At 44.1% G+C, this 57,671-nt stretch carries 57 protein-coding genes (1 of these 57 running past the window's edge); 32 read left to right on the top strand and 25 right to left on the bottom strand.

Annotated features, from left to right (window positions below; translation table 11 throughout):
* A protein-coding gene (gene htpG / locus B3014_RS07170) for a molecular chaperone HtpG (protein WP_289243335.1) crosses the window boundary here: on the bottom strand, positions 1-1,007 show its 5' portion. Its footprint begins 901 nt before the window's first position; only the first 1,007 of its 1,908 coding nucleotides appear in the window; it begins with the start codon at positions 1,005-1,007; the stop codon falls past the left edge of the window.
* A gap of 187 nt (positions 1,008-1,194) precedes the next feature.
* Between htpG and B3014_RS07165 the strand changes: the two genes are divergently transcribed.
* From B3014_RS07165 to B3014_RS07140, 6 genes are all read left to right on the top strand, one after another.
* Positions 1,195-1,950: an endonuclease/exonuclease/phosphatase family protein gene (locus B3014_RS07165; protein ID WP_289243334.1), complete on the top strand. Its 756-nt coding sequence runs from the start codon at positions 1,195-1,197 to the stop codon at positions 1,948-1,950.
* 18 nt (positions 1,951-1,968) lie between these two features.
* On the top strand, positions 1,969-2,364 hold the full coding sequence (locus B3014_RS07160; RefSeq protein WP_289243333.1) for a YkvA family protein: 396 nt from the start codon (positions 1,969-1,971) through the stop codon (positions 2,362-2,364).
* Positions 2,365-2,472: 108 nt separating this feature from the next.
* The gene (locus tag B3014_RS07155) at positions 2,473-2,751 is read left to right on the top strand and encodes a YrhK family protein (protein WP_286304101.1); all 279 of its coding nucleotides are present in this window, start codon (positions 2,473-2,475) and stop codon (positions 2,749-2,751) included.
* A gap of 25 nt (positions 2,752-2,776) precedes the next feature.
* The gene (gene gluQRS / locus B3014_RS07150; protein ID WP_289243332.1) at positions 2,777-3,658 is read left to right on the top strand and encodes a tRNA glutamyl-Q(34) synthetase GluQRS; all 882 of its coding nucleotides are present in this window, start codon (positions 2,777-2,779) and stop codon (positions 3,656-3,658) included.
* Positions 3,659-3,759: 101 nt separating this feature from the next.
* Complete coding sequence (locus B3014_RS07145; protein ID WP_289243331.1) at positions 3,760-5,634, top strand: methyl-accepting chemotaxis protein; 1,875 nt, start codon at positions 3,760-3,762, stop codon at positions 5,632-5,634.
* A gap of 98 nt (positions 5,635-5,732) precedes the next feature.
* Positions 5,733-7,037, top strand: coding sequence for a YbaY family lipoprotein (locus B3014_RS07140; protein WP_289243330.1), 1,305 nt, complete (start codon positions 5,733-5,735; stop codon positions 7,035-7,037).
* A gap of 12 nt (positions 7,038-7,049) precedes the next feature.
* Here the strand turns inward: B3014_RS07140 and B3014_RS07135 are convergent, their stop codons facing one another.
* Together B3014_RS07135 and B3014_RS07130 are read right to left on the bottom strand one after the other, a co-directional pair.
* Complete coding sequence (locus B3014_RS07135) at positions 7,050-10,214, bottom strand: efflux RND transporter permease subunit (protein WP_289243329.1); 3,165 nt, start codon at positions 10,212-10,214, stop codon at positions 7,050-7,052.
* Positions 10,215-10,260: 46 nt separating this feature from the next.
* Positions 10,261-11,451, bottom strand: a complete 1,191-nt coding sequence (locus B3014_RS07130; protein WP_289243328.1) for an efflux RND transporter periplasmic adaptor subunit — start codon at positions 11,449-11,451, stop codon at positions 10,261-10,263.
* A 283-nt stretch (positions 11,452-11,734) separates the two neighbouring features.
* On the opposite strand from B3014_RS07130, the gene B3014_RS07125 reads away from it, so the two are divergent.
* Complete coding sequence (locus B3014_RS07125) at positions 11,735-12,382, top strand: TetR/AcrR family transcriptional regulator (protein ID WP_289243327.1); 648 nt, start codon at positions 11,735-11,737, stop codon at positions 12,380-12,382.
* Between the two features lie 2 nt (positions 12,383-12,384).
* Here B3014_RS07125 and thpR read toward each other — a convergent pair whose 3' ends face one another.
* Genes thpR through B3014_RS07105 form a run of 4 tightly spaced genes read right to left on the bottom strand, consistent with a single transcriptional unit; the run spans position 12,385 to position 15,494 of the window.
* On the bottom strand, positions 12,385-12,900 hold the full coding sequence (thpR, locus tag B3014_RS07120; protein WP_286304094.1) for an RNA 2',3'-cyclic phosphodiesterase: 516 nt from the start codon (positions 12,898-12,900) through the stop codon (positions 12,385-12,387).
* Positions 12,901-12,910: 10 nt separating this feature from the next.
* Complete coding sequence (locus B3014_RS07115) at positions 12,911-14,314, bottom strand: diguanylate cyclase (RefSeq protein WP_289243326.1); 1,404 nt, start codon at positions 14,312-14,314, stop codon at positions 12,911-12,913.
* Positions 14,315-14,355: 41 nt separating this feature from the next.
* Positions 14,356-15,126 (bottom strand): peroxide stress protein YaaA, encoded by a 771-nt coding sequence (gene yaaA / locus B3014_RS07110; RefSeq protein ID WP_289243325.1) that lies wholly within the window; start codon positions 15,124-15,126, stop codon positions 14,356-14,358.
* A 47-nt stretch (positions 15,127-15,173) separates the two neighbouring features.
* Positions 15,174-15,494: a DUF4389 domain-containing protein gene (locus B3014_RS07105; protein ID WP_289243324.1), complete on the bottom strand. Its 321-nt coding sequence runs from the start codon at positions 15,492-15,494 to the stop codon at positions 15,174-15,176.
* Between the two features lie 148 nt (positions 15,495-15,642).
* Between B3014_RS07105 and B3014_RS07100 the strand changes: the two genes are divergently transcribed.
* The 3 genes from B3014_RS07100 to B3014_RS07090 all read left to right on the top strand — a co-directional run bounded on the left by B3014_RS07100 (position 15,643) and on the right by B3014_RS07090 (position 19,774).
* The gene (locus B3014_RS07100; RefSeq protein WP_289243323.1) at positions 15,643-16,167 is read left to right on the top strand and encodes a TRAP transporter small permease subunit; all 525 of its coding nucleotides are present in this window, start codon (positions 15,643-15,645) and stop codon (positions 16,165-16,167) included.
* The gene (locus tag B3014_RS07095; protein WP_289243322.1) at positions 16,167-17,474 is read left to right on the top strand and encodes a TRAP transporter large permease; all 1,308 of its coding nucleotides are present in this window, start codon (positions 16,167-16,169) and stop codon (positions 17,472-17,474) included. The genes B3014_RS07100 and B3014_RS07095 overlap by 1 nt, the downstream gene beginning before the upstream one ends.
* 164 nt (positions 17,475-17,638) lie before the next feature.
* Positions 17,639-19,774, top strand: coding sequence for a TonB-dependent siderophore receptor (locus tag B3014_RS07090; protein ID WP_289243321.1), 2,136 nt, complete (start codon positions 17,639-17,641; stop codon positions 19,772-19,774).
* A 51-nt stretch (positions 19,775-19,825) separates the two neighbouring features.
* Here B3014_RS07090 and B3014_RS07085 read toward each other — a convergent pair whose 3' ends face one another.
* The 3 genes from B3014_RS07085 to efp all read right to left on the bottom strand — a co-directional run bounded on the left by B3014_RS07085 (position 19,826) and on the right by efp (position 22,384).
* Positions 19,826-20,761, bottom strand: a complete 936-nt coding sequence (locus tag B3014_RS07085; protein WP_289243320.1) for a GGDEF domain-containing protein — start codon at positions 20,759-20,761, stop codon at positions 19,826-19,828.
* A gap of 64 nt (positions 20,762-20,825) precedes the next feature.
* Entirely contained in the window at positions 20,826-21,806 is a 981-nt protein-coding gene (gene epmA / locus B3014_RS07080) for an EF-P lysine aminoacylase EpmA (RefSeq protein WP_289243319.1), read from the bottom strand.
* A gap of 8 nt (positions 21,807-21,814) precedes the next feature.
* Positions 21,815-22,384: an elongation factor P gene (gene efp, locus B3014_RS07075; protein ID WP_091715374.1), complete on the bottom strand. Its 570-nt coding sequence runs from the start codon at positions 22,382-22,384 to the stop codon at positions 21,815-21,817.
* Between the two features lie 51 nt (positions 22,385-22,435).
* On the opposite strand from efp, the gene epmB reads away from it, so the two are divergent.
* On the top strand, positions 22,436-23,443 hold the full coding sequence (gene epmB, locus B3014_RS07070; RefSeq protein ID WP_289243318.1) for an EF-P beta-lysylation protein EpmB: 1,008 nt from the start codon (positions 22,436-22,438) through the stop codon (positions 23,441-23,443).
* Here epmB and B3014_RS07065 read toward each other — a convergent pair whose 3' ends face one another.
* The 14 genes from B3014_RS07065 to B3014_RS07000 all read right to left on the bottom strand — a co-directional run bounded on the left by B3014_RS07065 (position 23,444) and on the right by B3014_RS07000 (position 37,157).
* A complete protein-coding gene (locus tag B3014_RS07065) occupies positions 23,444-24,601 on the bottom strand; it encodes a citrate synthase (protein ID WP_289243317.1) in 1,158 nt (385 codons plus the stop codon).
* A gap of 110 nt (positions 24,602-24,711) precedes the next feature.
* Positions 24,712-25,986, bottom strand: a complete 1,275-nt coding sequence (locus tag B3014_RS07060) for an NAD(P)/FAD-dependent oxidoreductase (protein WP_289243316.1) — start codon at positions 25,984-25,986, stop codon at positions 24,712-24,714.
* Positions 25,987-26,004: 18 nt separating this feature from the next.
* A complete protein-coding gene (lipA, locus tag B3014_RS07055) occupies positions 26,005-26,961 on the bottom strand; it encodes a lipoyl synthase (RefSeq protein ID WP_289243315.1) in 957 nt (318 codons plus the stop codon).
* Positions 26,958-27,572 (bottom strand): lipoyl(octanoyl) transferase LipB, encoded by a 615-nt coding sequence (gene lipB / locus B3014_RS07050; protein ID WP_289243314.1) that lies wholly within the window; start codon positions 27,570-27,572, stop codon positions 26,958-26,960. Before lipB ends, lipA begins: the two co-directional genes overlap by 4 nt.
* Positions 27,573-27,577: 5 nt before the next feature.
* Positions 27,578-27,853 (bottom strand): HP0495 family protein, encoded by a 276-nt coding sequence (locus B3014_RS07045; protein WP_286304081.1) that lies wholly within the window; start codon positions 27,851-27,853, stop codon positions 27,578-27,580.
* Positions 27,850-28,698, bottom strand: coding sequence for a D-amino-acid transaminase (dat, locus tag B3014_RS07040; protein WP_289243313.1), 849 nt, complete (start codon positions 28,696-28,698; stop codon positions 27,850-27,852). Before dat ends, B3014_RS07045 begins: the two co-directional genes overlap by 4 nt.
* 6 nt (positions 28,699-28,704) lie before the next feature.
* Positions 28,705-29,853 (bottom strand): D-alanyl-D-alanine carboxypeptidase family protein, encoded by a 1,149-nt coding sequence (locus B3014_RS07035; RefSeq protein WP_286304079.1) that lies wholly within the window; start codon positions 29,851-29,853, stop codon positions 28,705-28,707.
* Positions 29,854-29,877: 24 nt separating this feature from the next.
* On the bottom strand, positions 29,878-30,708 hold the full coding sequence (locus B3014_RS07030; protein WP_289243312.1) for a septal ring lytic transglycosylase RlpA family protein: 831 nt from the start codon (positions 30,706-30,708) through the stop codon (positions 29,878-29,880).
* Positions 30,705-31,682 (bottom strand): lytic murein transglycosylase B, encoded by a 978-nt coding sequence (gene mltB, locus B3014_RS07025; RefSeq protein WP_289243311.1) that lies wholly within the window; start codon positions 31,680-31,682, stop codon positions 30,705-30,707. Before mltB ends, B3014_RS07030 begins: the two co-directional genes overlap by 4 nt.
* Entirely contained in the window at positions 31,679-32,812 is a 1,134-nt protein-coding gene (rodA, locus tag B3014_RS07020; RefSeq protein ID WP_289243310.1) for a rod shape-determining protein RodA, read from the bottom strand. Before rodA ends, mltB begins: the two co-directional genes overlap by 4 nt.
* Positions 32,805-34,658 carry a penicillin-binding protein 2 gene (mrdA, locus tag B3014_RS07015; protein WP_289243309.1) on the bottom strand — a complete coding sequence of 618 codons (1,854 nt, stop codon included), beginning with the start codon at positions 34,656-34,658 and terminating at the stop codon, positions 32,805-32,807. The genes rodA and mrdA overlap by 8 nt, the downstream gene beginning before the upstream one ends.
* Positions 34,659-34,665: 7 nt before the next feature.
* The gene (mreD, locus tag B3014_RS07010) at positions 34,666-35,145 is read right to left on the bottom strand and encodes a rod shape-determining protein MreD (RefSeq protein WP_289243308.1); all 480 of its coding nucleotides are present in this window, start codon (positions 35,143-35,145) and stop codon (positions 34,666-34,668) included.
* Positions 35,129-36,031 (bottom strand): rod shape-determining protein MreC, encoded by a 903-nt coding sequence (gene mreC, locus B3014_RS07005; protein ID WP_289243475.1) that lies wholly within the window; start codon positions 36,029-36,031, stop codon positions 35,129-35,131. Before mreC ends, mreD begins: the two co-directional genes overlap by 17 nt.
* A gap of 79 nt (positions 36,032-36,110) precedes the next feature.
* Positions 36,111-37,157, bottom strand: coding sequence for a rod shape-determining protein (locus B3014_RS07000; protein WP_091715336.1), 1,047 nt, complete (start codon positions 37,155-37,157; stop codon positions 36,111-36,113).
* 121 nt (positions 37,158-37,278) lie between these two features.
* Here B3014_RS07000 and gatC point away from each other — a divergent pair, with 121 nt between their 5' ends.
* The 12 genes from gatC to mutM all read left to right on the top strand — a co-directional run bounded on the left by gatC (position 37,279) and on the right by mutM (position 47,889).
* Entirely contained in the window at positions 37,279-37,566 is a 288-nt protein-coding gene (gene gatC / locus B3014_RS06995; RefSeq protein WP_286304077.1) for an Asp-tRNA(Asn)/Glu-tRNA(Gln) amidotransferase subunit GatC, read from the top strand.
* Between the two features lie 18 nt (positions 37,567-37,584).
* A complete protein-coding gene (gatA, locus tag B3014_RS06990; RefSeq protein WP_289243307.1) occupies positions 37,585-39,039 on the top strand; it encodes an Asp-tRNA(Asn)/Glu-tRNA(Gln) amidotransferase subunit GatA in 1,455 nt (484 codons plus the stop codon).
* Positions 39,040-39,142: 103 nt separating this feature from the next.
* Positions 39,143-40,774: an acetolactate synthase large subunit gene (locus B3014_RS06985; RefSeq protein WP_289243306.1), complete on the top strand. Its 1,632-nt coding sequence runs from the start codon at positions 39,143-39,145 to the stop codon at positions 40,772-40,774.
* 7 nt (positions 40,775-40,781) lie between these two features.
* Positions 40,782-41,279: a TlpA family protein disulfide reductase gene (locus B3014_RS06980; protein WP_289243305.1), complete on the top strand. Its 498-nt coding sequence runs from the start codon at positions 40,782-40,784 to the stop codon at positions 41,277-41,279.
* A 125-nt stretch (positions 41,280-41,404) separates the two neighbouring features.
* Complete coding sequence (gene rpmB, locus B3014_RS06975; RefSeq protein WP_007146527.1) at positions 41,405-41,641, top strand: 50S ribosomal protein L28; 237 nt, start codon at positions 41,405-41,407, stop codon at positions 41,639-41,641.
* 11 nt (positions 41,642-41,652) lie between these two features.
* Positions 41,653-41,808: a 50S ribosomal protein L33 gene (rpmG, locus tag B3014_RS06970; RefSeq protein ID WP_007146528.1), complete on the top strand. Its 156-nt coding sequence runs from the start codon at positions 41,653-41,655 to the stop codon at positions 41,806-41,808.
* A gap of 99 nt (positions 41,809-41,907) precedes the next feature.
* Positions 41,908-43,131 carry an EAL and HDOD domain-containing protein gene (locus tag B3014_RS06965; protein WP_289243304.1) on the top strand — a complete coding sequence of 408 codons (1,224 nt, stop codon included), beginning with the start codon at positions 41,908-41,910 and terminating at the stop codon, positions 43,129-43,131.
* Positions 43,132-43,136: 5 nt separating this feature from the next.
* Complete coding sequence (locus tag B3014_RS06960; protein ID WP_289243303.1) at positions 43,137-44,078, top strand: ABC transporter ATP-binding protein; 942 nt, start codon at positions 43,137-43,139, stop codon at positions 44,076-44,078.
* The gene (locus B3014_RS06955; protein ID WP_289243302.1) at positions 44,071-44,817 is read left to right on the top strand and encodes an ABC transporter permease; all 747 of its coding nucleotides are present in this window, start codon (positions 44,071-44,073) and stop codon (positions 44,815-44,817) included. The genes B3014_RS06960 and B3014_RS06955 overlap by 8 nt, the downstream gene beginning before the upstream one ends.
* A complete protein-coding gene (locus tag B3014_RS06950) occupies positions 44,814-46,187 on the top strand; it encodes a GldG family protein (RefSeq protein WP_289243301.1) in 1,374 nt (457 codons plus the stop codon). The genes B3014_RS06955 and B3014_RS06950 overlap by 4 nt, the downstream gene beginning before the upstream one ends.
* Positions 46,184-47,068, top strand: coding sequence for a DUF4340 domain-containing protein (locus B3014_RS06945; protein WP_289243300.1), 885 nt, complete (start codon positions 46,184-46,186; stop codon positions 47,066-47,068). The genes B3014_RS06950 and B3014_RS06945 overlap by 4 nt, the downstream gene beginning before the upstream one ends.
* A 2-nt stretch (positions 47,069-47,070) precedes the next feature.
* Complete coding sequence (gene mutM, locus B3014_RS06940) at positions 47,071-47,889, top strand: bifunctional DNA-formamidopyrimidine glycosylase/DNA-(apurinic or apyrimidinic site) lyase (RefSeq protein ID WP_289243299.1); 819 nt, start codon at positions 47,071-47,073, stop codon at positions 47,887-47,889.
* On the opposite strand, the gene B3014_RS06935 is transcribed toward mutM, so the two are convergent.
* The gene (locus B3014_RS06935; RefSeq protein ID WP_286304064.1) at positions 47,890-48,186 is read right to left on the bottom strand and encodes a c-type cytochrome; all 297 of its coding nucleotides are present in this window, start codon (positions 48,184-48,186) and stop codon (positions 47,890-47,892) included.
* Positions 48,187-48,258: 72 nt separating this feature from the next.
* Between B3014_RS06935 and rluD the strand changes: the two genes are divergently transcribed.
* The 9 genes from rluD to B3014_RS06890 all read left to right on the top strand — a co-directional run bounded on the left by rluD (position 48,259) and on the right by B3014_RS06890 (position 57,505).
* Positions 48,259-49,227, top strand: a complete 969-nt coding sequence (rluD, locus tag B3014_RS06930; RefSeq protein ID WP_289243298.1) for a 23S rRNA pseudouridine(1911/1915/1917) synthase RluD — start codon at positions 48,259-48,261, stop codon at positions 49,225-49,227.
* Positions 49,228-49,404: 177 nt separating this feature from the next.
* Positions 49,405-50,904 (top strand): glucan biosynthesis protein G, encoded by a 1,500-nt coding sequence (locus B3014_RS06925; RefSeq protein WP_289243297.1) that lies wholly within the window; start codon positions 49,405-49,407, stop codon positions 50,902-50,904.
* Positions 50,904-53,018 carry a glucans biosynthesis glucosyltransferase MdoH gene (mdoH, locus tag B3014_RS06920; RefSeq protein WP_289243296.1) on the top strand — a complete coding sequence of 705 codons (2,115 nt, stop codon included), beginning with the start codon at positions 50,904-50,906 and terminating at the stop codon, positions 53,016-53,018. Before B3014_RS06925 ends, mdoH begins: the two co-directional genes overlap by 1 nt.
* A 25-nt stretch (positions 53,019-53,043) precedes the next feature.
* Positions 53,044-53,838 (top strand): metallophosphoesterase family protein, encoded by a 795-nt coding sequence (locus tag B3014_RS06915; protein ID WP_289243295.1) that lies wholly within the window; start codon positions 53,044-53,046, stop codon positions 53,836-53,838.
* The gene (locus B3014_RS06910; RefSeq protein WP_289243294.1) at positions 53,828-54,733 is read left to right on the top strand and encodes a diacylglycerol/lipid kinase family protein; all 906 of its coding nucleotides are present in this window, start codon (positions 53,828-53,830) and stop codon (positions 54,731-54,733) included. The genes B3014_RS06915 and B3014_RS06910 overlap by 11 nt, the downstream gene beginning before the upstream one ends.
* On the top strand, positions 54,730-55,191 hold the full coding sequence (locus B3014_RS06905; protein ID WP_286304057.1) for a DUF4112 domain-containing protein: 462 nt from the start codon (positions 54,730-54,732) through the stop codon (positions 55,189-55,191). The genes B3014_RS06910 and B3014_RS06905 overlap by 4 nt, the downstream gene beginning before the upstream one ends.
* A 27-nt stretch (positions 55,192-55,218) precedes the next feature.
* Positions 55,219-55,377, top strand: a complete 159-nt coding sequence (locus B3014_RS06900) for a YqaE/Pmp3 family membrane protein (RefSeq protein WP_286304056.1) — start codon at positions 55,219-55,221, stop codon at positions 55,375-55,377.
* A 149-nt stretch (positions 55,378-55,526) separates the two neighbouring features.
* A complete protein-coding gene (locus tag B3014_RS06895; protein ID WP_286304055.1) occupies positions 55,527-56,093 on the top strand; it encodes a glycine cleavage system protein R in 567 nt (188 codons plus the stop codon).
* Between the two features lie 38 nt (positions 56,094-56,131).
* Complete coding sequence (locus B3014_RS06890; RefSeq protein WP_286304054.1) at positions 56,132-57,505, top strand: PFL family protein; 1,374 nt, start codon at positions 56,132-56,134, stop codon at positions 57,503-57,505.
* Positions 57,506-57,671 lie beyond the last annotated feature (166 nt).

Here is a 57,671-nt window from a genome sequence, read left to right as displayed (position 1 = left end):
TTGGTATCAATCACACCACGAACGAAACGCAGATAACGTGGCATTAATTGTTCGCTGTCTTCCATGATAAAGACACGTTTTACATACAGCTTGATACCGTGCATGCGGTCGCGATCCCACATATCAAACGGCGCTTTAGATGGAATATACAGCAGAGAGGTATATTCAATATTGCCTTCGACTTTGTTGTGACTCCACAGCATGGGGTCTTGGTAGTCGTGGGCAATTTGTTTATAGAATTCTTTGTACTGATCTTCAGTGATGTCGTTTTTTGACAGGGTCCATAAAGCGGTGGCTTTATTGATGGTTTCATCACCTTTATCAGCTTCATCAATTTCGCCATTTTCATTTGGCAATGGCTCTTTTGCCATCAGAATCGGTAGATTGATGTGATCAGAGTATTTAGTGATGATGTTACGTAGGCGCCAACCATCAGCGAATTCTTCTTCGCCTTCACGTAAATGTAGGATGATTTCTGTACCGCGTTGAGGTTTTTCGATGGTTTCAATAGTGAACTCACCTTCGCCGGCCGATTCCCACTGCACGCCATGCTCAGCCGTCAAACCAGCACGACGTGTTTTCAATGTCACTTTGTCAGCCACAATAAAGGCAGAGTAGAAACCGACACCAAACTGGCCGATTAATTGTGAGTCTTTGGTTTGGTCACCGGTTAAGTTGTCAAAAAACTTACGTGTACCACTGCGTGCAATGGTACCGATGTTTTCGATTACTTCTTCACGTGTCATACCAATACCGTTATCACTGATCGTGACGGTATTTTTGTCTTTATCAAACTCAACACGAATCTTTAATTCCGCGTCATCTTCATAAAGTGCATCATCTGATAACGCTTCAAAACGTAATTTATCAGCTGCGTCAGCTGCGTTTGAAACTAATTCACGTAAAAAGATCTCTTTGTTGGAGTACAAAGAGTGAATCATCAGATTCAATAGTTGTTTGACTTCAGTTTGAAAACCTAGCGTTTCCTTATGTGCATCAACACTCATTGAAAAAATGCCTCCGTATGGCTATTTGTTTGAACATGGAAAGCAGATGGGGACGGCGCTTTTTAAAATCAAGAGCAAACCATCAATAACTGTGACTTGGATTTTTCTTTCAGGCCAACCATAATAGAGATTCATTTTCTCAAGCCGGATAGTGCTCGGTTGACACAAGTACATTGGATTTAAATACATGTCGAAAAACCAGCTCCGCATTCTGACCTACAATCTGCATAAAGGCTTTAACACCAGCAATCGCCAATTCACGTTGCATCCCATTCGAGATGCCTTGGTGGAGACCAATGCCGATATCATGCTATTGCAGGAAATTCAGGGCGAGCACAGCAAGCATGGTTTGATTCATGACACCTGGCCGGAAGGTCTGCATTCTGAATTTTTAGCCAAAGATGTCTGGCCGCATCATGCCTATGGCAAAAATGCGATTTACGAAGTGGGTCATCATGGCAATGCCATTCTGAGTAAATTCCCACTTGTCAGCTGGGAAAATATCAATGTGTCTCCTTTCACCTGGGCCAGCCGTAGCCTGTTGCATGGTGAAGTACAATTGCCCTGGTCAGACGATATTTTGCATATCATTTGTATACACCTTGGACTCACCGGCATTGAGCGACGCAAACAATTTAGTTTGTTGTGTGATCGCATTCAGGCACATGTACCGGACAGTGCACTACTGATTGTTGCTGGTGACTTTAATGATTGGACCGGGCAAGCTGAAAAACGTCTGGCACAGAGTTTACATCTAAAAGAAGCGTACCGCACTTTGCATAACCGTTATGCACGCACCTGGCCCTCATGGATGCCTATGTTAAAAATGGATCGCATTTATTATCGGGGCATGGAGCCAACGTTGTGCGGTAGACCACCTCATTCATCATGGAATCAGCTGTCTGATCATGCCCCGCTTATTGCTGCTTTTGATCTACCCTGACTACTCATAGCTCCGCGAATGAACATTTTTGGGCAGCTCAAAGATTGGGCAAAGGCACTAAAAACTCAAATATCGGCTTTATATATCGCCTATCAGCGCCCTGATGTACCACTCATCAGTAAAATGATTATTAGTCTTGTCATTGCTTATGCCGTTAGCCCAATCGATCTGATTCCGGACTTTATTCCTGTATTGGGATGGTTAGATGAACTGCTGCTGTTACCCATTGGCTGCTGGCTGGCTATCCAATTTATTTCTGATGAGGTTTGGTTCGATTGCAAGCTAAAAGCGAAGGAAAACCCTATTCAGCTTCCAGAAAACCGTTGGGTCATGTGGGCAATTATCTTGTTGTGGTGTGTGCTGACGGCTTGGCTTATTTATCTTATTTGGCTCACCTTCACAGGCAGTGTCTAAGCTCTGCTTACTTGCAGAGATAAAGTAATTTTCATTTAATGTACTGCTTTGAGTTACACAAGCCGTGTGTAATGTCATCTGAAAAGTCCGTCTATATCTGAGGTGAACATGTCTGAGTCAAAAAAACTCGATAGTCCATTAACATTCACAATAGGTCACGAACAATTACAGATTCGTCGACGCTATGAAGTGCTCAGTATTCTTAATGACTTTCTGATTGCTATCTGGTTTTTGATTGGTAGTATTTTATTTTTGTATCCCGTCTATGAAAAAACTGCGATATGGCTGTTTATTATTGGGAGTTTTCAATTTCTATTGCGTCCGACTTTACGTTTAGCCTCACATATTCACCTGCAACGTATACCTGAATCTGAGTGGCAAAAATAGTAATTCGACAATCATTACGATCATCATGACTGACTACATAGGACGCTATGCCCCCTCTCCTACCGGGCCATTACACTTTGGTTCACTGGTAACCGCTGTCGCAAGCTATCTTGATGCCAAAACGCAGTCTGGCAAGTGGTTATTACGCATGGAAGATCTGGATAAACCCAGAGAAATGCCAGGCGCAGCAGATGATATATTAAGCACGCTCGACGGTTATGGCTTTGAATGGGATGGTGAGGTCATATACCAAAGTGAACGCAGTGAGCTGTATCAATCCTATCTTGAAAAGCTAAAAGATAAACAATGTGTTTACCCCTGTAACTGTAGTCGTCGCGAAGTAGCAGATATTGCACACGCTGGCATAGAAGGCCCGGTTTACCCTGGCTCTTGCCGACATGGCCTATCATCAAATCGCACACAGATAGCCTGGCGGCTACGCGTGGATAGCGACAATCTGATGTTTAATGACCGAGTGTATGGTGATATTCAGCATCATTTACAAACAGATTTTGGTGACTTTGTTTTAAAACGTGCTGATGGTCTTTTTGCTTATCAACTGGCCGTGGTTGTTGATGATGCAGAACAAGGTATCAATCACATTGTTCGTGGTGCCGATTTATTAAACTCTACCAGCCGTCAGGTTTATCTACAGCAACAAATAGAGGCGATATCACCGAGCTATGCTCATATTCCTCTGGTAACAAATACGCATGGTGAGAAATTGAGCAAGCAAACTGCTGCGCCAGCTATCGCCATCCATGATGCCTCTGAACAACTCATTAATGCTCTTTTTTTCCTTGGCTTGGATGCGTCAGCCCTATCTTCAGCTATGCCGATAGCCCATGTCTGGCACTGGGCTTTAACGAATTGGCAACTCTGCCAAGTTAAGAAAAAAATCATATAAAAAAACAGTGAAAAAGGCTAAGGAAATGAAGTGTCTGACCGCTAAGTTGGTTAGCGTTGTCAATCAACATGACCTGTTCATGTTTTTTCAAGGAAAACCCCATGCTCAATCAACTCACTGTGAAAAAGAAACTCTTTGTATTGTCGGTCCTCGTTGGAATGACAATCTTACTGATGATTATCTTGGGCCAGATATTCCTGTCTAAAATTATTCGACTGGAAGAAGCTTCGATTCAGGCAGTGAAGCTAGAAACGAATATGCTGATGTTGCGCCGCCATGAGAAAGATTTTCTTAACCGACATGAGCTGAAATATCAAGATGAGTTCCATCAATCTCATCAGCTCTTCCTTACCAACCTCGATCAGCTTGGACAGCGTCTCGACGCACTGAATCAGTCACATGAATCAGAAAATCAACTTCATGATGTGCTTGTTAAATATGGTGATAAATTTGACCAAATAGTGAATATTGAACAAACCATTGGCTTAACACCGACTGATGGCCTTTATGGTAAGTTACGTAGTGCCGTGCATCAGGTTGAAGAAACCATCAACACATACGATGACGATAGTTTATTAGCTGCCATGTTAATGCTCAGAAGACATGAAAAAGACTTTATGCTTCGCTCTGATAAAAAATATGTCAGTAAATTTGAAGATGGGTTTATCGACTTCAATCGTCGTCTGGAAACCAGTTACCTGAGTAGTAGTGTAAAAAAACAAGTCCGTAGTGAAATAGAATCGTATCGTGCTGATTTTCTGTCTTTAGTGAAAGGCTACGAAACGCGTGGCATGAATGCTGAGTCAGGCTTACTGGGTGAGTTGCGTAGCACGATTCATCAAAGTGAAAGCGCACTTGATACGCTTGAGCAACATATCAATAATGAAATACCCACTGCTGTTAAAAATGCAAAAATTACTGTGTTTGTGATTGCTTTGACACTGGCTGCCCTGATTCTATGGCTCATCAGACTAATAAGCCAAAGTATTATTATTCCGCTTCATCAGCTTTCTGAAACCATGCAGGAAGTCGAAAAAAATCGTGATTTAAGTTTACGTGTTGATGATAGCGGCAAAGATGAAATTGCTGAAATGGCACGTTCATTCAATCTGATGACCGCATCCTTTCAAAAATTGATCCAACAAGTCATGACTTCTGCTCTCACTGTAAGTGCCGCAGCAGAAGAACTATCCGTGGTCGCTGAACAGACCAAAAAAGGTGTTATCAATCAACAAAGCAGTAGTGAACAAGTGGCCACGGCCATGAATGAAATGACGGCAACTGTTCAAGAAGTGGCTCGATACGCTGCAGAAGCGGCGAATTTATCTAAAAGCTCAGATAGTGAAACCAGTCAGGGTCAATTGTTAGTTAAAGACACCATCAGCTCTATCAAGCAGTTAGCCGACCAAAGCTCAACCAATGCCGATGCAATTAAAAACTTACAAGCTGAAAGTGAAAACATTGGCACGGTCCTGACCGTTATACAGGGTATTGCTGAACAAACTAATTTATTAGCCTTGAATGCCGCCATTGAAGCTGCCCGCGCCGGTGAATCTGGCCGAGGTTTTGCTGTTGTTGCTGATGAAGTCAGAACCCTTGCTCAACGTAGTAAAGAGTCTACTGAAGAAATTAAAACCATTATTGAACGTCTGCAAAATGAAGCAAATCAGTGTGTTGCTGCTACCTTGAAGGGTAAAGAGTATGTCGAAGCCACTGTCACCAAAGTGGGAGCGGCGGGTGAAAGCCTGACCACCATCTCTGAAAAAGTCCGCTCTATTATGGATATGAATACGCATATTGCCAGCGCAGCTGAAGAGCAAAGCGCTGTGGCTGAAGACATCAACCGCAATGTGAATCATATCGCCCAAGTAGCAGAAGAAAATGCAGAAAGCACTTCACAAACAACGGAAACCAGTCAGGGCCTTGCCGGATTAGCGGCAGACTTGCAAAAACTCATCACTCAGTTCAAAGTCTGAATCTAAGATACGTCATGGATGACGACTTGATGTGATAGCTTGGCTGTACAGGTTACATTTATGATGCATACTCAGGACTAGATTCAGGATGACATATTATGCCCTTGTACCGTTTGTTCATATTGGTGTTGATGAGTCTGATATTACTCGGATGTGATTCAGACTCTGCTCAACAAACACTCAAACAACAACAGCTCACGATCAGTGGCAAAATAAGCTATCGCGAACGTATCGCGTTACCCAAGCATTCCAAACTCATCATTAAACTCGAAAACATCACCAGCGCCCAAAAAAATGGGGAAGTGGTAGCTGAAAAAACTATCTCTCTCGGCAACCGCCAAGTGCCTATTGATTTTCAGCTGCAGGTGTTCAAAGACCAACTCAATGCTGATGAAAATTATGCACTTCGTGCTTCTATTCAGAATAAAGAAGGGGAATTAATCTGGACCACAGATGAGCTGAATCTGATTCCCACTGACACGCATGAAGTATCACTGGGTGTGCTCAATTTGATCTCTTTCCAGCCACCTGAACATCAAAACAGTCATACGGTCATGTTTCAATGTGGCGAGCAGCAGATCACCACCGTTATTGAGAATGAATCCATGCAGCTCAAAATGAATGATGATTTGTATATGCTGTTTCAAGTACCCAGTGCCTCAGGAAGCAAGTACCAGTCTAAAGATAAATTGGTCAACTTCTGGAATAAAGGCCATCAGGGCATTTTGACGATTGCTGATATGAGTTGGAGTCACTGCACTGCTGTGAACCAGGATCAAGTCGAACAACTCCCATTTCGCGCTCAGGGACACGAACCAGAATGGTCTCTTTCAGCCACATACGACCAGGTCATCATGACATGGGATGGTGGACAGAAACAGAGCGTCCTCGGCGAAACTGAATTGCATATTTACCATGCTGGTTTTGAATTGAAAGCCTATTCAGACACTCGTTATATCAAAGTTGAAACCTTAGCAACGCTATGCCGTGACGATATGTCGGGATTACCCTACCCGTATCAGGTCAATGTCCGTTTAGATAATCTCGATTTTCAGGGATGTGGAGGGCACAGCCGTGACTTATTGGTTGGACAGGAGTGGATTGTTCAGGATATCAATCAGCAAGGCATTATTGATTTTTCACGTCTGACCATGACCTTCGATGATCAAGGCCGCTTATCAGGCTTTACCTCTTGTAATCAGTACAGCACAGCTTATGAGTTCAATGAACGGCTGGACGTTGCTTCTGCCATCACTACGCAGAAAGTCTGTCCAGTGGCCATCATGAATCAGGAAAAGGTATTTTTGACGACCTTAGCCGATGTTGAGTCGCTGGATATCAGCATTAATGGTGCACTAGTCTTGAAAACAGCAGACGGGCGGACGATTACCGCCCGTCGCTGATAAAGCCGGGCTTTATTTCATTACCACATGATTGTGACTATGGTAACGGCGTTTACCTTCCAGTTTTCTTAACATCACATAGAAAACCGGGGTAAAGAACAAGCCGAAGAATGTGACCCCGAGCATGCCTGAGAATACAGTGACACCAATATCATTACGCATTTCGGAACCGGCACCGGTAGATAAAACCATCGGTACCACGCCCATAATGAAGGCGAATGATGTCATTAAAATTGGTCTTAAACGCATACGGCTGGCTTTGATAGCCGCTTTTACCGTTTCCATGCCATCGATTTCAAGCTCTCGGGCAAACTCAACAATCAATATGGCATTTTTACTGGCCAGCCCCGCCAACACAAAGAAACTGATCTGGGTGAAGATATTACTATCCCCATCGGTTAACCAGACACCCGTTACTGCAGCCAGAATCGATAATGGCACAATGGTGATAACGACCAATGGCAAGATTAAACTCTCATATTGTGCCGCTAAAACTAAGAACACCAGTAACAAACACAATGGGAAAATAAATAAGGCAGTATTCCCACTAATGACTTGTTGATAGGTTAAGTCAGTCCATTCAAACTCCATGCCTGAAGGTAGGGTTTTCTCCAGAATTTCGCTAATGGCATCCTGTGCTTGTCCACTGGAATAGCCAGGCGCCGCATTACCATTTAAATCTGCCGCGAGATAACCATTGTAGTGAGCGGCACTTTCCGGCCCATAACTCTCTTTCATCTCAAGCACGCTTCCTAATGGCACCATATCACCATTGCTATTACGTACTTTTAAATTCAACGCATCATCGGGCGCATTACGATAATCTGAATCAGCCTGAGCAATAACCTGATAGGTACGACCAAACTGGTTAAAGTCATTGATATAAAGCGACCCCAGATAAATCTGCATGGTGTCAAAAATATCTTTGATGTTTAAGCCGAGCTGTTTCGCTTTTGTTCTGTCCAAATCAGCATAAAGCTGTGGCACATTGATTTTATAGTTTGAGTACACACTGGTCAGCGCCGGACTCTGCCAGGCTTGACCTTGGACTTGCCCAACGACTTCAGCCAGTTTCTCATAGCCCAAATCAGCACGATCCTCAATCTGTAGCTTGAAGCCACCCGTCGTCCCTAGACCACGTACAGGTGGTGGTGGGAATATGGCGATAAAGGCCTCTTCCACCTGCGCATATTTTGCCTGCAAGCGGCCTGCAATCGCAGCAGCAGATAAATCAGGTGAATGCCGTTTATCAAATGACTCCAATGTCACAAACACAATCCCAGCACTTGGACTATTGGTAAAACCATTTACCGAAAGCCCAGGAAACTGAACGGCGCTCTGTACGCCTGGTTCTTCCAGTGCCAGTCGTCCCATCTCCTTGATCACTTCCTGAGTACGAGCTAAAGAAGCGCCATCGGGCAGCTGGGCAAAACTGATTAAATATTGCTTATCCTGTGCAGGGACAAAGCCTTTGGGTAAACCATTTAGTCCGTAAACTGTCATCCCCAACAGGATGATATACAAAAATGACATTAAGACTTTATGTTTAAGCAGGCCACCAACTGAGCTCGAGTAGCCATTCGACGCTTTTTTAAAGGTCTTATTAAAGATATTAAAGAACCAGCCAAACAGAAAATCCATTATTCGTGTCAGCTTATCTTTCGGTGCATCATGCCCTTTCAGTAACAGTGCCGATAATGCCGGGCTCAATGTTAAAGAGTTAACAGCAGAAATGACGGTTGAAATAGCGATCGTTAAAGCGAACTGCTGATAAAACTGCCCGGTTAAACCACTGACAAAAGCGATTGGCACGAACACGGCCACCAAGGTCAGGGATATCGCTACAATCGGCCCGCTGACCTCGCGCATAGCCTGATAACTGGCTTCTAACGGTGACAAGCCATTTTCAATGTTCCGCTCCACGTTTTCCACTACCACGATGGCGTCATCCACCACGATACCAATCGCTAGAACCAGTCCAAATAAAGACAACGTATTAATTGAAAAACCAAACACATGCATTAAGGCAAATGTGCCGATAATCGATACCGGTACAGCCAACAGCGGAATTAAAGATGCACGCCAGGTCTGTAAGAACACCACCACCACGATAACAACTAAAACAAGCGCTTCCAATAAGGTTTTAATAACCGCCTTAATCGAATCACGAACAAACACTGTCGGGTCATAGACAACGCTGTAATCAACACCTTCCGGGAAGTTATTTTTTAACTTCGCCATGGTGCTGCGAATATTATCAGAGATATTAATCGCGTTTGCGCCAGGTGATTGGAAAATAGGAATCGCGACGGCAGGTTGGTTATCCAGCATTGAATTCAGGCTGAATTCAGCCGCTTGCAGCTCCACTCGCGCGACATCTTTTAAACGCGTCACCTGACCATCGCTACCCGCTCGGATAATAATATTTTCGAATTCTTCAGGTGACTCCAGCCGGCCTTTGGCATTGATAGGCAATTGCACATCAACCGGCTCCGTCATCGGTGAACCACCAATGATACCTGCTGCAACCTGAACGTTTTGTTCTCTGATCGCAGCAATCACATCCATGGCTGTCAGACCACGTTCGGCCACTTTTTCAGGATTAAGCCAGATACGCATCGCGTAGTCACCTGAACCAAACAGACGTACCTGCCCCACACCTTCTACTTTGGCTAATTCATCTTTGACATGTAGCACGGCATAGTTACGCAGATATAACTCATCATACTGCTTATCTGGAGAAGTTAAATGCACCACCATCGTCAGGTCAGGTGCACTTTTCACTACCGTTACACCAAGCTGACGCGTGACTTCGGGCAGCCTTGGTGTTGCCTGAGTGACGCGGTTTTGCACCATCTGTTGAGCAAGATCAGGATCGGTACCAATTTTGAACGTGACCGTGAGTGTCATACGACCATCTGAGGTAGCCTGAGAAAACATATAAATCATGTTTTCTACACCACTCAGCTGTTCTTCCAATGGACGAGCCACGGTTTCAGCGATGACTTTTGGGTTAGCACCTGGGAACTGAGCATTAACGACAACAGATGGCGGTGAGACTTCCGGATATTCTGATATCGGTAACTGAAACATTGACAGTAAACCGGCAATAAAAATAAGAATGGATAAAACACCCGCGAAAATGGGTCTGTCCACAAAAAACTTTGAGATATTCATCGCGTTCCTTCGTTACGCTACAAAGCGATTTAACTGATTGCCATCATTATTCTGTCGTGGCGGGTTCATCTGTTTCAGCCACTGATTTAGGCGACACCACCATATTCGCACGGATATGAGACAAGCCATTCACTACGACTCGGTCACCCGTGTTTAATCCAGATAAAACCAGACGTTTACCTTGATGATGTCCGCCTAACTGTACTTCCTTATACACAGCCTGATTTTCAGCGTTGATAACAAAAACAAACTTCTTATCTTGGTTAGTGCCAATAGCCCGATTTGGGATCAATAAAGCCTGTTGTTTCTCAGCAGCCCCGACTCTGACATTGGCGTACATTCCAGGTGTTAATGCCCCATCTTTGTTATCAAAAATGGCGCGTGCTCGGATAGTGCCGCTAGCAATATCTAACTGGTTATCTAAAGAATGGATTTCACCGTGATAGACCACACTTTCATCTGCTGCCAATGTCATATCGACTGGCATTTTCTGCTCGGCATGATTATTTCTCATCATTTTGATATAGGTTTGCTCATCTATATCAAACTCAGCATAAAAACGATCATTCGCCACGAGAGTGGTTAATACAGGCGCACTTGGTGTAGTTTCAATAATGTTACCTACCGTTAATTCTGCGCGGCTGACTCGCCCGGCAAAAGGAGCGCGGATATAACAATAGTTCAGATTAAGCTTTGCTTGTGAGACAGCACTTTCGGCTTCACGTATGGCAGCCACAGAGACCTGATTCTCATTTTTTGCTGCGTCAAACACGCTGTCTGAGACTAATTTATCTTTAACTAATCTTTCCGCACGGACTAACTCATCTTTCGCTAATGTCGCTCTTGATTTAGCTGATGCCAGTTGTGCCTCAGCGCTGGCTAAAGCGGCTTTGTATGGACGTGGGTCGATAACAAACAGCAGTTCATTCTTCTCCACTAATTGACCATCATCAAACAAGACTTTTTGAAGTTCGCCACCAACCAAAGGTTTGATATCCGCTTTATCTACCGCACTGAGACGACCTGAGAAGCGAGTCCAGATACGGACTTCTTCCGGTTGAAGTGTAATGACCTCTGCGACAGGTGGCGGCGGCGTGTTGGGCGCTGCTGCTTGAGCCGGCTCTTCACCTTCATTTGCATAAGACATATACGCTGCGCCAGCAGCAATACAAACAAAAATAAACAGAATCAGCTTTAACCAGCCACGGTTTTGATGATTTGATGATAATTCAGACATGAAAATCTCCGTGAGCCAGACAGCTCTGGCAGGTCCCTATAAAAACTATCCTTGGCAGGATAAATCGCAATAGAATACATACCGACCGGTATGCTAGTCAATATGGCTGATAAAAATAGTCAACTTTTCACTAAGTTTTATATAAAACAACCATATACCCCTTAAAAAGGTAGATGTAATATGTCTGATGACAAAAACAGGAGGGATTTATTCAGCCATTTTTCTTGTCACACAAACCAAGCGGTATTTATACTATCCAATTAAACGAACGGTTTATACATATATGTCTGTTACAGAGACTCGAGAAAGACTATTAGCCACAGCACTGGAGCTGATCTGGCAAAGCAATTATAACTGCGTGGGCGTCAATCATATCTGTCGTCAGGCAGGCGTCACTAAAGGTGCGTTCTATCACCACTTCGAGTCTAAAGCCTCTTTGTTTTGTGAAGCAGCGAGTTATTACTGGCAAGTGATAAGAGCTGATCTGGACTCGGTTTTTTCGCCGCTACACACCCCACTTCAACAACTCGAAAATCTCATCGAATTCGTTTTTAAATCTAAAATCAATACCCCAAACAAACGCATACCAGGCTGCCCATTTTTTAATGCGGGCGCTCAAATTGGTACAGATGATGAAATGGTGTTAGAGGCGTTACGCTCTCTATCACAAACCGCTATTAACTATGATATTGCACTTGTTAGAGCACTGGACTCTGCGGGTTATTTACACTATAAAACAGAACCAGAAAGCTTAGGCCGGATGATGTATAACTACATTCACGGTGTGATGAGTTTTTCTCATCTTCAGCCTGATATCTCGACCGTGAGAAAAGATCTGCCTGAGGGCTTGTATCGTTTACTTGGGGTGAAAGAAGAATTCTGGTTTGCTGAATCGGCTACCTGGCAATCTGAGCCGACATTAAGTAAATAAAATTATCCCTCACGAAGTGGCCAACTCTCTATAACCTGATACTGGATACCATCTTCAGTGGATATAGACTCAACCAGTGCAAAAGATTCAGCTGCTAATGACACGGGTTTAAATGTGATGCGAGGCCGTTTTTTTGCTTTTCTTGCTAGCGTGATGTGGGCACGAAATGGACGAGCTTCCTGTCTTATAGGTAGATCTGCCATCATCAGATTTAATGCATTCACCAAGTTATATAAAGACATGGGTTGTCTTTGACAGGTCAGGCACAATACTTTTGGTTTCGGCCAATAATCCAGCTCGTTAAACTCAAGTGATATTGGCGTTACTCGAATATTTTTGGCTCGCTCAAGCAAAATGGTGACAAGTCGTTCTTCGACATTGCCAATAAAAAACAATGTCATGTGAAAATTACTTGGCTTTAATTTTCTCAACCCAAGCTGATCACACTGTTGAGATAACAACTTGAGTCTCGTTCTGGTGAGCTCATCTGGCCATAATGCAAAAAATAAACGTCGCACTATTGTTCAATCAAAACACAATGGTTTGATTTCTGCCTTGCTCTTTTGCTCGATATAAAGCCATATCGGCACGTTTAATACATTCATCAACTGCTTCATTTTCATTATATTCAGTGACACCGAAGCTTGCCGTGATGTGTATAGCCTCCAAACCAAAGTCGGTACCCGCAATAAACTCTCTCATATGCTCGGCTACCGCTCTTGCCCCCACATTATCGGTTTCAGGACAGACAATTAAAAATTCCTCACCGCCCCACCGGCCAACAATATCAGTATCTCTTAAATTATCAGACAACATATCAGCAATCTTCTTGATAACTTCATCGCCAACAGTATGCCCATATGTGTCATTCACTTTTTTGAAATGATCGATATCTATGATGATCACAGAAAATTGATGCTGATAGCGGTGATATGTTTGTAGGGCTTTTTCAAATGCTTCGTGTAAATAGTATCGGTTAGGTAAGCCAGTTAACTGGTCATTTTGTGACATACGGACCAGTTTTTTATTTACGGCTTGAAGCTCGTGATTATGACGGTGAATGACGCGGTAGCGATACAAGGACAGTGCCAGAATAATCAGCAAGCCAGCGAGTAGCTTCCACACCAAACTATAATCAGAGTCATATTGCACCGTCACAGATAACCATTGATTCATAATCTGCTGACGCTGAGACTCATTTGTTGCGTCAATGGCTTTGTTATAAATGGATAACAGTTCAGGTAAATCGCGTCTTATTCCCACCGACATATCGTAGTGCTCATCAAGCACACCACTTATTTTTAAATGTGAAACGCCGTGAGCCAGCATTTGATAATTGATACTCGGTACAGTATCGATAAAGGCAAACGCCATACCTTTCTCAACTAATTTAAGCCCCTCACCTGCATTATTGACTTCAATAATAGTCAAGTCTGGATAATTATTTTCGATTAATTTAATCGCTGCATAATCTTTCACCATGACAAATTTTTTGTCTTTGACCTGAGCAAGGTTAATGATGAAAGGAATATCAGGATGAGTGGCTAGAGCTAGAGAATACTGAATATGGGGTTTAGTAACGGTTAGATAGTCGCGTCTTTCAGCCAAGTCCTGGGCGCTGGATAAAACATCACACTTTTTTTGTTTAATAAACGCGAGGGATTGTTCCCAGCTATCTGTGTGAATCAAAACAACGGGTTTGCCCATCATTTGAGACCATAATTCATGAAAGCTGGACATGATGCCTGTGTACTGGCCGTTTTTATCGATCCCCTCATAAGGCATCCAGTCGGGGTCGGTGCACAGATGAATTTCATCTATTGAGTCAATAAAATTCTGCTCAGTCTGCGTTAATGTGAGTTCAGACTGAGCATTAACCGGCGCCTGCAGTAATATGAAACACCCAAATAACAATACATACTGCAAGCGCATTTTTATCTTCCTTGACGCTATCATTTAACTCACATGTCAATTTATTCTTGGTGTCGAATAAATACCCATTCATCTTTTTTTGACATATCGGCACTGAAACGATAGCCATCAGTGTCAAAATCCTTAATTCTATCAGGATCTTGTAACTCATGCTCAATGATGTAACGACTCATCATACCTCGTGCTTTTTTTGCATAAAAACTGATCATTTTGTACTGACCATTTTTCCAGTCTTTAAACACGGGTGTAATGATTCGAGCCTTTAATTTTTTTGCTTCAACTGCTTTAAAGTATTCATTCGAAGCGAGATTAATCAGCACCTCATCCTGCATGGCATCTTCAGCTTGTAATGATTGGCGAATGTCACTACCCCAAAAAGCATAGAGATCTTTACCTTTGGCATTGTCTAATTTAGTCCCCATCTCAAGACGATAAGGCTGAATCAGGTCCAAAGGTTTCAATACACCGTATAAACCAGACAAAATTCTGAGATGCTTTTGTGCAAATGTCAGCTGCTTTTCATTAAGCGTTTCTGCATCGAGACCTGTATAAACATCCCCTTGAAAAGCCAATACGGCTTGTTTTGCATTATCAAGATTAAAAGGCGTTTGCCAGGTCTCATATCTTGCTACATTCAACCCGGCTAACTTATCACTGAGTTTCATCAGACTGGCAATATCTGCTGTGCTCATTTGACGCAAGGTGTCAATCAATTCTTGTGACTGAGATAAAAATCGGGGTTGTGAGTGTTCTTGTGTTGTGGGTGGCGTATCAAAATCTAAGGTTTTTGCCGGAGAAATAACGGTCAGCATAAATTTTCCTGATCAATTCAAATAATTAAGTTAAAAATGTCAGCGAGTTAGAGGGTGTCATCTTTATCAGGTCTCACCTCAGGTTGAAACGTATTACTTTTCCAGTCATTAAATGGAAAAGGACGGCGTTCACTCGTGTAGGTTAGAAATGCCACCACACGATACACATATTGAGATAGATCAGCTGCAAAATCAGCGATATCCGGATTCGGCTTACCTGTGATGAGGGCAAACAGTAACTGAACCAGCACAACAAGCCAGACAACCATCATGCTTAAATACAAAATAATGGCAAACAGCACCATGTAAATGATGCGTGTCCATTGATTTTTGTTACTCATATTTTCTTTAAGTTGTTCATTATCCATATCTTCTCTCCTTGTATCAGTTCATATTTAACTTTATCACTTCCGCTTTTATCTGGTGAATGCATTTTCACATTGTCAGAGACAACTAGAGCTCAATCGTGATTTATGGGACACTTATTTAATTGTGGCAAAGATAGATAAAATCAACATGAAGACACTCATTGAGCCCGTCATTAACGCGATTGAAAACTTTATTGATCTGACCGGCCGGATGGTTTCTTGGCTGGTGTTAGCTATGGTCATTCTTATCTGTTATGACGTCGCCATGCGCTATTTATTCAACTATGGCTCTGTCGCACTGCAAGAATTGGAGTGGCATCTGTTTGCTCTGGTTTTTTTACTGGGTGGTGCATATACCCTTCGCCATGACGCCCATGTCCGCGTCGATATTCTTTATCATAGCCGGTTTGTCAGTGACACTGGCCGCGCTTGGATATCATTACTCGGCACCCTACTATTTTTGTTTCCCTTCAGCATTATGATAGTGATGACAGCATGGCCCTTTGCTGAAAATGCATTTTTTTACAATGAAGGTTCTCCAGACCCGGGAGGGCTACCCTATCGGTTTATTTTAAAAGGCGCGATATTAGCCGCGTTTGTCTTGATTATGCTGCAAGGCCTTGCAGAAATATTGAAAAATCTACAGTTTATCTGCTTTAAGGAGTCTAAATAATGGAGTATTGGGCTCTGGCCATGTTTCTGGTTTTATTTTTACTGCTGTTAATCGGCTACCCGGTTGCTTTTACTTTGGGTGCCATTGCACTTGGGTTTGGTACGGTTTTTCTGGGTATCGAATTTTTCAGCCTGCTACCGCTCCGCATCTGGGGCATCATGACGAACTTCACTTTATTGGCTGTTCCGTTATTCGTATTCATGGGCGTTATCCTGGAAAAGTCAGGTATAGCAGAAGAATTACTGGACACTATGGGCAGATTATTTGGCAGCTTGCGTGGTGGTCTGGCTATTTCGGTGGTTGTGGTCGGTGCTTTGCTTGCAGCCACCACTGGCGTGGTGGGCGCTTCGGTCGTCACCATGACGGTTATTGCTTTACCATCCATGCTTAAACGTGGTTATTCACCAGAGCTCGCCAGTGGCACTATTGCCGCTTCTGGCACCTTAGGTCAGATTATTCCTCCCAGTATTATTCTTATCCTGTTAGGTGATGTTGTCGGTGTCCCTGAAGGTGAACTATTTATGGCAGCGGCTGCACCGGGAGCGATGCTGATCTTGGCCTACATTCTTTATGTTGTCTGGACAGCCTGGCGCCACCCTGAAACTGCGCCCGCCGTCAAAAGCCTCGCTAATCAATCACCAGACTTACTTTTCAGCGTTATTAAAAGCCTTGTACCACCACTATTATTAATTCTAGCCGTGCTGGGCTCTATTTTTTTTGGTATTGCATCGCCGACTGAGTCCGCTGCTGTGGGTGCGTTAGGCGCGATTGTGCTGGCCGCTATCCATAGACGTATGAACCTGAATAACTTACGCGAAGCACTTCAACGCACGACTCGCCTAACCAGCATGGTATTTATTATTTTTATTGGCGCGACCGCATTCGGCCTGGTCTTTGTCGGTATGGGTGGCGATAAGCTCATTCTCGACCTCTTTACTGCGTTACCGGGTGGGAAATGGACCTTTCTTGTAGTCAGCATGTTGCTTATCTTCTTCTTAGGCTTTTTTCTGGACTTTATTGAAATTTGTTTTATCGTCGTACCGGTCATTGCTCCCGTTGCCATACACATGGGCATTGATCCATTGTGGTTTGCTTTATTGATAGCATTGAACTTACAAACCTCATTTTTAACACCGCCATTCGGCTTTTCACTGTTTTACTTGAAAGCCAGCGCACCACCCACATTAAAACTGGAATCCATCTATCGCGGTATCGTGCCATTTGTCGCGATACAAGTGATTGTTTTAGGCTTAATCATTGCCTTTCCGCAAATTAGCCTGTTGTTGCCCGATCTCATGTCGAAGTAAAGCTTATTGCCGTGCTGGAGTTTTCTTCTCCAGCTTTGCACCAGCTTGCATATATGGGCTAAAGCTCACTCACCAATAATTGGATATCAAGATTTAAATTGTAAAGTTAGATTAAAATACCTATTCTATATCGTTAATAATAACCATTAACATTTAGATTAAAAATGAAACCAATTACTCCCTTAATTTGCCTGAGCTGCGGCCTATTGCCTTTTCATCCAGTCATGGCCGACGACAATACCACCTCATTATCAACCCTCGTGGTAACAGGTCAACAAACACCCTATATTCGACTCTCGGAAACAGCGACCAAAACCGATCAGGATTTATTAGACACACCATTTAGTGTCAATATTGTTAACCAGAGCTTTATTCAGGATTTACAAGCTGAAACGCTGGCCGATGTCTATCCCTATATTGTCGGGCTAAGTCAATCAGGCACAAATGCGAATAGTTTTACCTTGAGGGGCTTATCGTCGAGCTTACAGAATGTACAGATTGATGGCTTACCGGGCCTTGCCTCCCGCTTTGGTTCTCCCTCCACAGCCAATATTGAACGCGTCGAAGTCCTCAAAGGACCGGCTTCAGTGCTTTATGGTTTGATGGAACCGGGTGGCCTGGTCAATATTGTCACTAAAAAGCCACAGGCAGAGGCACAAACCAGTCTCAGTGTGAGTGGTCGCAGTTATGCATCAAGTGACTCAGGGTTCGGTTCAGATGTCGGCGGTACCTTTACCTACGACTCTACCGGTGCGCTCACTGAGGATAAAGATTTACTCTACCGTTTTATTGGCAGTGTCGAAAACATTGATTCCTTCCGTGATGGTGTCAATGATAATAATCTCTATCTCTACCCCACCCTTTCTTATCAGATTAATTCGGATATGAATGCCACCATTGGCATGGAGTATATTCGTGAACGTCGTGATGCCGATGATGGCCTGGTCGCCGCCAATAACGATATTGATCAAACAGCTTCATTGTCGACTCGCTATCAAAGACACAGCGATTCGGATAATGATGACGGTCTGGCGTTATTTGGTCGACTGGAAAATCAAATTAATGACAGCACCGTATTCCGTCTCAACCTGAGAAGTGTTTATCATAAAGATGAGCGTGAACTTTATGAAAACAATAGAGTTAATGATGCCAGCGATATAACTGATTCAACTTTAAGAAGACGTGACCGCTACCAGGTCAATAAGCGTCAGTACCATTTCTTTGATGCCAATCTGTCTCATAAATTTGAGACAGGTGAGTTATTCCATAACACGCTGATTGGTATTAATGGCGGTTTTGAGCGTGCAGATTTTGATAGAAAACGTTTTGGAGCAGCAATATCCCCAAACCTGAATGTTTTTAATCCAATTCCTGACTCTGGTCAGCCCGGAGTCATCCAATCTGGCAATCACCGAATTACCGATAATTACAATCTGGGTTTGTACGCACAAGATACGGTAGATCTGAATGATTATATCTCTGTGATGCTTGGTGGACGCTTTGATACACAGCGAACACGCTTTGTGGAGAAAAATGTAGGTCAGTCGGATGAATTTGAAAAACAAAATACCAAAAAGTTCTTGCCTCAAGCGGCCCTTGTTTTCAGAGCAACAGATGAGATCTCACTCTACTTGAGTCACTCTGAATCATTTAATCCAAACAGTATTGAAAGTCGTAATGCTGACGGTGAAAGCTTAGATCCGGAATTAGGTAAACAAAATGAGTTTGGTATCAAAGCCGCGTTATTAGATGACAGGCTGAATTTGACTGCCTCTAGTTTCAAAATCGTAAAAACCAATATTACCGAAAGCGATCCCATTAGTGGCGATAACATATTAGTTGGTGAGCTGGAAAGCAAAGGAACAGAGTTCGAGCTACAAGCATTACCAATCGACAACTGGCAAATTAGAATAGGCTATGCCAACGTCGACTCATTCATATCGCATAGCCTTAACAGCGATACAGTTGGCAACAGAAATGCTTTTGCCCCTAAACACAATGGCTTTATCTGGACTCGTTATAATATTCCAAAACCTGTTTGGGGAGGAAAGGTCGGCACCTCACTAGGCATCAACTATCAATCGGCTCAAAACACCAGTTCCGATAAAGAAAAACGCGTTGAACTACCAAGCCATAGCCGTGTAGATCTAGGATTTTATTACGATATCAAACAATATCGCTTTGCTTTAAATATTGAAAATCTGTTTGATGAAACTTATTACACAGGTGGCTCAAACGATACCAAAATTTATCCAGGTGATCCGCGCCTAATCACCTTATCATTTAAAACCACTTTGTAAACATAACCCTGAACAGCCTAAACAGGTTTGAGTTAGAGAATCCAAATCTGTTTAAGCTGTCTTTACACGGTTACGACCACACTCTTTTGCACGATAAAGCGCCTGATCGACTTGCTCTACAAAGTCGACAATTTCATCTTTAGGGCTGGGAACAATCGTTCCTAGGCCTATACTGATAGTCAGCAGTTGTGAAACCTCAGATTCCTGATGGCTGATTTGTAATTTCATCATTAATTGCTGGCAGCGTTCAGCAATTTTTATTGCGGCACTAGCGTCTGTTTCTGGCAGTAACATCACAAATTCCTCACCGCCAAAACGAGCAAAAAAGTCTCTAGAACGCGTTGCCGCCGAGGAGAGTGCCTGGGCGACCTGTTTTAAACAATCATCTCCCTGAATATGACCATAGCAGTCGTTGTATTGTTTAAAAAAATCAATATCCATGACCAGCAAAGAAAGCGGTAGCTGATGGCGTCTGGCCGTCATCCATTCTTCTTCGAATACTTTGTCTAACATGCGTCGGTTAGGTACACCTGTCAGACCATCTTTAAAAGAAAGCTCTTCCAGCTCTTTTTGCAAATCCAGTAACTTTTGTTCAGTTTCTTTACGTTCAGTAATATCGAACATAAAACCGATTAGCGCTTCGACTTCACCTTGTTGATCTCTAATGACATGTACCACATCTCGAATCCATACATAGTGACCATCTTTTGTCAGTGCCCGGTAATCAGCTTCGTGATCAACACCAGCTTTGGATTGCGCCACACAGAAATCAACCACCCATTGCTGATCTTCTGGATGCATTCTTTCAGCCCACTCATTAACTGTTTGCCAGCTTTCTACCGACCACCCCAATAACTTCTCGATTTGTGGGCCGATGTAAGTAAAACACATCGTTTTCCAGTCAATACGCCAGGGAATAGCTTTAGTCGATTCTAATAATGTTTTATACACATCAGAATCTTGGGATGTCATTCTATCGTCAGCCATTTCAATGACCCTCTATACGAAAATGGGTTTAATTCCTGAGTATGAGATTACTCACATTCATGCATTAACTCTGCTCAAATGTAAAACTTTTTACAGCATCAATATGCTGCACACTGAGTTTTAACATCAGTAATCTATCTACCCCAATTGCTACGCCGCAACAGGCAGGCAAACCAGCTTGCATGGCCGCCAGTAAATGTTTATCAACCGGCATGGCAGACTTACCTTGCTGGTGTCGGATAAGATTATCTTCTACAAACCGTTGACTTAACTCATCTGCATCAAGGCATTCATCATAACCATTTGCCAGTTCAAGTCCTTGAGCATAGACCTCAAATCTGGCAGCGACAATATGGCCTTCCTCTGAACGATGCAGTTTTGCCAGTTGTGCCTGCGAGGCAGGAAAATCATAAATAATATATGGGTGAGCAGACAAGGCTAATTGCGGTTCAATTAACTCACTCATCAATAGCTCCAGCCAACCGTCTTTGTCTGTTTGCCAGTCTTGAGGGAGGCTTTTTATTCTGGACAGCGCATATTGTTTGAGTTCATCTTGCTCAACATCTGTGACATCAATCGACAAGTACTGTGAAAACAGTGTTTGATAGCTCATCTTGACCGCGGGAGATAAGCCAACCACGGTTTGTAATAAATCATCCACTTCCGTCATAAGCTGATGATAACTCAGGCTGGGGCGATACCATTCCAGCATCGTAAACTCAGGAGAATGATGCCTGCCCTGTTCACCATTACGAAATACTTTTGCTATCTGATACATATCCCCCAGACCAGCAGCTAACAGACGTTTCATCGCAAACTCGGGTGAAGTGTGCAAATAACAGGGGCTTTTCTGCCCACCAGCAGCAATATAATCAGTGGTAAAGCTATCAAGGTAAGGTGCTGTAGGGGCCGCATGAGAAAGAATGGGTGTGTCGACTTCCAGCACCTCTCGCTGATAAAAAAAACGACGGATCTCAGTCAGAAACTGAGCCCGTCGTTTTAGATTTTCCAGACTTGCAGAGGGTTGCCAGTCTTTATCGTACATAGTGGGTTTTAGTCTTTTGCGCGTTCAACATAGGATGAAGAGCGGGTATCGACTCTCAGGACTTCACCGATTTCAATAAACAGAGGAACACGAACAACCGCACCTGTTTCCAGTGTGGCTGGTTTACCACCACCACCTGAAGTATCACCACGTACACCCGGATCGGTTTCAACCACTGCCAGATTAACGAAGTTAGGCGGAGTCACCAATAACGGTGTGCCATTCCATAATGTCACCGTGTAAACATATTGCTCTTTCAGCCAATCTTTACTTTCGCTGATGGCATTGGCATCGGCACCATATTGTTCAAACGAAGTTGGATCCATGAAATACCAAAACTCACCATCGGTATATGAATATTCCAGATCGGTTTCGATAACGTCAGCGCTTTCAACCGTATCACCAGATTTAAACGTCCGCTCATTCACTCGGCCAGTTTTCAAGTTACGGAACTTAACACGATTAAATGCTTGGCCTTTACCCGGTTTAACAAACTCATTTTCGATGATGCTGCATGGGTCACCATCAAGCATAAACTTCAGGCCGGATTTGAATTCATTTGTACTATAACTTGCCATCTTAACCTCTTTTGGGGGACGATCTTCGCTTGCTTCAAAATAAAAGCCACTATGATACCGCAAACCACTAACCTAAAGACAAAACAAAACTGGCAACACGCATTAGCCAACGCTATAAATAGTGCCGATGAATTATTAGCTTTACTGGGACTTTCCGGTCAGTTAGCTGCAATCGATAAAGCACAAATACGTCAGTTTCCGGTGCGTGTCCCACGCAGTTACATTAAAAAAATGCGCTATGGCGATGCTTCAGATCCGCTGCTTCGTCAGGTATTTCCTCTCATTGACGAGGGTTTTAGAGTCGATGGATATAAGGCTGATCCGGTAGGTGATCATTTAGCCATTAAGTCGCCCGGTATCTTACAAAAATATCAAGGACGAGCACTGTTATTAATGACAGGTGCCTGTGCTATTCATTGCCGATATTGTTTTCGTCGTCACTTCCCTTATTCAGAAAGTAATCCACTCGCCGGTCAATGGCAGCAGTCACTTGATGCTTTAAACGCTGATCAATCCATTACTGAAGTTATTCTCAGCGGCGGAGATCCCTTATCCCTCAATGATGAGAAACTGGCGAATGCTATTGAAGATCTTAATCAGATAACACATTTAAAACGATTGCGAATTCATACCCGACTGCCAGTGGTATTGCCAGAACGTATCACCGGCTCACTATTGGCCTGTCTGCAAAATACCCATCTGAAAGTGGTGATGGTGATTCATGCTAATCACGCCAATGAAATTGATGAAGAAGCTGCACAGGTGCTGAATGACTTAAGGCAAGCTGGTGTGCAGTTACTGAATCAAACCGTTTTGTTAAAAGGGATTAACGATTCTGTAGACGCACTTGTGGGTTTAAGTGAGCGTTTAAATGAAGTGGATGTACAGCCTTATTACCTGCATTTATTGGACAAGGTGGCCGGAGCGCATCACTTTGATGTGGAAGAAGAACTTGCTGTGAGTTTGATTGAAAACTTGAGACAACAATTGCCTGGCTACCTTGTGCCCCGTCTAGTACGTGAGCTACAAGGTGAAGCCAGTAAAACGGTAATCAGCTAATTAACGTTGATCAATCGGTGTGTAGTCACGCATATCGCTACCGACATAGATTTGTGTTGGTCTGTAAATGCGATTATCACAAATTTGTTCACGCCAATGCGCTAACCAACCCGCTGAACGAGCTACAGCAAACAACGCGGTGAACTCATCTTCAGGAATACCCATTTCGCTGTAGAGAATGCCGGAATAGAAATCAACATTCGGGTAAACGCCTTTATGGCCTAGGCGATCAGCACAGACTTCTTCCAGTTTTAGGGCGGTATCGAACATATCATCCAGATGACCACCACGTTCCGCAACTAACTGTTCTACCAGTTTGTGCAAAATAGTGGCACGAGGGTCTTTAACCTTGTACTCGCGATGCCCCATTCCCCAGATAACTTCTTTATTTTTTAGTTTCTGGTCAACCCAGCTTTCGACATTTTTCGGAGAACCAATCTCTTGCAACATACCTACGACGCGTTGATTTGCACCACCATGTAACGGGCCAGATAAGGTACCGATGGCAGCGGAAATCACGCTATAAGGTGTGGCCAGTGTCGAACCCGCGACCAATGCTGCAAACGTTGAAGCATTCAAGGTGTGTTCTGCATGCAAAATCAAACACACATCCATGATCTTAGCCATGAGAGGATCCGGTTCTTCACCGTTAAACATGTACAACAGGTTTTCCGCGACCGACAGATCATGTTTTGGATTGATAGGGTCCCAACCATTGCGGATGTGTTCCCACATTGCCACCAGCGGTGCCATTTGCGCAATGATATTCACCGTCATATTACGCACATAATCGAGGTCTTCACAGCTATTGGCGTCTGTCAGACACTCCGTACCCGGGTAGAACATGCCCAGACTGGATACCGCTGTTTGCAGCATATCCATGGGATGACCGGTATGGGGGAAATGACGCATCATCTGACGAATATGATATTTGATGCGGTAGTTGTCTTTTAACTGTTGGGAAAAATCATTTAAGGCTTTCTTAGTCGGTAACTCACCGTCTAACAAAAGCAGTGTGGTCTCTTCGAATGTACTGTTTTCAGCAAGAGTTTCGAGAGGATAACCTCGATAACTCAGTATGCCTTTTTCACCATCAATAAATGAAATGGCTGACTTTGTTGCGGGTACACCTTCCAGGCCTGGTAAAAAATCACTCATCTACAACCTCATAATTATCTTGATGGTGGAGATTATCGGAAAAGCTGGCATTATACTGCATTGCAGGTAGAGCAGCATCTCCGATGTTATTAGCTACTGATTTTATGGAGTTATCTCAAGATATCTGACCAGATATTGTGTGCCCAGGCATCAGCAAACTCCCCTTGCAGCAGTGTTGGGGTGGTGGTTATTCCTCCGCCGGGCATCACCGCCATTTTTTCCGTCTTTGGATCATATCTGAATACGGCCGCGACATAGCCTGCTTTTTCGCCGTCAGTAAAACTATAACAGGTATTGCCAAACACCGGTTCAGGTTCAACTTCCTGTTCGTGTAATAGAGCAATGACTGCAGCGGCACAGACTTTTGCCTGCACATTGGCAATATGGCCTGATTTGGGCAAGGTGGCTGCCACGGCATCACCTATCACGTGTACATCAGGTACAGCTGTCGACTCATAAGTGCTGAAGTCGACCTCGCACCAACGTTTATCGACATTCATCACACCTGCCAACTCAGCCACTTTTCCTGCGCGTTGCGGTGGAATGACATTCAGAACGTCGGCTTGGACTTTATCGAACAAACCTTCAACCGTTAACGTATCAACATCAACTGTTTCTATGCCATTACTGGGTTGATAATCAATGATGTCGGCATAGTGATCATCCCAAACGCCCTTAAATAACGCTTTTTTGGACACAATATCGCCATTGGCATCCAGAATGATTAATTTGGCTGTAGGATTATGTTGTTTTAAAAATAAAGCGATTTGGCAAGCACGTTCATAAGGGCCGGGGGGACAACGAAATGGAGCTTGTGGAATCGTCATTACCACCTTACCACCTTTACGCATCGCTTTTAATTGTTCATGAAGCAACTGTGTTTGCGGCCCAGCTTTCCAGGCATGCGGAATTTTAGTCTCAACAATCTCAGGTGTCAGAATGCTCAGCTGGTCATAAATAAAATCCACGCCAGGAGCAATGATAAGGCGGTCATAATCTACCACTGTGCCATCATCAAGACGCACATTTTTGTTATCAACATCCACCGCATTGACTATGGACTGAATCATCTTTACACCGTAGTGAGAACTCAAACCGTGATAATCAAAGGTTAATTGTTGTAGGGTTCGATGACCACTTAACACGAGATTACTTTGTGGGCAGGAAACAAAAGCCGTTTTTTTCTCAATCAGAATCACTTCAAGATCCGGCGACCACATGCGTAAGTATTTGGCAGCCGTGGCACCCGCAAAGCCACCACCCACCACCACAACACGTTGTGATTTTTTCGAAGGCGTTATTATGGCCGAACTCATGTTGGGAAATGCAGCCAAAGCTGAGGCTGTTATCCCTGTCTTTATCAGTTGCCGACGGTTAATGGCCATAATAACTCTCCACACTAATCAGGAAACATGCTCACCCTGTGCCTGTAAATCGGCATGATAAGAAGAACGTACCATCGGACCACTGGCGACATGTTCAAAGCCCATTTGTTTGCCTGCCACGGCAAGATCATCAAATTCGGCTGGCGTGATAAAACGTTCGACCGGTAAGTGATGCCTGCTCGGTTGCAGGTATTGGCCTAATGTCAGCATACGACAACCATGGTCTCGCAGATCTTGCATCACTTGTTTGACTTCATCGATGGTTTCACCCAAGCCCAGCATCAAACCGGATTTGGTCGGCACATCGGGATGCATCTCTTGAAATCGTTTGATTAAATCCAGAGACCACTGGTAGTCAGAGCCAGGTCTGACCGCTTTATATAAGCGGGGAATACTTTCCAGATTGTGATTGAAGATATCCGGCGGACTTTGTTTCAGAATATCGAGCGCCACATCCATACGACCGCGAAAGTCTGGCACCAGTACTTCAATATTGGTTTGCGGTGACTGTTGACGAATTTCATCGATACAACGAACAAAATGGGCCGCTCCACCATCACGTAGATCATCACGATCGACTGAGGTCACCACAACATGCTTCAGTTGCATAGCAGCAATGGTTTTTGCCAGATGTGCTGGTTCGTTCTCATCTAATGGATCAGGACGACCATGCGCCACATCACAAAACGGGCAGCGTCGAGTACATATATTCCCCATAATCAGAAATGTCGCAGTGCCATGGGAAAAACATTCCCCTAAATTAGGACATGCAGCCTCTTCGCAGACGGTATGCAGCTTGTGCTCACGAAGCATGTCTTTAATATGTTTAACCTTAGGGTTGCCATGCGATTTGGCCCGAATCCATTCTGGTTTTCGTTTTGGCTCGCTTGGCTCGATTTTAATGGGAATACGGGAAACCTTTGATTCGCCTTTTAAAGCGCGAACGTCACGTCTACCGTCTGTTAATTCACTCATGCATTTATTCCTAATTGTGTCTGTTGCTGAAAAGCAGACACAAATTGTTGTTTCGCTTCTGACATTGATATATCAATACCGAGCGACGTCATATCAATCACTTCCATACCCGCATAACCACATGGATTAATGTAACTGAAAGGTACGAGATCCATATCAATATTCAAGCTAAGGCCGTGATAACAAGCCCCACGTTTAACACGTAAGCCCAGAGAGGCAATTTTTTGTTCATCGACATAGACACCAGGCGCGTCAGGTCTGGCATAGGCATCGATATCATAATGAGCAAGGATGCTGGTCACTGTTTGTTCGAGATGCGTAACCATCTGTCTGACACCCATCTTGGCTCGCCGTATATCCACTAAGGTATACACAACTAATTGTCCTGGACCATGATAAGTCACTTGTCCACCACGATCTGTGGTCACAATGGGAATAGTCGAGTCCATCAAAATATGAGATGGGTCACCATTTGCGCCTTGGGTAAACACGGGATGATGTTCAAGCAACCATAATTCATCTTCAGTCTCAGCATCACGTTCAAGCGTGAATGACTGCATGGCATTAACTGTAGACTGGTAGTCCACCAGCCCCAGATCTTTAATTTGCATAAACGTTAAAGCACGTATTTGATAGCGTCGTGATCACTCAAATCCTGGTAAATAGCATCGAGCTGAGGTTTACTTGTTGCTCTTATCGTGACCGTGACCGATGTAAATTTACCACCGGAGCTATGCTTCTGACTGACTGCACCCTCGGCAATATCATCGACATGGCGCCGGACAATTTCGACAACAATGCTATCGAGCTCCTCACTCGCTTCTCCCATCGCCTTGATAGCAAAGTCGCAGGGAAACTCTAATAATGTCTCAGATTGTTCTTGTTCACTCATACATTCATCTCCAACTTATGACGTTGGTATAGTTCATTTACTGTCTGCCATATTGGGCCTGGTAGACCTTGGCCAACAGGCTTATCATCCAGAGTCGTCACCGGTAATAACTCTCGCGTTGAGCTGCTAATCCAAATCTCGTCCGCCTGGGTGAGTCTATCTGCAGTCACCGATTCTTCTCTAACTGGAATACCGGTCATAGCCGCCAGTTCGAGAACAAAATCACGAGTAATACCGGGCAGCACTGTATTGTCTTTTGCTGCGGTATAAATAACGCCATCAAAAACCGCATAACTATTACTGGCAGAGCCTTCAGTCATCACACCATCACGAATCAAAATGGCTTCTCCAGCACCCTGCTCGTGCGCTTGCTGTCTCAGCATGGTATTGGGTAACAAAGCAATGGCTTTGATATCGCAACGCTGCCAACGAATATCATCGACCGTGATTGCTTTAATTCCTTGTGTCTTATATAAGCTTGGGACAGCATTAAGCGGATTGCTCATCATAAAGACAGTCGGCTTAACCCCTTGCGGAAAGACATGCTCACGCGGTGCCACACCTCGAGTTACCTGTAGATAAACGGCCTGATTTTCACCCTCGTTATGTTCAATTAACTGAGTGATGAGCTGTGTCCAGTGCGCATCGTCGAAGGGATTACTTAAATGAATCCCATCCAGACTATTTTGCAGCCGGGATAAATGCGCTTTTAAACGAAAAGGCTGGCGACCGTATACAGGGATGACTTCATAAACCCCATCACCGAATAAAAAACCGCGATCGTAAACAGATACTTTTGCCTGCTCAGCAGGCAAAAACGTATCGTTCAGAAAGACAGTCGCCATGACTGCTTAGCCCCAGATCCATAGCATGATTTCATCAATCAGACGGCGCCACCAGCTACCTTGCTCAACATCATTCAGTGCCACTAATTCTTGTTTAGCGACCACTTCATCACCAAGACGAATCTCCACTTCACCTAACACAGTACCGGCTGTAACAGGCGCAATGACGGGTTGCTGAATATTGGTAGTCGCCTCTAGTTGATCGTATTGACCACGTGGTACTGTTACAGACAATGGCTTAGTCAGACCTAAAGCGAGTTGATCCGTCGCGCCTTTCCATACTTTAGTATCGATAATACCGGTATTGGCTTTATACAGCTGATGCGTTTCAAAGAAGCGGAAGCCGTAGTTCATCAACTTTTGCGTTTCTTGAGCACGTGCATTTTCGCTGCGTGTGCCTAAAACCACAGAAATCAACCGCATATCGCCGCGTTTTGCTGAGGCAGCAAGACAGAATCCAGCTTCTTCGGTATGTCCTGTTTTTAAACCATCAACACTGTTATCACGCCAGAGTAATTTGTTACGGTTGTGCTGTGTGATGCCGTTGTAGGTGTATTCTTTTTCTGAATACCATTCATAGTGTTCAGGAAAGTCACGGATTAAGGCGGCCGACAAAATCGCAATATCATGTGCGGTTGTGTAGTGATCAGGATCAGGTAAGCCTGTCGCGTTCATGTAGTTGGTGTTGTACATACCAAGCTGCTGCGCATACTGATTCATCATCTGTGCAAAGGTTTCTTCACTACCCGCAATATGCTCAGCTAGTGCAACTGCAGCATCATTACCTGACTGTACAATCATGCCTCGCATCAAAGACTCAAGGCTGACTTTGGTGTTTACTTCCATAAAGCTGCGTGAACCTTGCATACGCCAAGCTTTTTCACTGATCAACACTTCATCTTCGAGTTTAATGTTGCCGGCATGCAGTTCATGCGACACCACATAAGATGTCATTAGTTTAGTGATACTCGCAGGGGGTAATTTTTGGTCCGCGTTTTCTTCAGCCAGAATTCGACCACTGTCATAATCCATTAAAATGTAGGATTTTGCCGCGACGCTCGGCGCGGAAGGTTGAGGTGTGATAGCACCAGCAAAAACCTGGGTAAATGCGAATAAAAAGGACAGAAATAAAACAACTTTCGTGTGTTTCAGCATATTGAACTCTCTGAATCTAAATGTTTAATCAATAACAATGTGCGAATTGGGATAACCAAGATTAGCTAATTTCGTCGCCAGGCTATCGCCTTGTTCAACGCTGCTTATTGGCCCTATACGCACACGATATAGGGTTCCCTGCGAACTTTTAAATGGCGTAATACTAATGACGCCAGTGACTTCATGCTGTAATTTTCGTTTTATTTGCTCAGCGCGACTCAAGCTGCTGAAAGCCCCCACTTGCAGGAACATTTCTGCTGAGCTCAGTGGCTTTACCGAAGCGGTCACCTTAGGTGCGGCTTCCTTGATTATAGGCGCCACAGTGGCTTTACCTGGTGTGGTTAGCGCTCGTACTTCCACTAGCCCAGTTCCTTTAGCAATAATCCCGAGCTTAGTTGCTGCGCTATATGATAGATCAATCACACGGTTTTCGTGAAACGGACCGCGATCATTCACCTTCACAATGGCTTTTTTACCGTTTTCAAGGTTAGTCACTTCCACATAAGTCGGTAAAGGTAATGTCTTGTGCGCAGCGGTCATTTTGTACATATCGTAAATTTCACCGCTCGACGTTCTGCGACCGTGAAACTTCGTACCGTACCAAGATGCAATCCCTTTTTCACGATACCCTTCAGCACTACTTAAGGTGTAATAGTTTTTGCCTAAAACTTTATATTGACGGGGATTACCATATTTACTTAATGGTTCATTTTTAGGTACTGCATCAGGAATATTACTTAAATCCGGAACGCGTGTGGGCGCACTATCCTGCTCGAGAACGCCAACTTTACCTCCACATGAAGTCAAAAAACCGATTAGCAATAACAACGCTAATCGGTGTGAACTCAAACTCATTTGGTCTTATCCATTTTTTCTCGAATAGCTTGTGCCAGCTGATATACAGCCATGGCATACATACGACTATGATTATAGCGGGTGATCGCATAAAAATTCTGTCTGCCTAACCAGTATTCCTCACCGTCAGCTTGTGTTAAACCAACCACAGATAACACATCATCAGCCGCTGGCACTTGGGAGAGTGAAAAGCCAGCTTCTTTTAGCTGCTGTCGAGTGAATGCGGGTTTGAGATCGTTGGCTAACATGGCTTCAGGAAGTGGTTTACTCGCCCGTGTGCGATGCACGATAGATTGACCAGGTACCCAACCATGTAACTTCAGGTAATTGGCGATACTACCAATAGCATCGGTCGGATTCGTCCAGATATCACGATGGCCATCACCATCAAAATCCACCGCATACGCCAGATAGCTACTTGGCATAAACTGTCCCAATCCCATCGCTCCTGCATATGAACCTACAGGATCCAGTCGAGAGATTTTTTCCTGTTCAGTTAGCACTAAAAACTTTTCCAGTTCACTGGTAAAAAAAGGACTGCGTGGTGGATAACGGAAAGCCAGTGTTGATAAAGCATCAATGACACGATAGCCCCCCATATGCTGACCATAACGTGTTTCCACACCCAATATTGAAATAATGATCTCTGCTGGCACGCCATATTGTTTTTCAGCGGCTTCCAGCGCTTCTTTATGATGTTGCCAGAATTCGTAGCCACCATTGATACGTGAATCGGTCAGAAATATATTTCGGTATTCATACCAAGGCTTACTTTTTTCAGCCGGCCTTGAGATAGCCTTAAGAATGGCATCTTTGACGTCGACCTGGTCAAATACATTGTCTAACTCAGCACGATCGAAACCGTGTTTAGTTACCATCTTATCGATAAAGGAATCGACACCTGGTAATTGGTCATTAGCTTGCACATGGATACTGGCAAGCAGCAGCAAAGAACTAAATAGCGTTTTTTTCACGGTGACATCATCCTTCGGTGAGTATGAATAGACATCAGGATACCGAAGCCTGCCAGCAGGGTCACCATTGACGTGCCCCCATAACTGATCAGGGGCAGCGGCACCCCTACAACGGGTAACAATCCTGTTACCATCCCAACATTAACGAACACATAGACAAGGAAAGTAATAGAAATACTTCCTGCCAGCAGTCTGGCGAAACTACTTTGAGCCTGACTGGCAATATATAGTCCTCTGCTAGCGACCAGTAAATAAACAAATAATAAAATTGCGACACCGACCAAACCGAACTCTTCTGAGATCACAGCAAAAATAAAATCTGTAGAACGTTCAGGTAAGAACTCTAAATGCGACTGTGTGCCCTGTAGCCATCCTTGACCGAATAAGCCTCCAGAGCCAATAGCAATTTTTGACTGAATAATATGATAGCCGGCGCCTAAAGGATCATTTTCCGGATTGAGAAAAGTCAGCACGCGGCGGCGTTGATAATCGTGCATGAAATACCACAGTACAGGAGCAGCAGAGGCACAGGAGACTAAAAAGCCAATAATAATTTTCCAACTGATGCCGGCTAAAAATAAGACAATCAGCCCAGAACTGGCAATCAAAATAGCCGTACCTAAATCAGGCTGTTTCGCAATAAGGAACGCCGGCAGACCAATTAACACTAACCCAACGAGAATACGCCATGTGGATGGAGGCAATGGCCGTTCAGCAATATAGGCTGCTACCAGAATAGGTACAGCCAACTTGATAATTTCTGAAGGCTGGAACCGGAAAAAGCCTAAATTCAACCAACGCTGAGCGCCTTTTCCCTCATGCCCAAACAACAACACAGCAATAAGTAAAACCAAGCCGAAGCCATAAAGCAGATAAGCATTATCGCGAAGTCGGTCAGGATCAATCTGAGCTATCGCTAGCATAACCGTCACTGCCATACCGATTCTCACCAGCTGACGAATAATAATGCCAGTATCCTGCCCACCAGCACTGAACAGCATCATTAATCCTGCACCCAACAAAACAAGCAGGCCGAGTAACAAAAGAGGATCGATATGAAATCGCCGCAACATGGTGGAGAATTGCCACTGATGCGGCTTTCTTCTATCGCTTAGCAGGCTACTACTCATCGACTTCAAATCCAAAATACTGTTGAATTAATTTTCTAGCAATAGGTGCGGCTACTTTACTACCACTCCCCCCATTTTCGACCACAACAGCCACAGCAAACTCGGGTTTATCGGCTGGAGCAAAGGCAATAAATAAAGCATGGTCATGGAGCTTTCGTTCCAGAGTTTCAGCATCGTACTCTTCATCCTGTGCTATGCCGAATACCTGGGCTGTCCCTGTTTTACCCGCCACTTTAAAAGGCATGTCTTTCCCCACTGATCTGGCTGTACCCCGCTCTCCGTGGATCACTTCAACCATGGCTTGCACGACGGCTTCCCAGTTTTGACTATTTTGCATTGGCAGATTGTTCATAATCTCACTGTTCCTGAGATTCATATCTGCTTGCCCAGCCGGGCGACTTGCCCTCACCACTTGTGGCTGCATTGAGATGCCTCGCATAGCCAGTGTCGCTGTAGCATGAGCCAGCTGAACGGGTGTAGTTTGGTTAAAGCCCTGGCCTATTCCTGAAATCAATGTTTCACCTGGAAACCACGCTTGATTTCGACTGGCTCGTTTCCATTCACTCGATGGTGACAAACCTTCACTTTCATTGGGTAAATCGATACCGCTGCGATGGCCAAAGCCAAAATAATCAAGAAAATGATGCAAACGATCGATGCCCAGCGCATGAGCCAAATCGTAGAAATATACGTCGCAAGACTGAGCTACTGCATCTTTCATATCAACCATACCATGGCCATAACTTTTCCAGCAGCGATAACGATGACTACTGCCTGGTAAGCTATACCATCCAGGACAATAGGTTTTAGAGCGTTCATTGACAACGCCCAGTTCCAGTCCTGCCAAGGCCACAAAAGGTTTAAGTGTCGAACCAGGTGGATAGTGACCACGAAGCGCTCTATCAAACAACGGTCTCTCAGGCGAATCCCTCAACGCCCCGTATTCTTTACTACTGATACCTGAAACGAATGAATTCGGATTGTAGTCAGGCTTGCTCACTAGCGCTAAAACCCCACCATTGCGTGGGTCAATCGCCACCACTGAGCCATTGTAGTCCCCCAATGATGTCGCTGCGACACGTTGCAGGTTAATATCCAGGTTTAAATATAAATCATCGCCTGACTGTGAGGGTTCAGACAGAAGTTCACGTACAATACGGCCTTGAACATTTGTTTCTACCTGACGGTAGCCCACACTGCCATGTAGTTTATCTTCGTATTCCTTTTCAATGCCTGTTTTACCAATCTGAGAAGTCCCTTTGTAGTCTTTCTGATCGATGATTTGCATATCACGCTCGTTAATACGGCCAACGTAACCAACAGCATGTGCAAACAAGTTATTCTGTGGATAATGTCGTATCAGACGACCTTCGATATCCACACCAGGAAAACGATAACGGTTAGCAGAGAAGCGAGCGACCTCTTCTTCTGTGAGTCGTTGCCGGATCACGACATGGTGAAAGCGGCGCTGACGCTGCATACGTTCCTTGAAGGCCTCTATGTCCTCCTCAGACAAAGCGAGTAATTGACTCAACTCATGCAGGGTTTCATCAAGATTGGGGACTTTTTCAGGTACCATTTCCAAACTGAATGTTGGAATATTTTCAGCCAGCAAGACCCCGTTACGATCGTAAATGAGTCCCCGCTGGGGCGGTAATGGCTCGATATCCACACGGTTACGGTCTGAGAGTGAATCAAAGTGTTCATATTCAAACACTTGCAAATACACTAACCGGAAGATCACGATGCTAAAAATAATCACTGACAGTAGACCAGCGAATAACAAACGTCCGTTTACAAGGCGACTCTCACGAAAATGATCTTTAAGCGTAAACTTTGAAGCCATATAACGTTCACGTTACCTGAAATGTACGGCGAATTTTACGCAGAATCGCATACATCACCGGCCATAACAGCGTACTTGTTAGCACGGGCATCCAGCTTTCCCAGTGCAACGTTGCTCGAGTAGCGACAACATCAACAAACTCCACCAACAGCACAACAGAAAAAATGGTTAAGGCTTGTTGCCAAAGTGGATATTGACGTAACTGCAAATGGAAACGTGCTATCAAATAAATAGCTAGTGCATAGCTGAAAGCCATCACACCCAATATCCCACCCATGGTGATATCCATGACAAAGCCTGTAAACCAGGCCACACCAATACTGACACGATGAGGCAACGCCATCGCCCAGTAAATGAGTGTCATCACTACCCATTCCGGCCGGAAAAAACGCGCGTAATCTGGTAACGGCACCAGCATCAACATAATGGAAATGATGAGCGTGATAACAATCACAAAACCATTACGGGTCCTAATTGTCGTCGCCACTGTCGACCTCCGTGGTTGATGACGATTCCTCAGCTGGTTTCGTTGTTGTGCGCTCTGTTTGAATTTTTTCGCCTGGCAGAACTAACATCACTTCACGACTTGTGGATAACTTGGCTGCTGGCTCCACTTTGATATCAGCAAATGGTTTACCTTGAGGAAACTCAACGGATACCACTTTACCTACCGGATAGCCAACAGGAAACCGACCACCAAGCCCTGATGTGACTAATAAGTCGCCTTCTCGAATATCCGCATTATGTGGTAGAAAATCCATTTGAAGGTACTCGCCTAAACCTCGGCCCGTGACCACAGCCCGAAGACCATTACGATTGATTTGAACAGGGATGCTATGACTTGGATCGGTCAACAACACAACACGACTTGATACGGCAGAGGTTTCGGTCACCTGCCCCATTACCCCTGTGGCATCCAACACCGGTTGCCCGACATACACACCATAATTTTCACCCTTATCAATCACGACTTGTTGAGAAAAAGGATCAAGATCTATGGTCAGCAATTCTGCTACTTGAACACGTTCTTGCAGACGAAATGATGAACCTAACAACTCTTTGAGTCGCATGTTTTCTCGTTCGAGTGACTGCAGTTTCTGCAAGCGAATATTCTGCAACATATTATTCGCTTCCATGACGGTAATTTTTTCTCGTAATTGTTTACGATCCTGAAAAAAATCACTGACCCATTCACTCAAATCTGTAGGAAGCGATGCCGCCGCCTGCACAGGATAGACTGCCGTTGACAACAAAGAACGCACAGGTTTGAAGTAATCCAGACGCGTATCAAGGAAAAACACCATGATAGAGGCTACAAGCGCCAGTAGCATCCGGGTGTTTAAAGAAGGTGTATGGGCAAATAAAGGTTTAATAACTCAACGTCCAAAACTAAAAGACCTTCGCAAATGCATAACACTCGCAAAGGTCTTACGACTTATTAACTAAAAATCATTATTCAAAGGTAAAAACGTCTGTACCTTTTTCATCAATCATTTCAAGCGCACGACCACCGCCACGAGCGACACAGGTAAGTGGATCTTCTGCAATAATTGCAGGTAAGCCTGTTTCTTCGATAAGTAAGCGATCCAAATCACGCAGCAATGCACCACCACCGGTTAATACGATACCTCGCTCGGCCACGTCAGCACCTAGTTCTGGCGGAGTTTGCTCTAAAGCAGTCTTAACCGCTGCTACAATACCAGAAAGTGGATCCTGCAAGGCTTCCAAAATCTCATTACTGTTTAGAGTAAAGCTTCTCGGCACACCTTCAGCCAGATTCCGTCCACGCACTTCCATTTCACGCACTTCATTACCGGGGTAAGCTGAACCAATTTCTTTTTTAATTTTTTCCGCGGTTGATTCACCAATTAACGTGCCGTAGTTTCGACGCACATAGTTGACTATGGCTTCATCAAATAAATCACCACCGATACGTACTGAAGCAGAATAAACAATACCGTTTAATGAGATAACCGCGACTTCTGTTGTACCACCACCGATATCCAGTACCATCGAGCCGCTGGCTTCATCAACAGGCATACCGGCACCAATGGCTGCTGCCATCGGCTCTTCAATCAGAAACACATCTCGTGCCCCTGCGCCAGCAGCAGATTCGCGAATTGCACGACGTTCAACTTGCGTTGAACCACAGGGAACACAAACTAAAACGCGCGGACTCGGCTTGAGAAAACGTCCTTCGTGTACTTTACGAATAAAATGCTGCAACATTTTTTCCGTCACGGTGAAATCAGCGATAACACCATCTTTCAATGGCCTGATGGCAGTGATATTACCTGGCGTTCGTCCTAACATGCGCTTGGCTTCGACACCGACCGCAGCTATAGAACGAGGACCACCAGGGCCTTTATCCTGACGAATAGCAACAACAGAAGGCTCGTCTAAGACAATTCCTTTGCCGCGCACATAAATCAGCGTATTCGCTGTTCCAAGATCGATCGACAGATCGTTGGAGAAAATTCCACGTAAACGTTCAAACATTGAAGAAACCACACCTGAAAGGGGTAAAATAGATACTTTAGCAATGCTCTGGGCTGTTGGGCAAGCAACTAATCATTTAAACTTACTGCTTTGTTGAAGCAATTAACCTTTGGAACTGTCGATGAGTTTAGATAAACACGATGTAGAAAAAATCGCGCACCTCGCACGCCTGTCGATACAGGAAGATGATATTCCTCATTATGCACGGGATTTGAATAATATTCTTAATTTAGTTGACCAATTAAGCGCAGCTGACACTAACGACATACTTCCTATGGCTCACCCCCTCGATGCACATCAGCGTTTACGCCCCGACAGTGTGACCGAAGTCAATCAGCGTGATGCATTTCAGGCGATTGCACCTAAAACTGAAGCCGGTGTCTATCTGGTTCCTAAAGTTATTGAATAAAGCAACACAGGCAAACACATGCATAACAAATCACTTTCAGAATTATCGGCAGCCCTGCACAACAATGAAATAAGCAGTGTTGAACTCACTCAGCATTATCTTGACCGCATCAATCAGCATAACGGCACTTTAAATGCCTTCATCACTGTGACCGAAGAGCGAGCACTGGAACAGGCAAAAGCCGCAGATAAGTTATTGGCAGAAAACAAAGCTGGTGTTTTAACTGGCATTCCTCTCGCCCATAAAGATATTTTCTGTACAAAAGGTGTTCGCACCAGTTGCGCTTCCAAGATGCTGGATAAGTTTATTGCTCCCTATGATGCCACTGTCGTCGAAAAGATTGACCAGGCCGGCATGGTCACATTGGGTAAAACCAATATGGACGAATTTGCTATGGGTTCGTCGAATGAAACCAGCTGGTATGGCCCTGTAAAAAATCCGTGGGATACCGACCGCGTACCTGGTGGTTCATCAGGTGGTTCAGCAGCAGCCATGGCGGCACGTTTAGCGCCCGTTGCTACAGGTACGGATACAGGTGGTTCGATTCGTCAACCTTCTTCTCTGTGTAATCTGACCGGTTTGAAACCCACTTATGGCCGTATTTCTCGCTACGGCATGATTGCTTTCGCTTCAAGCCTGGATCAAGCTGGCCCCATGGCCAACAGTGCTGAAGATGCTGCCTGGCTGATGAACGTGATGTCAGGGTTTGATGAGAAAGACTCTACGAGTGTCGATCGTGATGTGCCAGATTACACAGCGAGTTTGAATGATTCACTTGAAGGCCTAACTATCGGCCTGCCAAAAGAATATTTTGGTGAAGGCCTCGATCCGCGTGTAGCCGCTACGGTAGAAGCGGCCATCAAGACATATGAAAAAATGGGCGCGACATTAAAGGAAATCACCTTACCCAACACGGATCTGGCTGTGCCGACATACTATGTCGTAGCGCCAGCAGAATGTTCGTCTAACTTATCAAGAATGGATGGCGTACGTTTCGGTCACCGCGCTGAAGATCCGAAAGACTTAATGGATCTCTACACCCGTTCACGTGGCGAAGGTTTTGGCGAAGAAGTCAAACGTCGCATCATGATTGGTACTTATGCCTTATCGGCTGGTTACTACGATGCTTACTACTTAAAAGCACAGCAATGCCGTCGTCTTATTAGTAATGACTTCCAGGAAGCATTTAAAGAAGTCGATGTGATTATGGGACCAACAGCCACCAATCCTGCTTTCCGTTTTGGTGAGAAAACAGACGATCCGGTTGCGATGTATCTGGAAGATATTTACACCATCAATACCAATCTGGCTGGTTTGCCTGGTATGTCTATTCCAGCTGGTTTCGTTGAGGGCTTACCTGTCGGTTTACAAATTATTGGTAACTACTTTGATGAAGCGAGATTATTAAATATCGGTCATCGTTATCAACAAGAAACAGACTGGCATCAACGTATTCCTGATGCGTTCAAATAATCCTACTTTAAAGGGGCTCACCGCCCCTTTTTTATGGGTCAGATATGACACTTATCTGGTATTCTTGCAGCACACATCAATCAGGGCATGAGGAAACCGCCAGATGAAGGCAGCAGAGCTATTTGTCAAAGCGCTCGAAAATGAAGGCGTGGAATATATATTTGGTATCCCAGGTGAAGAAAATCTGGATGTCATGGATGCATTGCTGGATTCATCTATCCAATTTATTACCACTCGCCATGAACAGGGGGCGGCTTTTATGGCCGATGTTTATGGTCGACTTACAGGTAATGCCGGTGTTTGTATTGCTACCCTGGGGCCAGGCGCAACGAATCTCATCACGGGTGTCGCGGATGCCAATATGGATCACGCCCCACTCATTGCTATTGCCGGACAAGCGTCGACGCATCGACTCCATAAAGAGTCCCATCAAGTGCTGGATTTGGAAGCGATGTTTCGGCCAATAACCAAATACGCATCGCGTATTGTCAGCCCTGAAGTTATTCCAGAAGTGGTTCGTAAAGCGTTTAAAGTCGCTCAAACAGAAAAAACCGGGGCCTGCTTTATTGAGTTTCCTGAAAATATTGCCGAAATGGACATTGATGATGTGCCGTTACGTGTCAAAAATGCAACGGCTCCCGAACCCGCAGCAGAAGAAATCGAACGTGCGGCAGAAGTTATTTCAAATGCTAAAAGCCCGATTATTTTGGCAGGCAACGGGGTTATTCGTGCCAATGCCTGTGATGAACTAGCTGAATTTTCAGAAAAGCTGGGCATCCCTATTGCCAATACCTTTATGGCAAAAGGCGTCGTACCCTTCCGTCATCCAATGGCCTTGGGCAGTGTGGGCCTGCAATCGAATGACTACGCCAACTGTGGTTTCGCCAATGCCGATGTCATTATCTGTATTGGTTACGATATTGTGGAGTACCACCCATATCTTTGGCACCCATCGCGTGATCGTACTATTGTTCACATAGATACCACTCATGCTGAAGTGGATGGACACTACAGTATCAGTTTGGCTGTAGTCGGTAATATTCGTCATAGCCTCAATCGTGTAGCCGCCATCACTACCCCACACCAGGGCAAGGCGATGCGTACATTGAGAGACAGTTTGATTACTGAGATGAATATGCATCGTGATGATCTGGAATTTCCAGTGAAACCACAAAAAATCATCTGGGATCTGCGCACAGCCATGGATTTACAAGACATTGTCATCTGCGACGTAGGTGCTCATAAAATGTGGATGTCACGGATGTTCCGCTGTGAATACCCTAATACCTGCATCATATCCAACGGATTTGCCAGTATGGGCATTGCCGTACCGGGTGCTATCGCCGCTAAATTAGCCAATCCCCAACGTAAAGTTGTGGCCGTGACAGGGGATGCTGGATTTTTGATGAACTCTCAAGAAATCGAAACCGCGATGCGCCTGAGTATCGCTATAGTCATTCTGGTATGGAACGATGCCAGTTACGGCCTGATTGAGTGGAAACAACAAAACCAATTTGGTCGGACCAGTCATGTACAATTTACCAACCCGGATTTTGTTCAGTATGCGCAATCTTTTGGTGCAGTTGGTGTCAGAGTTGAGGAGACGGAGCAGTTAATGCCCATTCTAAAAGAAGCTTTAGACAGAAATACCGTGACTGTTATTGATTGCCCGGTTGATTATCGAGAGAACCTCAAACTAACAGAAGCATTAGGCCAACTCACTTTAACGATTTAAATAACTGATGACACACATAATTAAACCCGCCATTGGCATTCTTATTCTTGGCATTATCGCGGCACTTATTTTTAATTCAGTGCAAGGACAACAAGGCCTTCCGGACAAGACCTTCACTGATTTAGACGGAAACACCCACTCACTTCAGGACTACAAGGGCAAACCTTTATTAGTCATTTTCTGGGCGACAGACTGTCCTGCTTGTGTGCAAGAACTTCCGGAACTCAAAGCCATTTATAAAGAATATGTGCCCAAAGGTTTAGAAGTTATCAGTGTGGCGTTGGCTCATGACAAGCCTGAGCATTTATTAGCGATGCGCATAGAAAAACAAATTCCCTACACCATCACTTGGGATAAAACAGGTGAACTGGCAAATGCATTTAGTAATGTACGCGTCACTCCAACGCATTTTTTATATTCCGCTGAAGGGGATGTCGTGATGCGCAAAATTGGTAGTGTCTCAAAAGAGATGCTCAGCGAGAAACTCAGCAGTATGGGGCTGTAGCAAATTCGAATACATTTACACTACACTTCTATAGTCTTGTATGGTATAAAGTACGGCTTTGTAAATGCAGGCAGGGACCAAAATCGGCGCCCTGTGGTAAAAGTGTATCAGGAGCAGGTTTTAAAATGGCCAGAGTATGTCAGGTAACGGGCAAGCGCCCTATGAGCGGTAACAATGTTTCACACGCTCATAACAAAACAAAACGTCGTTTCTTACCCAACCTTCACTCACACCGTTTTTGGGTTGAGTCTGAAAATCGCTGGGTCAAGCTGCGTGTCAGCAACCATGGTCTGCGCATCATCGATAAGAGAGGGATTGATTCCGTCCTTACTGACATTCGCGCCCGTGGCGAAAAAATTTAGGAGAGTAAGACATGCGCGATAAAATTAAATTAGTCTCATCTGCTGGTACTGGTCACTACTACACCACAGATAAAAACAAACGTACCATGCCTGAAAAATTAGAGATCAAAAAGTTTGATCCTGTTGTGCGCAAACACGTTATGTATAAAGAAGCTAAAATCAAATAATATTGCCCACAATATTATTTTGGAAAAACCCGCACTAGCGGGTTTTTTTATGCCTGCATTAACACTATGATATCAACTCATTTCTTTAAGTTGTAATTCATGACCAACGTTGCTGATTTATCCTCCATCGTTCTAGCCAGACAACCCATTTTTGATCGTCAATATAATATTCATGCCTATGAATTATTATTTCGCAATAACACTAGCCAACAATCTGCTGATATTGGGCGCTATTCCGGCGATATTGCGACTACCCGGGTAATCAATTACAGCTTTCTCGAGCTTGGGATAGAACGGGTAATCGGCACACATCTGGCATTTGTTAATCTGACCCGCAATTTCATTTTAAGTGATGACCCAATCCCATTTGGTGGAGAAAGGGTTGTGTTAGAAATCCTCGAAGATATTGATATTGACGACGAGTTAATCCATGCCGTAAAAAAGCTGGCATTAGCTGGTTACCATATCGCACTTGATGATTTTATTTTCCATGAGTCTTTACGTCCACTTATCGAGTTAGCCACCATAATCAAAGTGGATATTCTCGCCTTGTCTGAAGCAGAGTTAAGACAACATGTTGCCCTACTCCGTGAATATCCGGTTAAGTTACTGGCAGAGAAGGTGGAGACTAAATCTGAATTTGAGCTATGTATGGCACTTGGGTTCGATTATTTTCAAGGCTACTTTTTCTGTCGGCCAGAAATCATTTCAGATAAACCTATTCCTGATAGTAAGCTTAAACTGCTGGAGCTGCTAAGCAAATTACAAGATCCTGATATTGAATTTAAAACGATCGAGTCAATCATTCGCCAAGACCCAGGCCTTAGTCTAAAATTACTACGTTTACTTAACTCAGCCGCTATTGGGTTTCCCAGACAAATAAACTCGCTACGTGAAGGCCTTGTTATTTTAGGGCTAAAAGCGATAAAAACATGGACCACATTAATCGTCATGAGCGAGATGAGTCCTGGACCAGCAGAACTAATTCAGGTGACGTTGGTCAGAGCCAAGATGGCAGAAAAGATAGCGCCTGAATTTGACTGTCATTCTGAGGCTGGTTTTTTATTAGGCTTGTTCTCAACGATTGATACGATGCTGTCAAAGCCCATGAATGAGGTTATTAACTCGATCCCTCTAAGCAATGAATCAAAGCTTGCACTAATTAGTCGAGGTGGTATAAAAGGCCAACTATTGAATTGCATTATCGACTACTGTGAAGGCCGCTGGTCTCAGTCATCAGAAGACGGGCCTTCATTGGAAAAGCTGAGCAATGCCTATATTGAAGCTAATGAGTGGGCCACTATGACTCTTAATACAATTTAGTATTCATGACTGATTCCAAACTCTTACTCGAAGCAAAAGAACTATCTCGGTTTTTCGGCGACACTGCCGCCGTGAACAATGTCAGTTTTAATATTAAACAAGGTGAAGTCCTTGGATTTTTAGGCCCGAATGGTGCTGGCAAAAGTACGACAATGCGCATGTTGACCGGCAATCTCGCTCCAGATAATGGTCAGATAATAATCAATGGTATTGATTTACTGGATGACCCTAAACAGGCTAAAGCCTGTATTGGTTACCTACCTGAAACGCCACCACTTTATAAAGAACATACCGTCACTGAGTTTTTACAGTTTTGTGCCCGGCTGAATGGCATAGCTAAAAAACAGCAAAAATCTGCAGTCGACACAGTGATAGAACGCTGTGGTCTGACAGAAGTGAGCAAACGATTAATTGCGAATTTATCCAAAGGCTTTCAGCAGCGTGTTGGTATCGCACAGGCTATTATCCACTCGCCAGCCGTAGTGATCTTAGATGAACCGACCTCTGGGCTCGACCCCATCCAGATTCGGGAGATTCGTCAACTTATTCGTGATATTGCCAATGAACATAGTGTCATTCTGTCTACTCATATTCTGCCCGAAGTGCAGATGTTATGTGACAGAGTGCAAATCATTTCTAAAGGCCAGTTATTATTTAATGACAGTCTGCAAAAGTTAACCGAACAAATGCAATCAACCGCTATTGTAGTTGGTTTCTCACACAGTGTAGATATAGGTTCTTTGAGTGCTATCAATGGTGTGAATAATGTCGTAAAGATAGATGAACAGCATTTTAAACTCTCTTATCTGCCAGATCATGATCCAACACAGGCCCTTTTAAGAGAGGCTGTTGAACATAACTGGCCACTCACATCATTAATGCCCGAACAGCATTCTTTAGAAGATGTATTTATGAAAATCATTCGTGAAGAAGATGCCCATGTTTAACATCGCCCGTAATGAATTACATCGCTTGTTCTTATCACCTCTGGCTTGGGTAATCTTGGCATTGAGTCAATTATTGCTGGCTTATCTGTTTTTAACGCATATGGATTATTTCAACAGTATCCAAAGTCGCATTTCTGCTATTCCTGGTGCCCCAGGGGTCACAGAACTGGTAGCCATGCCACTCTTAAGTAATGCTGCGATCATTGCCCTGCTGATTAGTCCCTTGTTGACCATGCGCAGTTTTGCTGAAGAACGCAGAAATGAGACCCTTCCTTTACTCTCATCTGCACCGCTGAGCATGTTTGATATCGTTATTGGTAAGTTCTTAGGTACCCTGACATTTTTCCTGATAATGGCATCACTCACTGTTTTGATGATTTGTTCCCTGGCCGTTGGTACCACTTTGGATTTTTATCAATTAAGTGCAGGTGTTATTGGTCTGATTTTGTTAGTCGCCAGCTTCAGCGCGGTAGGCATTTATATGTCCAGTTTAACCAGACAACCTACCATCGCTGCTATCAGTACCTTTGCCATTTTATTTTTGTTTTGGATTATAGATTGGGCCAGTCACAGCACAACTGAATTCTCATTACTGAGTTGGCTGTCGTTGTTAAAACACTTTGAACCCATGATGCAGGGACAAATCAATACCCAGGATATCAGCTACTTCGCACTCATTATTTTTGCTTTTCTATTACTGACGGTTCGTCGACTGGATAGAGAACGTCTAGACCAATGAAAATCACCAAACGCGCACAACTCCTCATTCGTTTTCAGCAAGTTATATTTTATGCTTTGCTGCTGGCTGCCGTTGTCTTACTGGGTCAGCTGTCAATTGCCACCAATAAGCAGTTTGACTGGACACAAAATCATAGACATACGCTATCTGAAACCAGTTTAGCGATTCTCGATAATCTAAAAGATAATATTACTATCCAGGTTTTTGTGAGTCCTGATTATGAATACCGGGCTGCTATTGTTGAATTATTACAACGCTATCAACAGCATAGCGATAAGTTAACCATACAGTTTGTGGACCCAAGTTTTTCACCTGACATCGTCAGACAATTTAATATCCAACAGCAAGGTGAAATGGTAGTCAGCCATGGTGAACAAAAACAGCATGTGTTTGATCTGTCCGAACAATCACTAAGCAATGCCTTGGTCACTGTCTCCCGACAATCACAGCCCTGGTTAATATTTGTTGAAGGCCATGGTGAACGCAGTCCGTATGATAAAAGCGACTTTGGCTTGAGTACACTGGTACAAAATCTAGGCAATCAAGGCATAAAAGTCCGTTCACAAAACTTATTGGATACACCAGACATCCCGGACAACAGTGCGGCTTTAGTCATTGCCAGCCCTGAAAAAGAATGGCTACCTGGTGAAATCAATATTGTTCGCGACTATTTAGACAAAGGTGGCAATCTACTCTGGTTAGCAGACCCAACTCAGACTAAGTCGTTGGGAGCTTTGGCTGAAAAATTAGGCATTGAATTTGTGCCAGGCACGGTACTTGATCCTAACTCCAGCATGCTGGGGATTGATGACCCACGCTTTGTTCTGATTACCGACTATGCCAATCATCCTGTCGGTCAGGCCGCCAAAAGTGTCACCATTCTGGCCGAAGCCAGTGCCATCCAAATAGCTGAAGATAACTCAGAAAACCCATGGCGTTATATCAATCTTTTGAACAGCCAGCCTAATGCCTGGGTGGAAACTTCTAGCATTACACAAGCAAACCTCAGTCAGCAAACATTCGATAAAGGTGCTGATGTGGCCGGCCCAGTTTCACTCGGCATGCTCATTACCTGCGATACGGACAGCAATATCGATAAATCACAAAGGATTGCCGTTATCGGTGATGCCGACTTTGTCGCGAATAGCTACATTGGTAACGCAGCCAATCTGGATTTGGGATTAGGTCTTCTGAATTGGTTAGTAGAAGACGATGGTCTTATCACGATTCCAATAAAAACCAGTGTTGGTACACAACTGACCTTATCCAACACGGAATCGATGATTATCGGTTTTGGCTTTTTATTTGCTATGCCATTACTTCTCCTTACAGTTGGACTCACTCTGTGGTGGCGGAGAAAACGTCGATGAAAAGCAGCTATTTCACTAATTTTATTTTGTTGTTATTAGTCGTTGGTTTATTCTGGTTTTCTCAACATAACGCTAATCAGCAGAATGATCATTCAGTCCAATTATTAACATCACTAAATCCTGCTGATATCAATACCATTGATATCCAACAACGACAAAAAAATGATATCAAGCTAATCCGCGATAATGCATCCTGGCGCTTGATGTCACCTTACCCTGCCCCTGTCAGCCAAACCCGCATCAATCTCATTCTGAGCTTGTTAAAAACACCCGTTCATGGTGAGTTTCAGCCCATGGATACCTCGTCGCTTGCTCAGTTTGGTCTCCATACCCCCTCGGTGATCGTCAGCTTAAACAATGAGAGTTTTGCGTTGGGTGATGTAGAGCCTATTAGTAAACGTCGTTATGTGCTTTATCAACACATCATTTATCTTATCGATGATGATGTTATGCCCTTATTAACTGCGAGTGCTGATAGCTTTATTGATAACAGGCTTATTGCTGAACATAAAAACATTGAAAAACTCACACTGCCCCGCTCTCTGAATAATCCAGAACCGCTGCAACTAACTCTCTCAAATGGCCAATGGCAATCTGATGATAAAAACTTAACAAGTGATGCGTTAAAGGTGTTGATAGATAGCTGGCAATTTGCCTATGCAACTCAGGTCAGGAAAGTCACATCAGCCGAGTTAATGGCAAAACCTGGTCCTCAAATTACACTTTGGCTGGAAGGTCAAAAACGGCCTGTTTCATTGATCATGCAGACCACTGACAATAACCTTATTCTGACCAATCAAGATTTAAGCTTAGAATATATTTTCCCTATGGCGATGAGCTCCCAGCTATTACCTAATACGCCCACTCAAACTAACGAATAGACATGCCTGAACTGCCAGAAGTAGAAACCACGCGACGTGGTATTCAACCCTTTATTGAGAATCAATCCATCACAAAAATGGTGGTACGTCACCGAGGATTACGCTGGCCGATTCCAGAAGGATTGGAATCCATCGTTAAAGATCAACGGGTAAACAGTATAGAGCGCCGGGCAAAGTACTTGTTGTTACATTGTGACAACGGCACATTGATTATCCATTTGGGCATGTCAGGACGTTTACGCGTACTCGATAATGATGACCACATCAATAAACATGATCATGTCGATATCTTTTTTGATAACGGTTATGTATTGAGATTTACTGACACTCGCCGTTTTGGCGCCATACTCTGGACGAACGAGCCTTATGAGCAGCATGCTCTTATCAGCCATCTAGGTCCGGAGCCACTATCAGAACAGTTTGATGTCAACTACTTACATCAACGCGCTAAGGGGCGGACCAGCCCGATTAAAACATTTATTATGAATGGTGAAGTCGTAGTAGGTGTAGGTAATATATACGCCAATGAAGCCCTGTTTATGGCAGGTATTCATCCAAGTACGCCTGCCGGAAAAATCAGTAAAAAGAATCTATCTCGATTAGTCGAGGCCATTAAGCAGGTTTTGGAAAAAGCCCTACTCGCCGGGGGAACAACCCTACGCGATTTCAGAAAAAGTGATGGAAACCCAGGCTATTTTGCGCAAGAACTTCATGTATACGGACGAGAAGGCTTAGCCTGTTTACGCTGCCAAACCCCAATCAGTCTCATTAAGCAGGCGCAAAGAGCCACTTATTTCTGTAGTCAGTGCCAGCCACGTTAATCATTTTTGATTAGAAAAATAGTGTGCCAAAGCGCGTATTTCTTCCTCAGAATAGCCCGCTGCATGCTGCATCATAACGGTACCATCACGCTGACCATTTTTAAATGCCAGCATTTGTTGAATAAAGTAATGTTTATTAAGTCCGGCAAGGCTAGGCGTTCCACCCTGACTATGACCATTTGTACCATGACACGCTGCACACGCTGAGGCGAGTAATGCGACATTGCGTGGCTCGGCGTGAACCACCAGAGATAAAAGCAATACCACCCCAGCGATGACAAAATGAGAAAAACGCATTTTTAGCTCCATATTCCAACGTCAGCTATAAGCCTACGTTATAATACTGGTTTAATCACCAGCTAAGTCTATATGTCAGAAAAAATTCAACTAGAAGATATTATTCCGGAAAACTTGATGGGTATGCGTATCGATCAGGCTTTAGCCAAAATGTTTCCCGAATATTCTCGTGGTCAACTGACAAAATGGCTGAAAGCGGGTGATGTCCTCGTTAACGGACAACTTCTCAAACCTAAAGAAAGCATTCAGGGCGGAGAAAGAGTCACCATCGGCACAGAGCTACAAGTACAGGATGAAAGCTGGCAGGCAGAGTCCATCGCGCTCGACATTATCTATGAAGATGACGATGTCATCATTATTAACAAACCTGCCGGCATGGTCGTTCACCCTGGTGCAGGCAATCACCAAGGCACGCTCGTCAATGCCTTATTAGCCCATGCTCCCCAATTAGCCAACATCCCACGTGCGGGGATTGTTCATCGTATCGATAAAGCCACCACGGGCCTGCTGATGATAGCCAAGACCTTAACAGCCCATAACTCACTGGTATCGCAACTGCAGGCACGCACAGTTAAACGTGAATACCTGGCTGTAGCGTGCGGTGTTTTTACCGCGGGTGGAACTGTTGATGAGGCTATCGGTCGACATAACGTTGATAGGAAAAGAATGGCCGTAAGTGCGACAGGTAAACCCTCCGTCACACATTATCGTGTCGAGCAGCGTTATCGGGCTCATACTCTGATCAAATGTAAGCTTGAAACCGGACGGACGCATCAGATTCGCGTGCATATGGCGCACATCAGGCATCCTTTGTTAGGTGACCCAGTCTATGGCGGCCGTTTAAAACAAGCCAAAGGCATGACCGAGACGTGTCGTGAGGTTATTCATAACTTCCGCCGTCAAGCCTTACATGCCGGTTTGCTGGGTTTTGTGCATCCCACAACAGGCGAAGAAGTCTCATGGCAAATCGATTTGCCTGAGGACATGCAACAGTTAGTCGATGCGCTGGCAGCAGATGCAGAAATAACTGACTCACTTTAACCTGTGACATTGCATTGAACGCTGTGGCATGGACAATAAAGATCCGTCATGCGTACATTACATTTATCAGTTAATGCGCCAAAAGTATTTCAGATTATCTAATCAAGGAGAAGATACAGCGTGATGACTGTTAATCATCGATGTTCATTTTTATCGGCTTGGCTCAAAGCTGGAAGCATGTCTTTTCTGTTACTACTGAGCTTAAGCGTCATTGCTTCTCCACAAGATAAAAAAGAGGTGACCTTCAGTCACCAGACTGTATTGGATTTAGCTAAAAAACGTGCTCAGAAACCATTCAAAAATCCCAAACAAGCGCCAATATCACTCACACGACTGGATGCTGAAACTTACCAAAAAATCCGGTTTCAGCAACAATCAGCCATCTGGGGCAACAGTCCAACCCCATTTTCCATCCAGCTTTTTGCTCCAGGTTTCTTGTATAAAAACCTCGTCGATATCGATATTGTCGAAAGTGGAAAAAGTGTTCCTATTAATGTTACCGAGTCATCATTCAAGGTCCCTAATCCTGAGGTTGCCAACGCGCTTGCTCAAGTAGGTAAATATGCTGGATTCCGGCTTCACTATCCTCTTAGTAAGGGGCAGGAAAAGAATGAATTCATCATTTTTCAAGGAGCCAGCTATTTTCGGGCGGTATCCAAAGGTCAGTTATACGGTATTTCGGCCAGAGGGTTGGCTATTGATGTGGCCGAACCAAAAGGTGAAGAACATCCCACGTTCACTCATTTCTGGATAGAACGTCCGGGAAAAGACCAAACAGCCATTGTTGTCCATGCCCTTCTCGATAGTAAAAGTGTGACCGGGGCATATCGATTCGGTATTTATCCTAATGACCCAACTCGTATGGATATTAAAGTCACCCTATTTCCACGCGTCGATATTCCTCACATCGGTCTCGCCCCGTTAACGTCTATGTTTTTGCATGGCAGTATGGTGCCTGCCAAATCCACTGACTATCGACCACAGGTACATAATTCACAGGCTCTGGCCATAAAAACAGGCAATGGTGAACATCTATGGCGGCCTTTGAATAATCCCAATTCACTGCAAATAAGCGGATTCATGGATGAGCATACCAAGGGATTTGGGCTTATCCAGCGTGATAGACAGTTTGTGAACTATCAAGATTTAGAAGCCCACTACGAGCTTCGTCCTTCTTTATGGGTAGAACCTATTGAAGACTGGGGTAAGGGGCAGGTTCAATTGTTTGAGATACCGTCAAATGCTGATACCAATGACAATATTGTCGCTTATTGGCGACCGGAAGGTGGATTAAAGAAAGGTCAGACCTTCAGCTATAACTATCGCTTGATCTGGCTAAATGATATTAACCCGATGCCATCAAAAACAAAGATTGTCCGTAGTGCTAAAGGAAAACTATTTGAAGATGGCAGCAGAGAAATGATCATCGATTTTAGTCGTATTGATGTGAATCAATTGAATACCATCAGTATGAATGCCTCTAGTAACCACGGCAAAATCATTGCAACTAAATTGATTGCTAATCCAAACATTGATGGTGCTCGCGTATTTCTCCGATTTCAACCTGATGATGCTGATGTGGCAGAGTTACGTTTGCAGTTGATGAATAAAGACACGCCTATCAGTGAAACATGGCTTTACCGTTGGATTAAACCCAGTCTATTTGCAGGCGAGTAATGAAAGCACACAAAGTTTTACCGGAACGCGCACCGCTGGATATGCCAAGACATCGTGTTAACGAGCCTGGTCAGGCATTACGCCAGCATTCCATCCCCTTTTTCACATCCTTTAGTACCGTCTTGTCACGCTTGTTTATTTTGCTGGTGACAGTTGGCCTTTCGGTCTATGGGATTAGAGAGATGCATGGTGTCCTCAGTACCAACAGCATTACCTCATTACAGTGGGTATTTTTATGTTTATTCAGTTTAAATTTTATCTGGATATCTTTTGCTTTTTCACAAGCCTTGTTAGGCTTTTTAATTAACCTCAAACCCAGACTAATCAAAAAAGCCGAAACTGAGCCCAATTTTAAAACCGCGATATTATTCCCCGTCTATAAAGAAGAACCCGGTCGAATCGTAGCGGCCATTAAAGCCATGCGTGAAGACTTATTAAAACAAGCGCCAGGCAAGTATGCTTTTTTTATCTTAAGTGATACCAATCAGGCCAATGCCTGGCTTGCAGAAGAAAAAGCTTTTATTGAACTCTTCGAAACACAAAATGAAGACTGCCCTGTTTATTACCGCCGACGAGCCAATAATCAGGAACGTAAAGCAGGCAATATCGCACATTGGGTCAGCAACTGGGGCGGTGCTTATGAAGCCATGATCGTGCTGGATGCTGACAGTTTGATGAGCGCACAAAGCATGCTGACTCTATCGCGCAGATTGGCAGCAGCACCTGGGGTTGGTTTAATTCAGACCTTACCCACCCTCATCAGCGCCAGTAGTCTATATGGCAAGCTACAACAGTTTGCTAATCACTGTTTTGGCCCCATTTATGCCGAAGGTCTGGCTGCCTGGCATGGCCTCTCATCTAACTTCTGGGGACACAATGCCATTATTCGTACCCGGGCTTTTGCTGAATCATGCTCACTACCGATATTGCCAGGCAAAGCACCTTTTGGTGGACATATCCTCAGTCATGATTTTATAGAAGCAGCATTATTACGTCGTGCTGGCTGGGGGGTAAGATTTGATACTGATATTCAGGATTCTTATGAAGAAGCGCCTCCTTCACTAACTGACGTGATCGTACGCGATAGACGCTGGTGTCAGGGAAATTTACAACATGGACGAATACTTCTCGCACATGATTTAGCCTTTCCCACCAGACTGCATATTTTCTCTGGCATGATGTCTTATCTGAGCGCGGTGCTTTGGCTTTCACTTATTATGGTCGGTTTAGCCATTGCTGTGCAGGCACAGTTTGTTCGTCCCGAATATTTTGCAAACCCCTCCCTCTTCCCTCTCTGGCCAGTATTCGATGCTGAACGGGCGCTGGACTTGTTTGTCGTCTCGATGGCAATTGTGCTTGCACCAAAATTGTTTGGCTGGTTTGCAGCTCTTGTAAACTGGTGCCGTTGCAAACAATTTGGAGGCCCGATTTTACTCACTTTTAGCGTCCTGTTTGAAACCATTATGTCAGCCCTTTATGCGCCTATTTTGATGGTCGCTCAGTTTGGTGTTGTCTGTCATATCCTTATGGGAAAAGATAGCGGCTGGAACCCGCAATCACGTGATGATGGTGCTTTAAGCCTAGGACAAGTGACCCGTGCCCATCGCAGTCATACCCTATTCGGTTTTATTCTGGCCGGCATTTCTTATAGCTTAAGTATTGAAATGTTCTACTGGTTGTTACCCATATCCGGTGGACTAATGTTATCTATCCCACTTTCATGGTTAAGTGGTGGCGCAAAACGTGCCAGACCTCTTACGATTCTAGGTCTGCTGCGGGCACCAGAAGAAAAGCGGCCAAGTACTATTGTGAAAAGCCTTATCGAGCAAATTAAAAAGACGCCTCAACAAGATCCTGTTGATTCTCCGCTTATGTGTTTGGATCAACATGCCGAACTGTGTAAATGGCATCTGGCCCAATTACCACTTATCGATGCGCCTAAACCAGATGAGTTCCATGCTCCGACTGTCACTGCTGAGTGGAAAATTCGTCATGCTTCATCTTTGCATCAGCTGGAAAAATCACTGGAGCCTGTGGAGATGATTGCATTGCTGTCGCAAGAGGTTGCTGTGAAACAACTGAAAACCCATGGTCTGGTCAGACATCATGATTAAAAATCAGGCTGAAAATTAACTCTCTATGACCACGTTTGTTCATATATCCGACTTACATTTTGGACGCATTCTCACTGATGTCTTAGTAGGCTTAAAACAGAAAATTGAGTCTATAATGCCTGACATGATTATCATTAGTGGTGATCTCACACAGCGAGCGACAGAAAAAGAATACCAACAGGCGGCTGACTTCCTTAACGACATTAACACGCCTTATTTCATCATCCCCGGCAATCATGATCTTAGTACTTTCCGAATTATCGAACGCTTCTTTTGGCCTTGGCGGAAATGGCATAAATGGGTTCAGAGGGAGCTTGAGGCTCAGTATACGAATGACAACTATCAGCTGATTGGCATTAATACTGCCAGAAAAGCAGGCTTCTATATGGACTGGTCCCGCGGAAGAATCAGTTCGTCACAAATCAAGCATATAACAAAGCAAGTTATGGAGGCGCCTGAACATCAACTTCAATTACTGGTAGCTCACCATCCTTTCTGGCTGCCACCTGAGTATGAAGCCAGACATTTAATTGGTGGACGTGACAAAGCATTGGCATCATTCAAAGATACAGGGTTGGATCTGATACTGAGTGGACACGTGCATGTTGATTATTGTCGTGTGGTGGATGGCATCATTGTGTCGCATGCTGGCACAACTACTTCGGACAGACTCTTACCCGAACATGCCAATAGTTTTAATATCATTCGTGGTGATAAATCCACATTAACCATTGCCCGCCACCACTGGCATCAGGATGAGTTTCAATTATCAGCGACACAAACTTTTTATCGTGATAATGGCGGCTGGCATGAACAATGATAACAACACCGGTCAGCCTGAAAAAATACTGACGTTTGTCAATAAACATGCCGGAACAGCACCGGAAGTCATCAAGATGCTCGCGCATCATTCAGCCATTTCACTTCATACGCTCTCAGCATCTGAAATAGAAACGGCGATTAAACAGGCTATTGCAAACAAGCAAAAACGGATTATCGTGTCCGGTGGTGATGGCACACTGGCCCTAGCCGCAGGTTTAACGATTGGCAGTCAAACAGAACTTGCCATCATTCCCGGCGGTACACTCAATCATTTTGCTAAACGTTTATTGATCCCGACGGACATTCACGCAGCATTGGAGCTCGCGATACAAGGTCAAGCTTTCAGTACCCATGTTGCTTATGTGAATGACTATTTATTTTTGAATACCAGCTCGGTTGGTGCGTATGTGACCTTCGTTCGCACACGTGAATACCTTGAACGAAAAATGCAATATTTGTTGGCCAGCCTTTTGGCTGGTATCAGAAGGTTATATCACTTCAGACATGCCAATATCATTCTTAATCAGCAGAAAATTAAAACGCCGCTTCTATTTGTCGGGGTGGGTGAGCGTGATCTACAAATACCCGCTATGGGACAAATAAAAACAGGGGGACGTGACGGTCTCCACCTGATTGTTGTACGCTGCAATAATAGCTGGTCGGCTATTAAACTGGCGTTTAGTGCGATGTTAATGGGTGTGGATCCACTATCAAAAGCAAAAATGATAGAAACCACCATTCTCGACGAGTTTAACGTCACACTGCACTCACGTAAGAAATGGCTTACTGTAGCAGTGGATGGTGAGTTAATAAAACTGAAACCGCCACTACAATACCGTTTTCAACGTGATAGTTTGAATGTTGTCATACCTGTTTCAGATGAGGCCCTATGAGTAAGAAAACACGTTTTATACATAAGTTAAGCTGGTTTCTTGATGAATCCATCACCTTACCTGGTGGCTTTAAAATTGGTGCGGATGGTTTTTTTGGTCTGATACCCGGATTAGGTGATTTTATTGGTGGCTTATTATCCAGTGTCATTATCTATCAGGCCCATCAAATGGGTGTACCAAGAACCATTCTCATCAAAATGGTGATTAACATGCTTATTGATACCACCATCGGCGCCATACCGGTCATTGGTGATGTGTTTGATTTTATCTGGAAAGCCAACCAGAAGAATGTCGCTCTTCTCCATGAGTATGAGCAACAACCCCAGCAGGTGTATCGCAAAACGTTGCTGGAAAATATCGCTTTTATTGTGATTCTAATCACCATAATTGTCTTAGCGATAAGCTTTGCTGTCTGGATTATCAGCTTAATCTGGACGGCATTATTTCAATCCTACTAAAACAACGATGATTAAAAGGGAGTTATTATGGACTTAATTCGAATTCTGATTGCCATTCTGTTACCACCACTTGGTGTATTTCTACAAGTTGGTTTGGGTGGTGCTTTTTGGCTCAATATCCTTTTAACTATTCTGGGTTATATCCCGGGTATTGTTCACGCAGTCTGGATTATTGCCAAACGTTAGTACTCTGATGATGCTGTTCTAATCAATACAGCCACATTAGATGTTACGATAATGCCGGGACTTCTCCCGGCATTTTTGTGTTTGTCTATACCAGACAATATTGCGATCATATAAAGTGCTAGCTCTTAGCGACATCTCTAAGGTGAAAAATGAATAAAGTATTAATTTCTGTTCTGGGTAGTGATCAACCTGGCATTATGTCTGTGATTGCAGATGTGATAAATCAGCGTAACGGCAATATAGAAAACTTAAGTCAAACACTCTTAAACTCGGTTTTTGGTGCCCTACTGCTGGTCGATGTTCCACACGATGAAAATTGTGATGATCTTCAATCCGCGTTAGAAGCAAACTGCAAACAGATGGGTTTATTTATCCGTGTTCATCCTTGGAATGAACAAGCTTCAGATTGGTATCAAAATAAACCTGAAGTACAACCCTATATCGTCACGGTGATAGGCCCTGATCGACAAGGCATTGTCGCTGAAGTGGCTGGGCAGCTCTTTAAACACGGTGTCAATATCACCAATATGCAAGCCATTTTCAAAGGGGGTAAAAACCCAATGGACAATTTAATGGTCTTTGAAATTGATGTGCCTAAAGCCACCATCATGAATGATTTACGCGATGCACTGGCAGACATATCCCAACGACTCGATCTCGAGGTCAGTGTACAACATCGTAAAATTTTTGATTCTGTCAGCAATATACTTAACTAAATACGCTATATTCCGACTCGTTCATATCAGGACATAAAATGATTAATCCCAAAGATATTATTTCTACCTTGCAAATGGTACGTGAAGAGAACCTGGATTTACGTACTGTGACCGTAGGGATCAGTCTGGCTGATTGTGTCAGTGATGACATTAATACCTTTAAACGCAAAATCTACGACAAAATTACCCGCATTGCAGGCAATCTTGTTAGCACCTGTAATCGCATTGAAAGACGCTACGGCATTGAAGTAGCTAATAAACGTATATCGATTAGCCCTATTGGCGTTGTCGCTGCCCCATTTAATTCTGATCAAATGGTGGAAATCGCACTCACGCTTGATAAAGCTGCCGCAGAATTAGGTATCGACTTTATTGGTGGCTTCACTGCACTGGTGGAAAAAGGCATGACCCATGGTGACAGAGCACTCATTAATGCCATCCCGCAAGCTTTGACTGAAAGTCAACGCGTCTGCTCATCTGTTAATGTGGCGAGTACACGTGCTGGTATTAATATGGATGCCATCAAAGATATGGGCGTCATCATCAAACAAGCGGCAGAAATGACAGCCAAAGATGATGGCTTGGCAGCGGCTAAACTCGTTGTTTTTGCTAATATCCCGCAAGACGTACCTTTTATGGCTGGCGCTTATCTCGGTGTGGGTGAAGCGGATGCTGTAGTCAGTGTCGGTGTTAGCGGTCCAGGCGTGGTTAAAGCGGCTCTGGAACGAGCCCTTGAAGAAGAAGACGGTATGGACTTAAGCCGTGCAGCGGATGTCATCAAACAAACTGCAGCAAGGCTCACACGCGCTGGCGAGCTAGTTGGTCGTGAAGTCGCTCAATTATTGGGATTACCATTTGGTATCGTTGATCTCTCACTCGCCCCTACCCCCAATAAAAATGATAGTGTCGGTGAAATTTTTGAAGCTATTGGGCTTCCAGCAATTGGAGCGCCAGGCAGTACCGCCTTTTTATCTATGCTCAATGATGCCGTTAAAAAAGGTGGCGCATTTGCCAGCTCTCATGTCGGTGGACTGAGCGGCGCCTTTATACCCGTTTGTGAAGATCTGACCATTGCTGATTCCGCCGTAAACGGTACTTTGTCATTGGAAAAACTGGAAGCCATGACCGCTGTCTGTTCGGTTGGCTTAGATATGGTGGCTATCCCTGGAGATACCTCTGCAGAAATGATCTCAGCCATCATTGCCGATGAAATGGCGATTGGTGTGATTAACAAAAAAACCACTGCCGCTCGCCTTATTCCTGCACCAGGGAAAAAAGCAGGTGATCATGTGGTTTATGGTGGCCTGCTAGGTGAAGGCCCAGTCATGGCTGTTAATATGGGTAGCCATGAAAATCGTTTTGTTCGCCTGGGTGGACGAATCCCCTCACCAATACAAAGTTTAGTTAACTAAACTTGAGACATAAAAAAAGGGCTGATAAATCAGCCCTTTTTTATTTCTTCAGAAATAATCGCTTATTTCTTATCAGCTTCACGCTCTTTTGTTTCTTTAATCACTTCGTCAGCAACGTTACGTGGACATGGCATGTAGTGCAAGAACTCCATAGAGAACTGACCAC

It is taken from the genome of Methylophaga sp. UBA678, from assembly GCF_002299105.1.
Taxonomy (GTDB): Bacteria; Pseudomonadota; Gammaproteobacteria; order Nitrosococcales; family Methylophagaceae; genus Methylophaga; species Methylophaga marina.
Note: the sequence above shows the minus strand (reverse complement) of the source record. Positions and strands in the feature narration are given on the sequence as shown.

Bases quoted from the DNA above. Each gene is read 5' to 3' on its own strand.
- B3014_RS07090 (WP_289243321.1), top strand. From the start codon at position 17,639: ATGAAACCAATTACTCCCTTAATTTGCCTGAGCTGCGGCCTATTGCCT.
- B3014_RS06915 (WP_289243295.1), top strand. From the start codon at position 53,044: ATGACCACGTTTGTTCATATATCCGACTTACATTTTGGACGCATTCTC.
- B3014_RS07130 (WP_289243328.1), bottom strand. From the start codon at position 11,451: ATGTCTGAATTATCATCAAATCATCAAAACCGTGGCTGGTTAAAGCTG.
- B3014_RS07145 (WP_289243331.1), top strand. From the start codon at position 3,760: ATGCTCAATCAACTCACTGTGAAAAAGAAACTCTTTGTATTGTCGGTC.
- B3014_RS06950 (WP_289243301.1), top strand. From the start codon at position 44,814: ATGAAAATCACCAAACGCGCACAACTCCTCATTCGTTTTCAGCAAGTT.
- B3014_RS07155 (WP_286304101.1), top strand. From the start codon at position 2,473: ATGTCTGAGTCAAAAAAACTCGATAGTCCATTAACATTCACAATAGGT.
- B3014_RS07135 (WP_289243329.1), bottom strand. From the start codon at position 10,214: ATGAATATCTCAAAGTTTTTTGTGGACAGACCCATTTTCGCGGGTGTT.
- epmB (WP_289243318.1), top strand. From the start codon at position 22,436: ATGATACCGCAAACCACTAACCTAAAGACAAAACAAAACTGGCAACAC.
- B3014_RS06985 (WP_289243306.1), top strand. From the start codon at position 39,143: ATGAAGGCAGCAGAGCTATTTGTCAAAGCGCTCGAAAATGAAGGCGTG.
- mrdA (WP_289243309.1), bottom strand. From the start codon at position 34,658: ATGGCTTCAAAGTTTACGCTTAAAGATCATTTTCGTGAGAGTCGCCTT.
- B3014_RS07065 (WP_289243317.1), bottom strand. From the start codon at position 24,601: ATGAGTGATTTTTTACCAGGCCTGGAAGGTGTACCCGCAACAAAGTCA.
- B3014_RS07030 (WP_289243312.1), bottom strand. From the start codon at position 30,708: ATGAGTTTGAGTTCACACCGATTAGCGTTGTTATTGCTAATCGGTTTT.
- rodA (WP_289243310.1), bottom strand. From the start codon at position 32,812: ATGAGTAGTAGCCTGCTAAGCGATAGAAGAAAGCCGCATCAGTGGCAA.
- gatC (WP_286304077.1), top strand. From the start codon at position 37,279: ATGAGTTTAGATAAACACGATGTAGAAAAAATCGCGCACCTCGCACGC.
- B3014_RS06935 (WP_286304064.1), bottom strand. From the start codon at position 48,186: ATGCGTTTTTCTCATTTTGTCATCGCTGGGGTGGTATTGCTTTTATCT.
- efp (WP_091715374.1), bottom strand. From the start codon at position 22,384: ATGGCAAGTTATAGTACAAATGAATTCAAATCCGGCCTGAAGTTTATG.
- B3014_RS07140 (WP_289243330.1), top strand. From the start codon at position 5,733: ATGCCCTTGTACCGTTTGTTCATATTGGTGTTGATGAGTCTGATATTA.
- B3014_RS07100 (WP_289243323.1), top strand. From the start codon at position 15,643: ATGAAGACACTCATTGAGCCCGTCATTAACGCGATTGAAAACTTTATT.
- epmA (WP_289243319.1), bottom strand. From the start codon at position 21,806: ATGTACGATAAAGACTGGCAACCCTCTGCAAGTCTGGAAAATCTAAAA.
- B3014_RS07165 (WP_289243334.1), top strand. From the start codon at position 1,195: ATGTCGAAAAACCAGCTCCGCATTCTGACCTACAATCTGCATAAAGGC.
- rluD (WP_289243298.1), top strand. From the start codon at position 48,259: ATGTCAGAAAAAATTCAACTAGAAGATATTATTCCGGAAAACTTGATG.
- B3014_RS07115 (WP_289243326.1), bottom strand. From the start codon at position 14,314: ATGCGCTTGCAGTATGTATTGTTATTTGGGTGTTTCATATTACTGCAG.
- B3014_RS06890 (WP_286304054.1), top strand. From the start codon at position 56,132: ATGATTAATCCCAAAGATATTATTTCTACCTTGCAAATGGTACGTGAA.
- B3014_RS06955 (WP_289243302.1), top strand. From the start codon at position 44,071: ATGTTTAACATCGCCCGTAATGAATTACATCGCTTGTTCTTATCACCT.
- B3014_RS06945 (WP_289243300.1), top strand. From the start codon at position 46,184: ATGAAAAGCAGCTATTTCACTAATTTTATTTTGTTGTTATTAGTCGTT.
- B3014_RS06965 (WP_289243304.1), top strand. From the start codon at position 41,908: ATGACCAACGTTGCTGATTTATCCTCCATCGTTCTAGCCAGACAACCC.
- B3014_RS07060 (WP_289243316.1), bottom strand. From the start codon at position 25,986: ATGGCCATTAACCGTCGGCAACTGATAAAGACAGGGATAACAGCCTCA.
- B3014_RS07035 (WP_286304079.1), bottom strand. From the start codon at position 29,853: ATGCTGAAACACACGAAAGTTGTTTTATTTCTGTCCTTTTTATTCGCA.
- yaaA (WP_289243325.1), bottom strand. From the start codon at position 15,126: ATGCTGACCGTTATTTCTCCGGCAAAAACCTTAGATTTTGATACGCCA.
- B3014_RS06960 (WP_289243303.1), top strand. From the start codon at position 43,137: ATGACTGATTCCAAACTCTTACTCGAAGCAAAAGAACTATCTCGGTTT.
- gluQRS (WP_289243332.1), top strand. From the start codon at position 2,777: ATGACTGACTACATAGGACGCTATGCCCCCTCTCCTACCGGGCCATTA.
- lipB (WP_289243314.1), bottom strand. From the start codon at position 27,572: ATGCAAATTAAAGATCTGGGGCTGGTGGACTACCAGTCTACAGTTAAT.
- B3014_RS06980 (WP_289243305.1), top strand. From the start codon at position 40,782: ATGACACACATAATTAAACCCGCCATTGGCATTCTTATTCTTGGCATT.
- mdoH (WP_289243296.1), top strand. From the start codon at position 50,904: ATGAAAGCACACAAAGTTTTACCGGAACGCGCACCGCTGGATATGCCA.
- B3014_RS06905 (WP_286304057.1), top strand. From the start codon at position 54,730: ATGAGTAAGAAAACACGTTTTATACATAAGTTAAGCTGGTTTCTTGAT.
- rpmG (WP_007146528.1), top strand. From the start codon at position 41,653: ATGCGCGATAAAATTAAATTAGTCTCATCTGCTGGTACTGGTCACTAC.
- B3014_RS07085 (WP_289243320.1), bottom strand. From the start codon at position 20,761: ATGGCTGACGATAGAATGACATCCCAAGATTCTGATGTGTATAAAACA.
- gatA (WP_289243307.1), top strand. From the start codon at position 37,585: ATGCATAACAAATCACTTTCAGAATTATCGGCAGCCCTGCACAACAAT.
- B3014_RS07125 (WP_289243327.1), top strand. From the start codon at position 11,735: ATGTCTGTTACAGAGACTCGAGAAAGACTATTAGCCACAGCACTGGAG.
- B3014_RS06900 (WP_286304056.1), top strand. From the start codon at position 55,219: ATGGACTTAATTCGAATTCTGATTGCCATTCTGTTACCACCACTTGGT.
- dat (WP_289243313.1), bottom strand. From the start codon at position 28,698: ATGGCGACTGTCTTTCTGAACGATACGTTTTTGCCTGCTGAGCAGGCA.
- B3014_RS06895 (WP_286304055.1), top strand. From the start codon at position 55,527: ATGAATAAAGTATTAATTTCTGTTCTGGGTAGTGATCAACCTGGCATT.
- B3014_RS06910 (WP_289243294.1), top strand. From the start codon at position 53,828: ATGAACAATGATAACAACACCGGTCAGCCTGAAAAAATACTGACGTTT.
- B3014_RS06925 (WP_289243297.1), top strand. From the start codon at position 49,405: ATGTCTTTTCTGTTACTACTGAGCTTAAGCGTCATTGCTTCTCCACAA.
- B3014_RS07000 (WP_091715336.1), bottom strand. From the start codon at position 37,157: ATGTTTGAACGTTTACGTGGAATTTTCTCCAACGATCTGTCGATCGAT.
- B3014_RS07095 (WP_289243322.1), top strand. From the start codon at position 16,167: ATGGAGTATTGGGCTCTGGCCATGTTTCTGGTTTTATTTTTACTGCTG.
- lipA (WP_289243315.1), bottom strand. From the start codon at position 26,961: ATGAGTGAATTAACAGACGGTAGACGTGACGTTCGCGCTTTAAAAGGC.
- B3014_RS07045 (WP_286304081.1), bottom strand. From the start codon at position 27,853: ATGAGTGAACAAGAACAATCTGAGACATTATTAGAGTTTCCCTGCGAC.
- B3014_RS07105 (WP_289243324.1), bottom strand. From the start codon at position 15,494: ATGGATAATGAACAACTTAAAGAAAATATGAGTAACAAAAATCAATGG.
- mutM (WP_289243299.1), top strand. From the start codon at position 47,071: ATGCCTGAACTGCCAGAAGTAGAAACCACGCGACGTGGTATTCAACCC.
- rpmB (WP_007146527.1), top strand. From the start codon at position 41,405: ATGGCCAGAGTATGTCAGGTAACGGGCAAGCGCCCTATGAGCGGTAAC.
- B3014_RS07160 (WP_289243333.1), top strand. From the start codon at position 1,969: ATGAACATTTTTGGGCAGCTCAAAGATTGGGCAAAGGCACTAAAAACT.